At 54.0% G+C, this 57,671-nt stretch carries 54 protein-coding genes and 3 pseudogenes (1 of these 57 running past the window's edge); 41 read left to right on the forward strand and 16 right to left on the reverse strand.

All coding sequences use genetic code 11. From position 1 onward, the window contains the following. The 5 genes from NE547_RS08555 to prfB form a co-directional block, all read left to right on the forward strand. The coding region (locus NE547_RS08555; RefSeq protein ID WP_256175387.1) for a hypothetical protein at window positions 1-204 on the forward strand (204 nt) is incomplete at its 5' end. Window positions 205-281: 77 nt separating this feature from the next. Further along, window positions 282-995 (forward strand): DUF4358 domain-containing protein, encoded by a 714-nt coding sequence (locus NE547_RS08560; protein WP_256175389.1) that lies wholly within the window; start codon window positions 282-284, stop codon window positions 993-995. An 88-nt stretch (window positions 996-1,083) separates the two neighbouring features. Next, window positions 1,084-2,487 carry an MBOAT family protein gene (locus NE547_RS08565; protein ID WP_256175391.1) on the forward strand — a complete coding sequence of 468 codons (1,404 nt, stop codon included), beginning with the start codon at window positions 1,084-1,086 and terminating at the stop codon, window positions 2,485-2,487. A gap of 85 nt (window positions 2,488-2,572) precedes the next feature. Beyond that, window positions 2,573-3,703 (forward strand): DHHW family protein, encoded by a 1,131-nt coding sequence (locus NE547_RS08570; protein WP_256175393.1) that lies wholly within the window; start codon window positions 2,573-2,575, stop codon window positions 3,701-3,703. 366 nt (window positions 3,704-4,069) lie between these two features. Beyond that, complete coding sequence (gene prfB, locus NE547_RS08575) at window positions 4,070-5,191, forward strand: peptide chain release factor 2 (protein WP_186907005.1); 1,122 nt, start codon at window positions 4,070-4,072, stop codon at window positions 5,189-5,191. 133 nt (window positions 5,192-5,324) lie between these two features. On the opposite strand, the gene NE547_RS08580 is transcribed toward prfB, so the two are convergent. After that, window positions 5,325-6,452, reverse strand: a complete 1,128-nt coding sequence (locus tag NE547_RS08580) for an ROK family transcriptional regulator (protein WP_186906874.1) — start codon at window positions 6,450-6,452, stop codon at window positions 5,325-5,327. A 368-nt stretch (window positions 6,453-6,820) separates the two neighbouring features. Between NE547_RS08580 and NE547_RS08585 the strand changes: the two genes are divergently transcribed. From NE547_RS08585 to NE547_RS08615, 7 genes are all read left to right on the forward strand, one after another. Next, window positions 6,821-7,636 carry an N-acyl homoserine lactonase family protein gene (locus NE547_RS08585; RefSeq protein ID WP_186906875.1) on the forward strand — a complete coding sequence of 272 codons (816 nt, stop codon included), beginning with the start codon at window positions 6,821-6,823 and terminating at the stop codon, window positions 7,634-7,636. 56 nt (window positions 7,637-7,692) lie between these two features. Continuing rightward, complete coding sequence (locus NE547_RS08590; protein WP_186906876.1) at window positions 7,693-8,787, forward strand: sugar ABC transporter substrate-binding protein; 1,095 nt, start codon at window positions 7,693-7,695, stop codon at window positions 8,785-8,787. A 99-nt stretch (window positions 8,788-8,886) separates the two neighbouring features. Beyond that, complete coding sequence (locus NE547_RS08595; RefSeq protein WP_256175395.1) at window positions 8,887-10,386, forward strand: sugar ABC transporter ATP-binding protein; 1,500 nt, start codon at window positions 8,887-8,889, stop codon at window positions 10,384-10,386. Between the two features lie 19 nt (window positions 10,387-10,405). Then, window positions 10,406-11,371, forward strand: coding sequence for an ABC transporter permease (locus NE547_RS08600; RefSeq protein ID WP_186906878.1), 966 nt, complete (start codon window positions 10,406-10,408; stop codon window positions 11,369-11,371). Between the two features lie 13 nt (window positions 11,372-11,384). Next, window positions 11,385-12,161, forward strand: coding sequence for an SDR family oxidoreductase (locus NE547_RS08605; RefSeq protein ID WP_186906879.1), 777 nt, complete (start codon window positions 11,385-11,387; stop codon window positions 12,159-12,161). 35 nt (window positions 12,162-12,196) lie between these two features. After that, window positions 12,197-13,285, forward strand: a complete 1,089-nt coding sequence (locus tag NE547_RS08610) for an alcohol dehydrogenase catalytic domain-containing protein (RefSeq protein ID WP_256175398.1) — start codon at window positions 12,197-12,199, stop codon at window positions 13,283-13,285. Window positions 13,286-13,299: 14 nt separating this feature from the next. Then, complete coding sequence (locus NE547_RS08615) at window positions 13,300-14,823, forward strand: FGGY-family carbohydrate kinase (RefSeq protein WP_256175400.1); 1,524 nt, start codon at window positions 13,300-13,302, stop codon at window positions 14,821-14,823. A gap of 651 nt (window positions 14,824-15,474) precedes the next feature. Here NE547_RS08615 and NE547_RS08620 read toward each other — a convergent pair. From NE547_RS08620 to NE547_RS08635, 4 genes are read right to left on the reverse strand one after another with little or no spacing between them, the layout of a single operon-like run. Continuing rightward, complete coding sequence (locus tag NE547_RS08620) at window positions 15,475-17,073, reverse strand: BCCT family transporter (protein WP_256175402.1); 1,599 nt, start codon at window positions 17,071-17,073, stop codon at window positions 15,475-15,477. Window positions 17,074-17,101: 28 nt separating this feature from the next. Further along, entirely contained in the window at window positions 17,102-18,862 is a 1,761-nt protein-coding gene (locus tag NE547_RS08625; protein WP_186906883.1) for a choline/carnitine O-acyltransferase, read from the reverse strand. 12 nt (window positions 18,863-18,874) lie between these two features. Beyond that, window positions 18,875-20,065: a UxaA family hydrolase gene (locus tag NE547_RS08630; RefSeq protein WP_186906884.1), complete on the reverse strand. Its 1,191-nt coding sequence runs from the start codon at window positions 20,063-20,065 to the stop codon at window positions 18,875-18,877. 13 nt (window positions 20,066-20,078) lie between these two features. Further along, the gene (locus NE547_RS08635) at window positions 20,079-20,414 is read right to left on the reverse strand and encodes a UxaA family hydrolase (protein WP_186906885.1); all 336 of its coding nucleotides are present in this window, start codon (window positions 20,412-20,414) and stop codon (window positions 20,079-20,081) included. A gap of 294 nt (window positions 20,415-20,708) precedes the next feature. Between NE547_RS08635 and NE547_RS08640 the strand changes: the two genes are divergently transcribed. Continuing rightward, complete coding sequence (locus tag NE547_RS08640) at window positions 20,709-22,055, forward strand: sigma-54-dependent Fis family transcriptional regulator (RefSeq protein ID WP_256175405.1); 1,347 nt, start codon at window positions 20,709-20,711, stop codon at window positions 22,053-22,055. A gap of 286 nt (window positions 22,056-22,341) precedes the next feature. Here the strand turns inward: NE547_RS08640 and NE547_RS08645 are convergent. Continuing rightward, window positions 22,342-23,100, reverse strand: a pseudogene (locus NE547_RS08645) (IS5 family transposase). Window positions 23,101-23,160: 60 nt separating this feature from the next. Between NE547_RS08645 and NE547_RS08650 the strand changes: the two are divergent. Further along, window positions 23,161-23,307, forward strand: a pseudogene (locus tag NE547_RS08650) (IS5/IS1182 family transposase); the annotation flags it as partial. Between the two features lie 229 nt (window positions 23,308-23,536). Here NE547_RS08650 and NE547_RS08655 read toward each other — a convergent pair. The 5 genes and pseudogenes from NE547_RS08655 to NE547_RS08675 form a co-directional block, all read right to left on the reverse strand. Next, window positions 23,537-24,052 (reverse strand): annotated as a pseudogene (locus tag NE547_RS08655) (IS3 family transposase); the annotation flags it as partial. 18 nt (window positions 24,053-24,070) lie between these two features. Next, window positions 24,071-24,331: an IS3 family transposase gene (locus NE547_RS08660; protein WP_256175407.1), complete on the reverse strand. Its 261-nt coding sequence runs from the start codon at window positions 24,329-24,331 to the stop codon at window positions 24,071-24,073. A 60-nt stretch (window positions 24,332-24,391) separates the two neighbouring features. Continuing rightward, window positions 24,392-24,706 (reverse strand): imidazolonepropionase, encoded by a 315-nt coding sequence (locus NE547_RS08665; RefSeq protein WP_256175409.1) that lies wholly within the window; start codon window positions 24,704-24,706, stop codon window positions 24,392-24,394. A 97-nt stretch (window positions 24,707-24,803) separates the two neighbouring features. Further along, the gene (locus NE547_RS08670; protein WP_256175411.1) at window positions 24,804-25,556 is read right to left on the reverse strand and encodes an XdhC/CoxI family protein; all 753 of its coding nucleotides are present in this window, start codon (window positions 25,554-25,556) and stop codon (window positions 24,804-24,806) included. Beyond that, complete coding sequence (locus NE547_RS08675; protein ID WP_256175413.1) at window positions 25,480-25,914, reverse strand: hypothetical protein; 435 nt, start codon at window positions 25,912-25,914, stop codon at window positions 25,480-25,482. Before NE547_RS08675 ends, NE547_RS08670 begins: the two co-directional genes overlap by 77 nt. A gap of 192 nt (window positions 25,915-26,106) precedes the next feature. On the opposite strand from NE547_RS08675, the gene NE547_RS08680 reads away from it, so the two are divergent. Next, window positions 26,107-26,889, forward strand: a complete 783-nt coding sequence (locus tag NE547_RS08680; RefSeq protein WP_256175415.1) for an IclR family transcriptional regulator — start codon at window positions 26,107-26,109, stop codon at window positions 26,887-26,889. 163 nt (window positions 26,890-27,052) lie between these two features. On the opposite strand, the gene NE547_RS08685 is transcribed toward NE547_RS08680, so the two are convergent. After that, entirely contained in the window at window positions 27,053-28,351 is a 1,299-nt protein-coding gene (locus NE547_RS08685; protein WP_256175417.1) for a sodium/glutamate symporter, read from the reverse strand. Between the two features lie 814 nt (window positions 28,352-29,165). On the opposite strand from NE547_RS08685, the gene NE547_RS08690 reads away from it, so the two are divergent. From NE547_RS08690 to NE547_RS08795, 21 genes are all read left to right on the forward strand, one after another. Continuing rightward, a complete protein-coding gene (locus NE547_RS08690) occupies window positions 29,166-29,735 on the forward strand; it encodes a flavin reductase family protein (RefSeq protein ID WP_256175419.1) in 570 nt (189 codons plus the stop codon). A gap of 44 nt (window positions 29,736-29,779) precedes the next feature. Further along, the gene (locus tag NE547_RS08695; protein WP_256175421.1) at window positions 29,780-29,992 is read left to right on the forward strand and encodes a 4-oxalocrotonate tautomerase family protein; all 213 of its coding nucleotides are present in this window, start codon (window positions 29,780-29,782) and stop codon (window positions 29,990-29,992) included. Between the two features lie 216 nt (window positions 29,993-30,208). Then, window positions 30,209-31,360, forward strand: coding sequence for a 2-oxoacid:acceptor oxidoreductase subunit alpha (locus NE547_RS08700; RefSeq protein ID WP_256175423.1), 1,152 nt, complete (start codon window positions 30,209-30,211; stop codon window positions 31,358-31,360). 1 nt (window position 31,361) lies between these two features. Beyond that, window positions 31,362-32,777 (forward strand): 2-oxoacid:acceptor oxidoreductase family protein, encoded by a 1,416-nt coding sequence (locus tag NE547_RS18575; RefSeq protein WP_370866833.1) that lies wholly within the window; start codon window positions 31,362-31,364, stop codon window positions 32,775-32,777. Between the two features lie 14 nt (window positions 32,778-32,791). Further along, complete coding sequence (locus NE547_RS08715; protein WP_256175519.1) at window positions 32,792-32,995, forward strand: 4Fe-4S dicluster domain-containing protein; 204 nt, start codon at window positions 32,792-32,794, stop codon at window positions 32,993-32,995. Window positions 32,996-33,060: 65 nt separating this feature from the next. Continuing rightward, window positions 33,061-35,193 carry an acetate--CoA ligase family protein gene (locus NE547_RS18580; RefSeq protein WP_256175425.1) on the forward strand — a complete coding sequence of 711 codons (2,133 nt, stop codon included), beginning with the start codon at window positions 33,061-33,063 and terminating at the stop codon, window positions 35,191-35,193. An 80-nt stretch (window positions 35,194-35,273) separates the two neighbouring features. Then, window positions 35,274-35,699: a DUF3830 family protein gene (locus NE547_RS08725; protein WP_256175427.1), complete on the forward strand. Its 426-nt coding sequence runs from the start codon at window positions 35,274-35,276 to the stop codon at window positions 35,697-35,699. A gap of 291 nt (window positions 35,700-35,990) precedes the next feature. Continuing rightward, window positions 35,991-38,297, forward strand: a complete 2,307-nt coding sequence (locus NE547_RS08730) for a molybdopterin cofactor-binding domain-containing protein (protein WP_256175429.1) — start codon at window positions 35,991-35,993, stop codon at window positions 38,295-38,297. Beyond that, window positions 38,294-38,779, forward strand: a complete 486-nt coding sequence (locus NE547_RS08735) for a (2Fe-2S)-binding protein (protein ID WP_256175431.1) — start codon at window positions 38,294-38,296, stop codon at window positions 38,777-38,779. Before NE547_RS08730 ends, NE547_RS08735 begins: the two co-directional genes overlap by 4 nt. A gap of 13 nt (window positions 38,780-38,792) precedes the next feature. Further along, on the forward strand, window positions 38,793-39,779 hold the full coding sequence (locus NE547_RS08740; protein WP_256175433.1) for a xanthine dehydrogenase family protein subunit M: 987 nt from the start codon (window positions 38,793-38,795) through the stop codon (window positions 39,777-39,779). A 68-nt stretch (window positions 39,780-39,847) separates the two neighbouring features. After that, window positions 39,848-40,033: a ferredoxin family protein gene (locus tag NE547_RS08745; RefSeq protein WP_256175435.1), complete on the forward strand. Its 186-nt coding sequence runs from the start codon at window positions 39,848-39,850 to the stop codon at window positions 40,031-40,033. A gap of 2 nt (window positions 40,034-40,035) precedes the next feature. Continuing rightward, window positions 40,036-41,178: a 2-oxoacid:acceptor oxidoreductase subunit alpha gene (locus NE547_RS08750; protein WP_256175437.1), complete on the forward strand. Its 1,143-nt coding sequence runs from the start codon at window positions 40,036-40,038 to the stop codon at window positions 41,176-41,178. Next, window positions 41,179-42,003: a thiamine pyrophosphate-dependent enzyme gene (locus NE547_RS08755; RefSeq protein ID WP_256175439.1), complete on the forward strand. Its 825-nt coding sequence runs from the start codon at window positions 41,179-41,181 to the stop codon at window positions 42,001-42,003. Between the two features lie 13 nt (window positions 42,004-42,016). Beyond that, entirely contained in the window at window positions 42,017-42,553 is a 537-nt protein-coding gene (locus tag NE547_RS08760; RefSeq protein WP_256175441.1) for a 2-oxoacid:acceptor oxidoreductase family protein, read from the forward strand. 261 nt (window positions 42,554-42,814) lie between these two features. Next, the gene (locus NE547_RS08765) at window positions 42,815-43,039 is read left to right on the forward strand and encodes a hypothetical protein (RefSeq protein ID WP_256175443.1); all 225 of its coding nucleotides are present in this window, start codon (window positions 42,815-42,817) and stop codon (window positions 43,037-43,039) included. Further along, the gene (locus NE547_RS08770) at window positions 43,032-43,445 is read left to right on the forward strand and encodes an EamA family transporter (RefSeq protein WP_370866836.1); all 414 of its coding nucleotides are present in this window, start codon (window positions 43,032-43,034) and stop codon (window positions 43,443-43,445) included. The genes NE547_RS08765 and NE547_RS08770 overlap by 8 nt, the downstream gene beginning before the upstream one ends. A 61-nt stretch (window positions 43,446-43,506) precedes the next feature. Further along, window positions 43,507-44,472, forward strand: coding sequence for a CoA transferase subunit A (locus NE547_RS08775; RefSeq protein ID WP_256175445.1), 966 nt, complete (start codon window positions 43,507-43,509; stop codon window positions 44,470-44,472). A gap of 16 nt (window positions 44,473-44,488) precedes the next feature. Continuing rightward, complete coding sequence (locus tag NE547_RS08780) at window positions 44,489-45,247, forward strand: CoA-transferase subunit beta (RefSeq protein WP_370866834.1); 759 nt, start codon at window positions 44,489-44,491, stop codon at window positions 45,245-45,247. 13 nt (window positions 45,248-45,260) lie between these two features. Beyond that, window positions 45,261-46,784: a sodium:solute symporter family protein gene (locus NE547_RS08785; protein WP_256175447.1), complete on the forward strand. Its 1,524-nt coding sequence runs from the start codon at window positions 45,261-45,263 to the stop codon at window positions 46,782-46,784. A 97-nt stretch (window positions 46,785-46,881) separates the two neighbouring features. Next, entirely contained in the window at window positions 46,882-48,285 is a 1,404-nt protein-coding gene (locus NE547_RS08790; protein ID WP_256175449.1) for an MATE family efflux transporter, read from the forward strand. Window positions 48,286-48,313: 28 nt separating this feature from the next. Then, complete coding sequence (locus NE547_RS08795) at window positions 48,314-49,477, forward strand: iron-containing alcohol dehydrogenase (RefSeq protein WP_256175451.1); 1,164 nt, start codon at window positions 48,314-48,316, stop codon at window positions 49,475-49,477. Between the two features lie 598 nt (window positions 49,478-50,075). Here the strand turns inward: NE547_RS08795 and NE547_RS18585 are convergent. From NE547_RS18585 to NE547_RS08810, 4 genes are all read right to left on the reverse strand, one after another. Further along, a complete protein-coding gene (locus tag NE547_RS18585) occupies window positions 50,076-50,294 on the reverse strand; it encodes a sigma factor-like helix-turn-helix DNA-binding protein (RefSeq protein ID WP_370866835.1) in 219 nt (72 codons plus the stop codon). 189 nt (window positions 50,295-50,483) lie between these two features. After that, on the reverse strand, window positions 50,484-51,056 hold the full coding sequence (locus NE547_RS08800; RefSeq protein WP_256175453.1) for a hypothetical protein: 573 nt from the start codon (window positions 51,054-51,056) through the stop codon (window positions 50,484-50,486). Window positions 51,057-51,320: 264 nt separating this feature from the next. Next, the gene (locus tag NE547_RS08805; RefSeq protein WP_256175455.1) at window positions 51,321-53,678 is read right to left on the reverse strand and encodes a phage/plasmid primase, P4 family; all 2,358 of its coding nucleotides are present in this window, start codon (window positions 53,676-53,678) and stop codon (window positions 51,321-51,323) included. An 89-nt stretch (window positions 53,679-53,767) separates the two neighbouring features. Beyond that, a complete protein-coding gene (locus tag NE547_RS08810; protein WP_256175457.1) occupies window positions 53,768-54,109 on the reverse strand; it encodes a hypothetical protein in 342 nt (113 codons plus the stop codon). 427 nt (window positions 54,110-54,536) lie between these two features. Between NE547_RS08810 and NE547_RS08815 the strand changes: the two genes are divergently transcribed. From NE547_RS08815 to NE547_RS08835, 5 genes are all read left to right on the forward strand, one after another. Continuing rightward, entirely contained in the window at window positions 54,537-55,262 is a 726-nt protein-coding gene (locus tag NE547_RS08815) for a S24 family peptidase (protein WP_256175458.1), read from the forward strand. 17 nt (window positions 55,263-55,279) lie between these two features. Beyond that, on the forward strand, window positions 55,280-55,609 hold the full coding sequence (locus NE547_RS08820; RefSeq protein WP_256175460.1) for a hypothetical protein: 330 nt from the start codon (window positions 55,280-55,282) through the stop codon (window positions 55,607-55,609). A gap of 196 nt (window positions 55,610-55,805) precedes the next feature. Continuing rightward, window positions 55,806-56,003: a hypothetical protein gene (locus tag NE547_RS08825; protein ID WP_256175462.1), complete on the forward strand. Its 198-nt coding sequence runs from the start codon at window positions 55,806-55,808 to the stop codon at window positions 56,001-56,003. 72 nt (window positions 56,004-56,075) lie between these two features. Then, entirely contained in the window at window positions 56,076-56,792 is a 717-nt protein-coding gene (locus NE547_RS08830; protein WP_256175464.1) for a site-specific integrase, read from the forward strand. A 176-nt stretch (window positions 56,793-56,968) separates the two neighbouring features. Then, window positions 56,969-57,671 carry the 5' portion of a glycosyltransferase gene (locus NE547_RS08835; protein ID WP_186908014.1) on the forward strand. It continues 392 nt past the right edge of the window, so the window shows 703 of its 1,095 coding nt (coding positions 1-703); it begins with the start codon at window positions 56,969-56,971; the stop codon falls past the right edge of the window.

Here is a 57,671-nt window from a genome sequence, read left to right on the forward strand (position 1 = left end):
GGCCCGGAGCAGCTTGCTCCGGGCCGCCGGTTTATTTTAAGGCATCACCGCACAATTCCCCACGCACGTTTTGGCGGCCAATTTGCCCCACAAATGCGTTGCAAAGCCTTGCAATACAAAAAGTATTCCTGCGGTTTTGCGCCTTTTTGCGGCACAAATTTTCGCGCCAATCCGCACGCGTTGAATGATGCGGTAATGCCTTAAATTTGCAGAGGCGGGAACTTTTTGTCCTGTCCGCCCGTCAAAGACAGCACAACCCAATCAGAAAGGAACCGATCTCTATGAGCCTGAACCGACGCCTGCTCGTCCTGGCCCTGGCCGGGACCCTCAGTCTGGGCCTGCTGTCCGCCTGCGGCGGCGGGAATACGCCCGCACCCGAGACCACGCCTTCCGCAATACCGTCTCCCCAGGCCACCGCTGCTCCCACCGCTTCCCCCGACCTGCCGGAGGAGTCCCCGGAGGAACCCCCGATCCCGGAGGAGACCGGTGCTCCGGAGCTTCCTCCGCCTTCCGACGCGCCCGCCGCCACCGCAAAGCCGCAAGCCACCCCCGTTCCCACGCAAAAGCCGGGGGGCGCCGTCACGCCCGCTCCCACGCCGGAGAGCACGCCGTCCGCCTCCCCCGTCGCGTCCACCTGGAACGACATCGCCAAGCTGGATCTGCCCTCCCTGATGGATGTGGACGCCGACACCCTCTCCGCTCTCTACGGGATCGACGCGGCCGATTTGGAGGAATACATCTGCAAGATGCCCATGATGAGCGTTCAGGCCACTGAATTTTTTATTGCCAAGGTGAAGGACGGCAAGCTGGATGCGGTAAAATCCGCGCTGGAGCAGCGCCAGAAGGATCTGGAGGAGCAGTGGTCCCAGTATCTGCCCGCCCAGCTGGAGCTGGTGCAGAACTACAAGCTGGTATCCAACGGCAATTACATCCTGTTCGCCGTCAGCGAATCGGCGCCCGACGCGGTATCGGCCTTCAATACCTATACAAAATAGTCTTTTCCGGTTATAATGGAACGGAACCGCCCGGCAGGGCTCCCCTGCCGGGCGGTATTCGGAATGACGCAAAAAAGAAGGTGACCTTTTGGTCTTTTCCAGTCCGTATTTTCTCTTCCTGTACCTGCCCATCGTGCTGCTGGTCTACTACCTCACGCCGCTGAAGGCCCGCAACGCGGTGCTGCTGGTCTTCAACCTGATCTTTTACGCCTGGGGCGAGCCGGTGTATATCCTCATCATGTTTGCCTCCATTGCCATTGACTACACCCACGGCATGCTGGTGGAACGCTGCAAGCGGCGCGGCAATGACCGGGCGGCCCGCCGGGCGGTGGCCTCGTCCGTGATTTTCAACCTGGCGCTGCTGTTCTTTTTCAAATACTGGGACTTTGTGGCCGGGAGCCTGGCCGCCATCGGGCTGCCCTTCATGCCCCGGCTGGGTCTGAGCCTGCCCATCGGCATCTCCTTCTACACCTTCCAGACCATGAGCTATACCATCGACGTGTACCGCGGCGACGCCGGGGTACAGAAAAATCTCATCAACTTCGGTACGTTCGTCACCCTGTTTCCACAGCTCATCGCGGGCCCCATTATCAAATACAAGGACCTGGGGGATCAGATCGACCACCGTCCCCATTCTCCGGAACAGTTCGCCTCCGGCGTGCAGGTCTTTGTGGTGGGCCTGGCCAAAAAGGTCCTGCTGGCCAACAATCTGGGACTGCTGTGGGATGCCTATAAGGCCCTGCCTGCGGCAGAGCTCACCACCGCCGGGGCCTGGCTGGGCGTGGCGGCCTTTACGTTTCAGCTCTACTTTGACTTCTCCGGCTATTCCGATATGGCCGTGGGCCTGGGCCGGATGCTGGGCTTTGAGTTCATGCGCAACTTCAACTATCCCTATATCTCCCGTTCCATCACCGAGTTCTGGCGGCGGTGGCACATCTCCCTGGGCACCTGGTTCCGGGAATATCTGTATATCCCTCTGGGCGGCAACCGGGTCTCCACACCCCGGCTGTTTTTCAACCTGTTGGTGGTATGGGCCGCCACGGGCATCTGGCACGGGGCCAGTTGGAATTTCCTGCTCTGGGGGCTTTATTTTGCGGCTCTGCTGATTTTGGAGAAGGCCTTCCTGCTCAAGCTGCTGGACAAGCTGCCAGCCCTGCTGCGGCATCTGTATACCCTGTTTCTGGTGGCGGTGAGCTGGGCCATCTTTGCCGTGGAGGACTTCTCCCAGCTGGGCGCTTACCTGAAGGCCATGTTCGGTCTGGCCGGGGGCGGACTGACGGATGCGGCGGCATGGTATTACTTCCGCTCCTTCCTGCCTGTACTGCTGATTTCCGCCGTAGCCTCCACCCCCCTGGCCGCCCGGCTTTGGAGACGTCTGCCGGAGCGGTCCATGCGTCTTTTGCTGCCCGTGCTCCTGCTGGCGGGACTGGTCTTTTCCACCGCCTATCTGGTGGACGCCACGTATAACCCATTTTTATACTTTCGCTTCTGACGCCGCCCGGCCGCCGGCGCGGCCTGCATGATCCGCCGGCCTTCCGCCCGCGGCAAAAAATTGTTTTCCGTCTAAGGAGGTCCCCATGACGAAACGCTACTGCATTTTCATCACCGCGCTGTTCTGCGCGTTCCTGGGCCTGTTTCTGGCCGCCAATGCGCTTTCCCCCGACCGCGACTTTTCTCAGCTGGAGAACCGCGCCCTGCAGCAGCTGCCCGCGCCCTCGGTCAAGACGCTGGTCAGCGGAGCATTCATGTCCGACTTTGAGACCTATGTCAACGACCAGTTTGTCCTCCGGGACGGCTGGATCGCCCTGAAGTCCGCCACCGAACTGGCCCTGGGCAAACAGGAGAACAATGGCGTCTACTTCGGCAAGCAGGGTACCCTGATCACCCACTTTCAGGCGCCCGACGCCGGGAAGGTGACGAATAATCTGAGTTATGTTAATAAGTTTGTGGAAAATGTGGATATCCCGGTGTATTTCTCGCTGATCCCCACACAGGCCTGCATCTGGGCCGACCGCCTGCCCGAGGGCGCGCCCAACGCCAGCCAGACCGACCTGCTGACCCAGGCGCAGGCGGCCACCCAGGCAAACTGGTATGATACCTACCCTTCCCTCTGGGCCCACAGGGACGAGGATATCTTCTACCGTACCGATCACCATTGGACCAGCCTGGGCGCCTATTACGGCTATACCGCCCTGGCGGACGCCATGGGCCTGGAGCCGGTGCCCCTTTCGGAGTACGCCAAGACGACGGTGAGCACCGCCTTCTACGGCACGGTGTTTTCCTCCTCCGGCGTGCGCTGGGTGCGCCCGGACGTGATCGACACCTATGTGCCCGACGACGGGATCACCGTCACCTCCTACACCTACGATAAAAACGGCAATCCGGTGGAGGAGCCCCGGCAGCTGTACGACAAATCCTTCCTCGCCGTGAAGGACAAGTATGCCATGTTCCTGGGCGGGCAGCAGTCCCTGGGGGTCATCCGCACCGGCCGGGAGGGCCCCAAGCTGCTGCTGATCCGGGATTCCTACACCGACTCTCTGGCCCCCTTCCTCACCGCCCATTATTCCGAGATCCACCTCATCGACCTGCGCTACTACAAGCTCTCCGTCGCCGACTATATCAAGCAAAACGGAATCGACGCTGCGGTGGTGCTCTACAGCGTGCCCAACTTTGTCACCGATTCCAACCTGGTCTGGCTGGGCCGGTGACTGAAGCGTGAGCACACCCCTGCTGACCCGGCATGGCTTCGCCATGCCGGGTTTTCCCATACGCACGACAGGATTCCCGTGCATCTTTTCCGTGGGAAGGCATATACTGATATGTACATCACTCACGAAGGAGGTTAGGCAGATGCAGGAGCACGAGGAACATACGCCGTCCAGGCCTGACGCCGCTCCCAGGGAGGACGTGGACGATCTCATTTTCCGCGCCGACCCGGACTGGCTTGCCAGTGACCGTTGAAAACCGCCCGCCTTCGGGCGGTTTTTTGGCGTCCGGAAGCCGTTTGCCCTTTACATTACCGGCTTCTTTGGATATAATATGAGGGCTATTTTATGGAAATGAGAGTGTATGTGATGCTGCAGTTTGACGAATACAAAGTAAAGCTGAACAACCTGCGCCCCGAACTGGAGGATCTGGACCAGGCCCTGGGGCTGGAGGCCGCCCAGCGGGAGGCGGAGATGCTGGAATCGGAGAGCGCCTCCGACGGCTTTTGGGACAACCTGGAGAAGGCCCAGAAGGTACAGCAGCGGGTCAAGCAGCTGCGCAACAAAATCGAAGGCCAGCAGAAGCGCAAGACTCAGTGGGATGATCTGATGACCCTGTGCGAGCTTGGCAACGAGGCCGAGGATGAGAGTCTGGTGCCCGAGGTGGAGGAAGGCTTTGCCGCCCTCGTGGCCGCCGTGGAGGACGCCAAGCTGTCCACCCTGCTCACCGGCGAATATGATAATTCCAACGCCATTTTGACGTTCCACGCCGGCGCCGGAGGCACCGAGGCCCAGGATTGGGCCCAGATGCTTTACCGCATGTACACCCGCTGGGCCGAGCGCCACGGCTACAACTACCAGGTCATCGACTATCTGGACGGCGACGAGGCGGGCATCAAAAGCGCCACCATTCTGATCGAGGGGGAAAACGCCTACGGCCACCTGAAGAGCGAGCACGGCGTGCACCGCCTGGTGCGGGTCTCCCCCTTTGACGCCAACGCCCGCCGGCAGACCTCTTTCGCCGCGCTGGAGGTCATGCCCGAGATCCCCGACGACGTGGAGGTGGATATCCGTCCCGAGGACATCGAGATGCAGGTCTTCCGCTCCTCCGGCGCGGGCGGCCAGCACATCAACAAGACCTCCTCCGCCGTGCGGCTGATCCACAAGCCCACCGGCATCGTGGTCTCCTCCCAGCAGGAGCGGTCCCAGTTCCAAAACCGGGACACCTGTATGAAGATGCTGCGCTCCAAGCTGGTGGAGCTGCAGATGCAGGCCCATGCGGAAAAGATCTCCGACCTGAAGGGCGTGCAGATGAAGATCGAATGGGGCAGCCAGATCCGTTCCTATGTATTTATGCCCTACCAGCTGGTCAAAGATACCCGCACCGGATATGAGACCAGCAATGTGGGCGGCGTGATGGACGGCGATCTGGACGGCTTTATCAACGCCTACCTGAAGGCTGAGGCCACTGGGAACTGGCTGGAAAAGTAAGCGTCCCGCACCCGAACCAATGGGCGGCCGGACTTGTGAGCGCCCGTTGCCCGGTATATCGGATCCGGACGGCAGCGGCCTTCCAACTGCAACGGGGCCCGCAGCGTATGCTGCGGGCCCCGTTGTTCTTTTTCTAAATCGTACGCAGAAAGTCGGAAATAAAGTTAAGGGCGGCCCCGGCGGCGATGGCCTCCTGCTTGTAGCAGCACACCCGCAGGTAATCCGGACGGTCCCCGAAAATATTATACTGGTCAATCCGCCGCTTGAGCTCCTCCAGATAATCCCCAATGTACGCGCCCACATACCCCCCCAATATGATGGGACAATCGAAGAGCATATACAGATTGGCGATGGTGACCGCCAGGTGATCCAGATACGTGTCCCACCGCGCCCCGGCCTCCGGCGCGCCCCGGTTCAGCAGGGCAAAAAAGGCGGCCAGGTCCCCATCGGTCAGGGAGGACAGCACGGTGGCCGCGCAGTAGGTGTCCACACATCCCTTTTTACCGCAGTAGCAGGGCTTTCCATCGGGTACGATGGTCAGGTGTCCGATCTCCCCGCTGTGCAGGTGTTCTCCGGAGTAGATCTGATTGTTGATGACCACCGAGCCGCCGATGTTGTTGCTGAGCATCACGTAAAAAGCGTTGGAGAGGTTCCGGTTGATCCAAAGTTCGGCAAAGCCCGCGGCATTGGCATCGTTGAACAGAGCGGTGGGATAGGGAATATACCGGGCAAACTCCGCCCCGGTCACTCCGGTGATCTCCAGGATCTTTCCGTAAAAAACACTCTGGTTGTCCCCGGCGATAAGCGCAGGCAGACCGATCCCCACCCCCTGGATATGCTCTGCCCGCAGTCCGGCCTCCTGGATGATCTGCTCTACTACCGCCCCCAAACGGCGGTAGTAGGCGTCCGTGCGCTCGAATCGGCACCGCAGGCGGACGCTGGCAGTGATGGTCCCCCGCAGATCTACCGCCACGGCGGTGATGTGGTTGCGGGTGATATCCAGGCCGATGGCCGTGCGGGCGCCGGCGACCACGTCGAAGGTCTTTGCCCGCCGCCCGCCGGTATTACTCAAAAAGCCGACCTCTTCCACCAGTCCCTCCTCCTGCAGCTGGGCGATATTCTGGGTCACAGTGGGCAGGCACAGGTGCAGCCGTCCCACAATGGCCTGCTTGGACAGCGCGCCCTCGCCGTGGAGGAGGTTATAAATATTGGTGCGGTTGGCCTGCTTGATTCCCATATTGGCGGTAATCTTCTGCTCCATATTCCCTCAGCTCTCAAACGTTAATTTTTTCACATTCTATCCGTTAAAAAAAGGAAAGCCATATCATCCAAAGCCTTCCCGTCCATGGCCCTGCCCGCTTATTAAAAACCATTTTCTAAAACCATCTCATTATATCTATATCACACTTAAGCTGGTTGTGCAAGGAAAAAAATTCCGAATTGGATTGCTCAATGTATACAATTTTGAAAAATCAAATTTGACACTTTAGCCAAATCAGTTTCTTTTTTCATCTTGTCTCTTGACAAATTTACAGTCCACTCCTAATATGTAATCAGTTTATTAAATCAGATTACAAAAAGTGTTTTGATAATTAAGATAGCCGAAAGTGAAGCACAGGAGGGATCGCGTTGAAATTTTACATTCTGGACAACGGCTGGGAGACCCTGGACAAATCGTTTTTTATCGCCGGAGCCAACTCGGCCACCGCCTCCAACCGCAACCCTGAAACCGAGTGGATCAACATCCCCATCCAGGCCTATCTCATCGAGCACGAGGACGGCTGGATCCTCTTCGACACCGGCTGCGACCCGGATTGGGAGCGCAACTGGCCCGCCTTTATCCCCGAGCAGTCCCCCTATTATGTCACGGAGGAGCAATTGCTTCTCAATCGCCTGGCCCAGCTGGGCGTCGCCCCGGAGGATATCAGGTATGTGGTCATCTCCCACCTGCATGTGGATCACGCCGGCAACCTCCACCACTTTAAAAACGCCCAGGTGATCGTCAGTGAGGAGGAGTTTACCGCCACGCTGAAGGCCTTTGTCACCGGCCGGGGCCTGGACGTTCACGTCCCTTCCGACATCCGGCACTTCATCGACGCCCAGCTCAACTGGCGCCTGCTGCGCCCGGACGAGCGGGAAGTGGAACTGGTCCCCGGCGTCACCCTGCTGAATCTGGGCTCCGGCCACTCCTTCGGCATGGTGGCCATGAAGGTGGAGCTGGAGCACACCGGCCCTCTGCTAGTGGTGGCCGACGCCATCTATTTTGAGGAAAATGTGAAGCCGGAGATCCAGGTGCCCGGCATTCTGTACGACTCGCTCGGCTTCCGCCGCTCCGCCCAGTATCTGCTGGACTACGCCAAGCGCACCGGTGCCAAGATCCTGTACGGCCACGATATGGCCCAATTTGAAACGCTGATCAAATCCCACCAGGGGTACTACGACTAAGGATGGATATGACAGGATCTCCTGCCGTATATAAAAACAGAAAGAGGGTATTTGATGTGAAAAAACTGCTTTCTCTCGCGCTTGCCGCCGCGCTTGCCGTCACCTGCCTGTCCGGCTGTTCCGGCAGCGGCGGGACCGCCCCCAGCACGGGTGCGCCCCAGACCAGTACGCCTGAGAGCGGCGCCCCCGAGACCCCTGCCGCCAACAGCGATCTGGTGGTGGACCTCTCCGACATCTCCGTCGGCGCCTGCGTCATGTCTCTGCGCCACGAGTTTATGGCAAACCTGGTGGTGGGCTACAAGGAATTCATGGCACAGACCAACTGCAATGTGATCATCACCGACGGCGGCAACATGGAACCGGAAAAGCAGGTCACCAACGTGGAGAACTACATCGCCCAGAACGTGGACGGCATCCTGTGCCAATGCATCTCCGTGGAGACGATGAAGGACACCCTGAAGCACGCCATGGACGCCGGCATCCCGGTGGGTATCTATCCCTACGACACCAGCGTGGGCGCGACCACCTACTTTGGCTACAACGAGTATGACTGGGGCTACAGCCTGGGCGAGAACGCCGCCGACTGGATCAACAGCAAGCTGGACGGCTCCGCCAAAATCCTCAACGTGATCACCACGCTGGAGGAGGCCGCCGTACAGCGCAGCCAGGGCTGGCAGGACGCCATCAAGGCCCTGTGCGACGAGAGCAAGCTGGAGTGGGTCACCGTGGAAGCCACAAGCTCCGAGGACGCCATGGCCACTACCGAGTCCGCCCTTCAGGCCAATCCGGACGTGGACATGGTGCTGGTGTACAACGACGAAATGGGCATCGGGGCCTACCAGGCCATCGTCCAGTCCGGGCTGGACACCACCAACATGTACCTGGGCTCCTGCGACGGCACCGACACCGTGCTGGACTATGTGCAGGAGGATACCGTCTACCGCTGCACGGTGGGCAACGACCGCTTTGTGTCCGAGATCGGCTTCTACTGGGTGGAGAACATGGTGAAGATCGCTCTGGGCATGGACTATGACGATCCCTTCCCCATCACCACCATTGCCATCACCAAGGACAACGTGGACGACTATCGCTCCCGTGAGCCCGAGTACGTCATCTCCCAGGACCTCATCGATTTCGTCAACAACATGTAAGAAAAACCTGCGCTCCCTTCTTCCGGACGCCCGCTCGTCATCGGGCGGGCGTCCGGAAGCTGCCTTTCCGGCAGTCGGGAGCACCGGAAAGGTGACACTATGGAGAAAAAGATCATTCTCTCAGCGCAGGGCCTGACCAAGAGCTATGGCCCCATTACCGTGCTGGATCATGTCAGCGTCGATTTTCGGGAAGGGGAGATCCACGCCCTGATCGGAGAAAACGGCGCGGGCAAATCCACCTTGTGCAAAATTCTCTCCGGCGCTATCACACCGGAGAGCGGCAGCATCGTCACCGGCGGCCAGACCTACCCCAGCCTGACCCCCATTAAGGCCAAGGCAGCGGGAATCGGCATGGTGTATCAGGAGTTCAATCTGGTGCCGGAGCTGTCCATCTGGGAAAACCTGTTTGTCGGCAAGGAGATCCGCCGCGGTCCCCTGATCGACTCCAAGGCCATGCTTCAGCGCAGCCGTGCGGTCTTTGCGGACATGGGCGTCAACATCGACTGTCAGGCCAAGATCAAGGATATCTCGGTGGCCTACTGCCAGCTGGTGGAGATCGCCAAGGCCCTTCTGGAAGAGAGCAAACTGCTCATCCTGGACGAGCCCACCGCGCCGCTGACCAACGCAGAGATCGACATCCTGTTCCGGGTGCTCGCCAAACTGAAGGCGGACGGCATCTCCATGATCTACATCTCCCACCGGCTGGAAGAAGTCTTCCGCATGTGCGACAAGATCACGGTCCTGCGGGATGGGCAGTTCATTCGTACCATGGATGTGGCCGACACCAGCAAGGAAGAGCTCATCCACCTGATGATCGGCCGCGAGCTGTCGCAGGAGTTTCCTCCCCGTCCGGGCCGCTTCGACTATGCCGGGGCCAACACCGTTTTAAAGGTGGAACACCTGACCAACCGGAAGCTCAAGGACGTCTCTTTTGAATTAAAAGAGGGGGAGATCCTGGGTATTGCGGGCCTGGTGGGCGCAGGCCGCACCGAGACCGTGCGCGCCATTTTCGGCGCGGACAAGCTGGACAAGGGGACCATCTCCATCCGCGGCAGGCCGGTCGCCATCAAAAACCCCTCTCAGGCCATCAAAAACGGCATCGGACTCATTCCAGAGGACCGCAAACGGGAGGGCCTCATGCTCATCCTGCCCATCAGCATCAATATGTCCATTGTGGTCATCCAAAGGCTGTGCCGCGGCCTGATGATCTCCAGCCGCAAGGAGAAGGAGCTGCTTCAATCCAAGGTCAAGCTGCTGTCCGTCAAGCTGCCCTCCCTGGACAAGCCGGTCTCCAGCCTTTCCGGCGGCAATCAGCAGAAGATCGTCCTGGCCAAGTGGCTGTCCACCAACGCGGACATTCTCATCTTTGACGAGCCCACCCGCGGTATCGACGTGGGCGCCAAGCGCGAAATCTACGACTTTCTGTTTGCCCTGAAGTCCAAGGGGAAAAGCATGATCGTCATCTCGTCCGAGATGTCCGAGATCCTGAATCTGAGCGACCGCATCCTGGTGATGCATGAGGGCGCGCTGAAGGGCGAGCTTTTCTATCAGGACGCTACTCAGGACAAAATACTCAGCCTTGCCTCCGGCCTGGCGTGATGGAGATGAGGAGATAACCATGAATACAAAAGGAACCGCGGGAAAGCTGATTTCCTTCTACAATAAATTCGGCATTATTTTTATCCTGATCCTGGAGCTTATTATTTTCTCGGTGGCCAACTCCAACTTCTTTACCCCCAACAACCTCTTTCTGGTGGGCCGTCAGGTCTCCTTCTACGGCATTGCCGGCGTTGGGATGACCATGGTGCTGCTGGTGGGCGAGATCGACATCTCCGTGGGCTCCATCCTGGCCTTTACCGGCTGCCTTTCCGCCACGCTGATGACCCAGATGGGCCTGTCCATCCCGGTGGCCTTCCTGCTCACGCTGCTGCTGTGCTGTGTGTTCGGCCTGGTCTCCGGCACGCTGACCGCCGTGCTCAAGATCCCCTCCCTCATTGGCACGCTGGCCATGCAGACGATTATCAAGGGATTTACTTACCTGATGACCGGCGGCAGCTCGGTCACCGGATTGTCCGACCGCTTCAAGCACCTGGGCCAGGGGTTCCTCTTCGGCGTGATCCCCATTCCCCTCATCGTCATGGTGGTCATGTTCGCCCTGGGCTTTCTGCTTCTCAACCGCACCTTTCTGGGCCGGCGGATCTATGCCGTGGGCGGCAATCAGGAAGCCGCCCGTCTTTCCGGCATCAAGACCCGTGCCGTCGTGGTGGGTACCTTTGTGGTCTCTGCCGTCACCGCAGGCATCGCCGGCGTTCTGATGGCCGCCCGTCTGGGGACCGGCCAGCCCTCCACCGGCTCCGACTTCGCCATGGACGTGCTCACCGCCACCGTCCTGGGCGGCGTCACCCTCCAGGGCGGCAAGGGCTTCGTACTGAATGTGTTTATCGGCTCCTTTATCATCGGCATTCTCTCCAATGGCCTGACCATGTGCAACGTGCCCGAGTACTGGCAGTGGATCATTAAGGGCCTGGTCTTCCTCTTTGCCGTGGCCATGAGCAACCTGGAAGCCCTGATGAGCAAGAAGTAAGGAGGCTGCGTATATGGGTATCATCGAAAAGCTGCGGCTGGACGGGAAGACGGCGTTTGTCACCGGTGGCGCCCGCGGGATCGGCAAGAGCGTGGCCACGGCCTTCTGCGAGGCCGGAGCAGACGTGGCCATTGTAGACATCGACCTGGACGAGGCGGAGAAAACCGCTGCCGCCCTGGCCGCCGGCACCGGCGCACGCACCCTGGCCGTCCGGGCGGACGTGACCGATCCGGCGGATGTGGACGCCATGATGGCCTCCATCCTGGCCCGCTACGGCAAGCTGGACGTGGCCTTCTGCAACGCGGGCATCTGCCGGAACATCCCCGCCGAGGAGATGAGCTATGAGCAGTGGCGCAGCGTTGTGGACGTCAACCTGACGGGCGTTTTCCTCACCGCCCAGGCGGCGGGGCGGCAGATGCTCCGGCAGGGGGGCGGTTCCATCATCAACACCGCCTCCATGTCGGCCCATATCGTCAATGTCCCACAGCCTCAGTGCTCTTACAACGCCTCTAAGGCCGGGGTCATTCAGCTCACCAAGTCCCTGGCGGTGGAATGGGCCGCCCGCAATGTACGGGTCAACTGCATCAGTCCCGGTTATATCGGCACCGAGCTTACCCTAAACTCCCCCACGCTCGTCCCCCTCATTGAGCAGTGGAACGCCGTGGCGCCCCTGCACCGCATGGGAAAGCCCGAGGAGCTGCAGGCCATCTGCGTATATCTGGCGGGGGACTCCAGCGCCTTTACCACCGGCGCTGATTTCGTCATCGACGGCGCCTTTACTTGTATCTGAGTGAAAATTTTGCTGTGAAAGGTAGTAGACTAGTTATGGAAGCAAAGGGAACTCTGCCCAAAACCATGAAGGCTCTTGTGGCCTACAGCGCCACCGACTACCGTCTGGAGACGGACTATCCCGTCCCCGCCTGCGGCCCCGACGATCTGTTGATCCGGACCGAGGGCTGCGGCATCTGTGCCGGCGACCTGAAGTGTCAGCATGGAGCGGCCATGTTCTGGGGGGACGACACCCAGCCCGCATGGGTCAAGCCCCCCTTCATTCCCGGCCATGAGTTCATCGGCAAAGTGGTCTGGGCCGGGGAGAACGTCAGCGGCTACGCCCTGGGCGAGCGCATCGCGGTGGATCAAATCGCTCCCTGCGGTGCGTGCCGCTTCTGCAAAGACGGACATTACTGGATGTGCCAGCCGCACGAGATCTACGGCTTCTTCCACGATTTCTGCGGCGGCATGGCAGAGTATGTGCGCATTCCCACCGGTCGCTCCGTCATCCACCGGGTCCCCCAGGACATGCCTTTGGAAGACGCCCTGCTCATCGAGCCCTATGCCTGCTCCAAGCACTGTGTGGACCGGGCGGACATCGGCTGCGAGGATGTGGTGGTGCTCTCGGGTGCCGGCACCCTGGGACTCGGCATGGTGACCTACGCCAAACTGCGCAGCCCCAAAAAGCTCATCGTTCTGGATATGCTGGACGAGCGGCTGGAAAAGGCGCGGGAATTTGGCGCCGACCTGGTATGGAACCCGGGTAAAATGGACGTGGTCGCCGCCATTCAGGAGATCACCGACGGCTATGGGTGCGATATCTATATCGAGGCCACCGGGCATCCCTCCTCCGTGGTGCAGGGCATGCAGATGATCCGCAAGCTGGGCCGCTTTGTGGAGTTTTCCGTTTTCGGCGCGCCTACCCAGTTGGACTGGTCGATCATCGGAGACCGGAAGGAGCTGGACGTGCTGGGTTCCCACCTCTCCCCCTACTGCTTCCCCTACGTCATCGACCACATTGCCGACGGAACGCTGAAGACCCGCGGCGTGGTCAGCAGCGTCTTTTCCCTGGACGACTGGAAGACCGCTTTTGACCGCGCCTCCGGCCAATACGGCGACTTCAAGGTCGCCTTCCGCTTCTGAATCGGGAGGGCATGATGAAATACCTTATCGGTACCGACATCGGTACCTCGGGCACCAAATCCATTCTTATGGATACGCAGGGCCGGCTCATCGCCCAGGATCTCCAGGAATACGACGTGCTCACCCCCCAGCCGCTTTGGGCCGAGCAGTGGCCGGATGTGTGGCTGGACGCTGCAAAGCGCTCCATCCGCAATACGGTGCAGAAATCCGGAGTATCCCCTGCCGACGTGGCCGGTATCTGCATCAGCGGACTCTACGGCGGCTCCGGCATCCCGCTGGACGAGCAGATGGAACCCGTACGCCCCTGCCTGATCTGGATGGATCGCCGGGCCGCGGTTCAGCAGCGCTGGGTGGAAGAACACATCGATCCGGAAAAACTGCAGCGTATCACCCACAACGGCACCGACCCCTATTACGGTTATCTGAAGATCCTCTGGATAAGGGACAACGAACCGGACAACTGGCGCCGTACCCGTCTCTTTCTCCCTCCCAACAACTATGTCATCTATCGGCTTACCGGGCAGGTGGCGATCGACTACTCTGCCGCAGGCAATATCGGCGGTATCTTCGATATGAATGCACACGGCTGGTCGTACGAGCTGATGGATGACATGGGGATCCCCCGCACGATGATGCCCCCGCGCATCGTAGAGTCCCGGGACATCGTGGGCGGCCTCACCGCCCAGGCCGGGCTGGAGCTGGGCTTGAATGAGGGAACCCCTGTGTGCGCCGGCGGCGTGGACTGCGGCGTGGCCTCCTTTGGTCTGGGCGTCTTTGAGCCCGGCGAGTATGTGGCCGCCATCGGCACCTCGATGTGCGCCGCTCTGATCCATGACCGCCCCATCCGGGCTCAGGGGCTCATCGAGTGGCCCTATGTCATCAACTCCAAGGCGCTGTCCTACTCCTTCGGCGGCGGCGCCACCGCCGGCGCTGTGGTCAAGTGGTTCCGCGATACCTTTGCCCAGCGCGAGAAGGCGGAAGAAGACGCCGGCGGAGCGAACGCCTACGCCGTCCTGGACGAGCAGGCGGCCAGCATCCCTCCCGGCTCCGGCGGCCTTATCGTACTGCCCCATTTTATGGGAGAGCGCAGCCCCGTCTGGAATACGGATGCCAAGGGCGTTATCTTCGGCCTCTCTCTGGCCCACACCAAAGCCCATATTTACCGGGCTTTTCTGGAAGCGGTGGCCTACTCCCTGCGCCACACCATGGAGTCCACCGGCGAGGACCTGGGCGAATATATCCTGTTGGCGGGCGGCGTCAGCAAGTCTCCCCTGTGGCGTCAGATCTTCGCGGACGTGACCGGCCACGCGGTGGTCTGCCCGATCCACGATGTCGAGGCCAACCTGGGCGATGTGATGCTGGCAGGCTTGGGTACCGGCACGCTCACTCTGGAGGATATCAGGAGCTGGCAGGTGCTGGATGAGAAGGTACGGCCCGACCCGGAAGCCCACGCCAAATACAATGACTACTACAAGCTCTATCACGCGGTCTACCGCGACCTGGAACAGGACATGGCGGCCATATCCAAACTGTCCTGAGCAGCGCCTCCCGTCCAAGGCCGGGGCTCCGATGGGACCCCATCCCGGCTTTTCCCCAACGGCACCGCAAGCCGCGCTGAACCGTTTTCTCCGCATCCTGCACCCCGCCGCCATTGACGCAGCAGAATTCCTTTCATCGCTGCAGTTCTGCGGGGGAGACTCCGGCTGTTTCTCCTCTCGCTTCGCACCGGATTGCAAACCCGCTTGCTGCTGATCCGCAGAGCGGCGCCCCTGTTTTCCAAAGCCATCCAGCAAAGTCATAACTACCAGCTAAAGTGGTAGCTTGAGTAGGCCCTTATAGGGCCTGTTCACAAAAGCATGCGGACGAAACGCCCTGAAAAAAGCCTTTTCCCGCTGTCAAATTAGGAAAAATGTCCGCTGGGTGCCGATCCTCCCTGCCTCTTTATCCCTTTATCGGGGTGGCGGGTTCCAATCGTTTTTCTTTATACCGCCCGTTAAGGTTTCCCCCATAAAACAGCAAACCGGCGGCAGGCCACATGGTCGTTTTCCATGTGCCCTGCCGCCGGTTTTCCGCTCTATCCGCAATAGGCGGCTGTCCTCTGCCGCTTCGCTAACATGAGCAGAAAAGGGGCGCGTTGGAAACTTTATTCTACAGCGCGCCCCTTTTGATATCATGTCATCGTCAACGATTTACTTTTTGGCAGAGATCTCAGTCTTCGTGAGCTCGGAGAAGTTACGCACGACAAGAGGCTGATCCAAAACGCCGGAGAGGATATCTTCCTTAACCATCTTGAGATAGGAGATACCAATAATCACGATGATAAAAGCGATGGGGATGGACAGCACCAGGGTAGCAGTCTGCAGGGTAGCCAGAGGCGCATCCAAAATGATAAAGCCAATAGGGATCAGGGACAGGCCAAAAGCCCAGATTAGCCGCAGGATAGGCACGGATTCACCGTTCTCCACGCGAATCTGAGAGTTGGCAGCGATGATATAGGAGGCTGAGTCATAGGAATTGGCCGCAAAGACGAAACAGAGCAGGGCCACCAAAATGACAGCAATCTTCCCGAAGGGGAGGGTAAGCAGGATTTCCACAATGGTGTTGGCGGGACCGATCTCGCTGAGGGAGTTGACCACGTCGAAGGCGCCGCTCAACTGGAGGTCCAGGCCATAGTTGCCCAGCACACCAAAGAAAAGGATGCAGCCTGCGCTGCCAAACAGCAGGGAACCGGCTACCATACTCTTGACGGTGCGGCCCTTGGAAATGCGGGCGATAAACATGCCCAGGAAGGGGGCGTAGCCGGCCCACCATGCCCAGTAGAACACAGTCCAGCTTTGGGGAAAGCCGGATAACCCGATGGAGTCGAGCCAAGTGGACATCCGGATAAAATTCTGCGCCATAAGGCCGATAGCTGTGGTGGTGGTATCATAGATAAACTTGGTGTCGCCAACCACGAAGACAAATGCGATCAGCAGCAAAGCCAGCCATACGCCTGAGTCGCTGAGGAACTTGATCCCCTTGTTCAGGCCGGAGTAAGCGCTGAGACCAAACATGGCAACGATGATGAGCAGGATGATGATCTGGAGCATGGGGGTGGCTTCGATTCCAAACAGGGTGCAAATGCATGCTGTAACCAGAGGATTGGCAAGACCCAGGGAGGTGGCCACGGCGCCCACGATGCCGAAGATGAAGAACACGTCGATGACCTTGCCCAGGGGGCCATCCACCTTCTTACCCAGCAGGCCGCGGCAACCCTCACTGCATTTTAGAACATTGCTCTTTCTCACGAACATGATATAGCCAAAGGTACAGGCAGAGACGGCGTAGATGGCCCAGGCAGTGGGCCCCCAGTGGAAGAAGCCATAAGCGGGAGCCATCTCGCCGGCCTGCCAAGTGCCGTATTCAAGGCCTAAGGGAGGCGCCTGGAAATAATAGCCCCACTCGATGAAGCCCCAGTATAGCACGCCGGCACCGACACCGCAGCAAAACAGCATAGCAGCCCAAGAGAATGTCTTGAACTCGGGCTTTTCGCCCTTGTCCCCCAGATGGACCTTGCCATAGCGGCTGACGATGATGTAGATGCAAAAGATGAGGCAGAAGATACCAAACCACATATAAGGTGCGCCCAGATAATCCAAGACCCAGCCGTTCAGTGTGCCGACAACTGCACCACTGGCCTCCGGAAACAGGATGATGGGGAGGGACAGGGCCAGGAGTGCAATCCAAGAGATGATGAGGACTTTCTTGTCAATCAGCTTCAAAGACTCTCTAAAACCTTGCTTTTTCACGTGGAAATCTCTCCTCTCATTTCATTTCTTAGCTCTCTAAGATTTTTGCGATGGCGGTGTGGAGATTTTCGTCAAAGCGGTCCAGCATATCACCATCCTCCAGGAACATAGTGATGATAGCATAGGCCTCCTCGTCGATATGATAGAAGATACCCAAACCGTGAGGCATCACAGGCGGGAAATAGCACCCCTTCATGTCATCGTTGCCGAAGGAGGTGCAGGAAAGCCTGTCCTCGCAAATGCGGGCGAAGCCCTTGCTTCGGAAAAAGGCTGGCTGCTCGGCAAAGCCCAGTTCTTGAGCGTAGTCCTTACAAACCTCACGCACGGCAAACAGGTAACGGTTGACGCCCATTCCCGCCTGTGCCTGCCTGGTACGCTCGTGGTGGGCATCCAACGCCGCCAGCATCAGCCGACGACGTTCTTCCTTTGAGACGGAATCATCCAGCAGGGCTGCAACAAAGGCCTTGGAGGCGTGAGTCACCGGGCGATTGACCTCTGTTCGGCCGCGGAAGAACTTGCGGCAGTCCACTGAGATATAGGTGTTGCGAATGTCGTTCCAGGTCATCTGTTGGGCAGCCTGGAACGCAATGTGCATGAATCCGTCGCCGGAGAGAATCCCATGCTCTCTCAGAACGGTGCGGCTTAAACCGGGGAAGGAGACGACACGGGCATCAAAGGCGCTCATCTTACTTCGGAACCGTGCAAAGCACTGGCGCAGCCGATCTTCAAAGCTATCCAGATGGAATTGCAGTTCGCGATATGCAGCTTGATCGGTTCCAGCTGTGAGGTCCATCTCACCCAGGATCTCACCCACCCGCTTGACCAGATAGACCTCAATGCCGCCGTCGCAGTAGGTATGGTCAACGATCATAGACATAGCGCCATTGACCGCCACGTTGAACTGAGTTCCCTTGCCGTGGAAGCGGTTAAACCACAACGGGTCGCCGCAGGCGGTATAAAGCTTTTGCAGCACAGTCTCGGGGGCACAGGTGTCCAGGTTTACTACGGCTATCGCCTTTTTGATTACTTCATACTCCTCAGCGTTGCCGGGAATGGCCAGCAGCCCGGCCAGCAAGTCGCCGGCCATATCACGCTCCGGTTCGGAAGTGACCGTGTTAAAGTTGACTTCCAGCCCAGGGGTCGCATCGTTCAGGATGGCAGCAACGCTATAGCGCAGGTTGCCGTAAGGGATGGGTTTCCCCTCGGGGGTGATGACCTCGACGGTATAGATGTGGTTCTTGTACAGGACCAGACTATGCCGGGATATCTCATCGGAGATATACATGACATCCTGGCCATGAGCAATGTGGTTGATAGAGGCTAATGCGCCGAAAAGTTCGTCATTAGAATAAGTCTTTGGGCCAATGTTATAAGCGCCGTTGCCCTTCTGGCGGAATACCCGATAGGTCTCCGCCGTGGCAAAGAGGAGGGCGGCAGCTTTTTCGGCCTGGCTCAGGTTGCGGAGGGTCGGATTGTCATAGAGAATGGGTACACTGGTGTAGGGGCAGATGGGGTCGCGGAATCCCAGGTGACCCTTGACCCAGTAGTTATAGATGTAACTGTCATCAGAGCCTTCGGCCAACTCGTCCATCTTACGCTCCAGGCGGGGAAACTGTTCTAATGCTTGGAATGCGTCGACTTCATTTATAGCCTGTGCCAGTTCTTCCTTGGTGACCAGTGGCTCCAGCCAGTTCAAATAGCGCTCCAGGGTGTCGCGCAAGCCGGGGTTTGGGTAGTGAGGGAGTCCTGCATTATTTTTAATGGAAAGGTTGAATTTGATACAGTCCATATTTCCTTCACCTCAGCATCCCATGGGGCAGTGGGGGTATTTCAAGCGGAGCAGTTGTTCCACACGCACATCCTTCTGATAGAGGGTTAGGAAGCTGCTGCCGAAGCCCTCGGTGGCGGTTGGTTCTCCGTTGCAGACGGCCTCCACCTTGTCGACGATGCGCTGCCCCACCCGGGCGGCGGAATCGCTGCCGTCCATAATGCCGGTGGCATCCACATCTACGTCGTCGTTAATCAGATCTTTGTTACCGCTGACCTTGATAACAGGGACCAACTCGTTATCGAAGCCGGCAGCGCCGCTGGTCCACATGACGACCTGGACGCCCAGCGCTGCGAAGTTGGTGCCTGCACCACCGCAGAGGTGGCTGACGTCAGAGAGATAGAAGCCTGGCTTGTCGGGATGGTCGATGCCGCTGTTGCTGATTTGCAGGAAGCCCTGGATAGGAGCACTGCCGGTCTTATGAAGGGCACCGAAAGATTTTTCCTCAATGGTGGTCAAGCCTCCTATGCAGTTCCCGATGCTCATGGACTCCACAGGTGCGCCATCCACGTTCCAGCGCTTCAGTTCATTATCTGAGGCTGCGGCGATATCCGCAGCCACCTCAGGACTGATGGCCCGCCGCTGAATCTGTTCCTCACAGCCCATCAGCTCAATGAGCTCTCCGGCCACGGTAGTGGCGCCCAACTCGTAGAGTATATCTGCGGCCTTGCCCACGCTGGGGTTGGATGCGATACCCGAACTGGTATCGCTACCACCACACTTGATACCCACAAACAGGTCGGCGGCTGTGCCCTCACGCCTGGGAACCTGCTGTGCGTATTCGATCAGCTTTTCAAGTTTCTCTCGGCCCAGGGCGATGGACTTCTTGGTGCCGCCTACCTCGATGCAGTTGATCGATTCTATAGGTTTTCCGCATTTCTTTGCGTGATCGACGAAGTGACTGATGAGGATGCTGCCGCAACCCATGGCCAGCACCAGCACAGCCGCTACATTGGGGTTCGCACATATGCCCACCATTTGGTAGAAGGTCTCCTCATTGCCTCCCAGCATGCAAGTGTAATGGTTGGTCAGCACCACGACATCCCGGTGACCCTCGGCGATACGTTTTGCCAGGCCATCACAACATTCGTCCAGTGCGACAATCAGTATCTTATTTCGGATACCCAACTTGCCGTCGGGACGAATATAACCTTGAAATTTCATATTTCGTTCCACCTCATTCCGTAATGTTCATCACGCTGATGATATCCCTGATGATGGAGTCGGGAATGTCCAGGTGCATGCTGCGCACGTTATGAACATGGACCAGGTGGCCCTTAGCGATGGGTTTGATGACTACACCGACGTTCTCTCCGTACTTGATCATGGTGCTCTTTTCTGGCATGTCGCTCAACGCGAGCTTATTGCCGCTGAGAATGGGGCTTTGTGCAACAACCCTTTCCACCAAAACCTGGTTTTGGTCATACACCCAAACCATATCTCCGATCTGCACATCAAACAAGACTGTGGCTACATTGTCGTGGGGGTCCATTTGAATGGCGCGTTTTTCCATACGTTTTCCTCCTTTGCTTTGTGCTCTGCCTTATACCATTGCAAATATGGTGCCAAATCATGAAAAAAATAGCGCAAGACTTAGAGCCGGAGGGAAACGCGACAAGGCATACCGCCGTCATAAGGCGGCAAACGTCGTAAATTTGAGTTGATCGCAATTCAAATCCACATTTTGCTCGAGTCGAAAACAACTCGCAAGTTAAAAACGATTCAAATTCGCTTGCGGCCCCTGGAATTCTGTGCTACAGTAGGGCTATGGGACTGTGACTAAGCGTGATTGGAGGAGGAATGTTTCATGGACCGGACCTACCGATACCTAGACACCGATACCCTGGCCCGTCTCGTGGATGAACTGTATGACGAAGTATGCATCTACGATAACCATTACCGTATGGTTTATATTAACAAGGCCTGCCTTAGACATTACGGTTTCGAGCCAGACGACCTGATTGGCAAAGAACTTACTATTTTTGAACACGATAAATGGTGGGATACCTCTATTCTGCCTCATGTCTACCGAGATAAAAAAGCCTATGCCATACGTCAGAAGACGATTGTGGGCTCCAAACTGTTTACCGTCGCTGTCCCGATCTTTGATCGGAATAATGAAATCGAGTTCGTTGTTATGAGCGTGCGGGATACTGTCAGCGACAACCTGATCTTTACCGGAGAAAATACTGCGATCGTTGCCTCCGCGGACGAATTACGCCCGGAACTGCTCTATGAGAGCGATGAGATGAAGGCTATCATGGACAGCATCCAGCGGGTAGGCCGAACGGATGCCAACTGTCTGATTGTAGGCGAGTCGGGTACCGGCAAAACTGCCTTGGCTAAGTATATGCACAAGATCAGTGATCGCCAGGATAAGCCTTTTATCTCGGTAAACTGTGCAAGCCTGCCTAGAGAACTAGTGGAATCCGAGCTCTTTGGCTATGTCAAGGGCGCCTTTACCGGTGCCAAGAGCGGCGGCAAAACGGGGTTGTTCGAGGCTGCAAACCACGGCACCCTGCTGCTGGATGAGATTTCAGAGCTGCCGTTTTCTGCTCAAGCGAAGTTGCTCAGTGCCATTCAAGAGAAAGAAATTCTGCCCATCGGTGCCACCGCTCCGGTGAAGATCGATGTCAAAATTGTCGCCGCCACCAATAAGGACCTGACAAAGCTCATCGAAAGCAATGAATTCCGAGCGGATCTCTACTATCGTCTGAATATCTTTGAATTGACCATCCCGCCACTGCGTCAGCGCAAAAAGGATATTATACCTCTGGCCACCTATTTTCTTAACCAGTTTGACACACAGTACGGAAAGTCCCATACGTTCTCCAAAGATACCATTCCGTTGCTGCTCTCCTACGCATGGAAGGGTAATGTCCGGGAGCTACGACATGTGATTGAGCGCATCACCGTCATGGTAGATGACTTCTCTATTGAGCCGCACCACCTGCCCAAAAACATCTTCTCCGTGGTTAGCTATGATCAGACGCTGACTCAGTTCCCTACATCACTGGACGGTGCGCTGGAGGAGTTGGAGCGGCAGATGATTCTTAATTCCTACCAAAAGCACCCCTCCAGCCGCGGCGTAGCGACAGATTTGTCCATCAGTCAGACCCGTGCGGTTAAACTAATTCGAAAATATAGGCTTTGAACAGGAAAAAGCGGTTCGTTGCAAAAACATATCACAAAGAGCAAGCAGAGTTGCAGTCCCTCTAGGGGTTGCAACTCTGCTTGCTCACGTTAAGGTCTATTTATAAAGATACTGGCAAAACATGTGATGTACGCCGCATAATAACTCGACCCCATGCGGATACCAATGAGACTCAAAAATTGGTCATCAGCGGCCAGCGTTCCTCTTGGCCCTAATTCTAAACACGCCGGTACCTACAGTCATGCAACAAAATTTAGGGCTTGTTTGAAAAAAGGTGGAGATTGTGCTAAAGCAACAAAATAGCGATGGAGGCAAGATACACAAGGGCCAGGAAGGAAGCATCCGACTTGCCATATCTGGTGGCGATTCTGCGAAACCACTTGATTTTCTGGAAAAAACACTCCACCAGATGGCGCTCCTTATACAGGTGCCAGTCAACCGGCCAAGGATCAGAAACGTTGCTTTGCGGCGGGATCACATAACTGGCCCCGTGCGCTGAGATATATTCCCGAATTGCCCGAGCACCATATGCCCGGTCTGCCAGTACGGCACTCCCTCTGATCCTGACTTTTTCCAATAGTTCAACAGCGTGAACCGAATCGTGGTCATTTCCAGCGGAGAGAAGGAACTCCACCGGGTTTCCCAAACCGTCCACTACCGCGTGGAGTTTTGTGTTCCACCCACCTCTGGTACGGCCAACCGCCTTATCCGCTGTTTTTTTCCCCGCCATTTGCGCTTTCATGTACCTTTACACAGTGGAGTCTACGCTCAGATTCTCCATGTCCGCGTCCCCGGACAGCGCGTGAAATACCGCCTCCAGTGTGCCGTCATCCCGCCACTTGGAGAATCGCGCGTACACAGACTGCCAGGGGCCATAGGCCGCCGGCAGCTCACGCCACTGAGCACCGCTCCGGACAATCCAGAGCATCCCGTTGAGCATGGTCCGGTTATCCTTCCGGGGACGGCCCCGCTTCCCCGTTTCTTCCCGTGGCAGCAGCGGCTTGATTCGTTCCCATTGTTTTTTTGTTAATTCATATCGTTTCATGCCCTTAGCTTCGCATAACTTGGTTTGTTGTGCAACTTTTATTTTTCAAACAAGCCCTAAGTCGAGCATGTAGTTGTCGTCGTAAAACAACAATTCCGGTATTGAAAGACACGATACCGAGGTATGCCAAAACAGACAGCAAAACTGAATATGCTGTTCGCTTTAGCAGACCTGATTCTGGCTGACAGGCCCTGCCTGGTAGCTTAAATTAAGGCTTGTCCGAAAAAAGGCAGAGATTGTGTTAAACCAACAAGATAGCAATGGAGGCAAGATACACAAAGGCCAGGAAGGAAGCATCCGACTTGTCATTGAACCGAACCAGTAAAAACGGACAATAGACAAAACGCCCCCTAATGTAGGAAAATGAAAGTACTACTGAACTGCCCCAGGTTGTGCGGACCGTACAAAAAGGGGCCCTGGTAGGAACTATTGAGTTTTATGTGGAGAGGCGACGCGCAAGCGGCGCCTCTCCAGTCTTTAGCTGAATGTGCTCATGGTTGTAAAAGTGAATATAGCGGTCAATCCTCTCGTTGGCTTCAGAGAAAGCCGCCGGTTTGCGGCGGTAAATGCACTCTGTTTTAAGAATGGAGAAGAAATTTTCCGCCATGGCATTATCATATGGGTTGCCTTTCCTTGACATGGAAAGCGTAATGCCGTATGCTTGAGTCAGATTGAAGTATGCTTGTGGGGCGTACTGAAATCCCTGGCCGCTGTGGAGGCAGAGTCCCGCAGCGACCCTCTTTTTCTCTTTCTTCATCGCCGGACAAATGGTGTCCAGGACCAGATTTACAGTCTGCCGCCTCCCGGTCTTGCAGGCCACAATGCTGTTATCGCAGAGGTCCCGAATCATGGAACGATACAGCACCCCCTGTTTGGTGTGGATATAAGAGATGTCCGTTACCCATTTGCGGTTGGGACTGTCCGCATGAACATCTCTGCTGAGCAAATTCTCATATTTGTGAAGCCGCTGTCACATCTGCGTCCATTTCCTGCGGCGGCGGATCTCAGACAGCAGATCATACTTCTTCATGATCCTCAGTACAGTTTTGGGATTGCGGAAAATGTTCTGACTTTTCAGCCACAGCCACATTTGCCGATAGCCGTAAGTCCGGAAGCTGCGTTCCTGCTGCTGTGCAATGCGTTCTGCAAGAGCAGCCTCCTTCTCCGGCCTGCCCGGGCGATGGACAAAGGCGTAGCAGCCGCTTCTGGATACTGCAAAAAACGCCCACATGACGGGCACCGGATACACGCCGCTGTGACGATAATATGATGTGGTATTTTACCCTTGCCCTCACCTCCTTCCTGCGGACCGCAGAAAATCCCGCAGCAATTTGTCCTCCATGCGCAGTCGCTGGATCTCAAAGGTCTGCTCTGCTGCAATGTCTCTGTGAGCAGCATCTTTCCTTGGCCGTCCTTTTGGACGTGGAAGGATCCCGGCTTCCAGCTTGCGTTCTTTTCTCCGCTCCCGCTCAAGCAGCCTTTTCACCACCTGCTTATTCTGGAAGCCATAGTATCCCGCAACTTCCCGCTGCGTTTTTCCCTCTGCCGGCATAGCCTTGATTTCAGGCAGCAACGCTTGAACGTGTGTGTAATTCCGTTTCCCCATAACAAGACCCCCTGATGTAGTTTATTTTCCTACATCAGGGGGCCTTTTGTCACTGTCCGTTTTTACTGGCCCTGTTCAAAATTTGCAATCAATGCTACTATTTTTTGCAGACCATACTTACCTCAATTTTCCCGCCGCACACCATTCCCAGTTCTGCAGCGGCGTGAGTCAAATCATAGACCTGCCGTGCCTCGCTGCGCCCCTGCGCCCAGAACTCCAGAGCATCCAGCTTTGTCTGATATTCCACGGTGCCTCCGCCAATGGTGCCCACACAGGTGCCATCTGGTCGCACATGCATCCAGGTGCCTACACCCCGTGGAGCGGAGCCACTCTTTTTTACAATCGTGCATAAGATGCCGGGCTCATCTGGTGGAGGCATTGCGTTAGGACCGCGGTGGGCTCGCTGTTTTACTAGTTCGGCTGTAATAGATACCGCAATCTCAGCAGGTGTTTGTGCGCCAATAGAAAGGCCAATGGGGGAATGCACCCCCTCTAACGTTTTTGGGGGGATACCAGCCTCCTGTAAGGATTTCATTACAGCGGCAACCTTAATTTTACTGCCAATCATCCCTACATAAGCATATCTGCCGTTCAGAATCCTTTCCAGGCAGACGCGATCAAAAGCGTGGCCGCGAGTAAGAATGACATAGTAGTCACTTCCGCGGCTGCCCAGTTGATCTAATGCGTCCAGAAAAGAGGAGCATATTACCTGATTCGCGAGTGGAAAACGTCTGGGATTGGCAAATTCGATACGGTCATCAATGACAATTATTTCATATTCCAATCGTGCGGCCATATGAACAACCTCTAACGAGACATGACCGCCACCGCAAATGATCAGTCGATCCATATACCATCCCTCCTAAAAAATACAAATGTTTCTTTGTGCCGGTATTGCGTTTTGCTAGAATAGCATAAATTACAGCATCGAAAGCCTTATAACTTAAAATTTTTGCAGTTGGATCGATCAACATCGGAATCGCATCATGCGCTAAAATTATCCGGATATCCTGCACGCCTCCTGCGCGATAGGCTGTAATCCGTTTGACTTGCGTCATTTTATTGTAAATACACTGGAAGAATACAACGATGCGACGTATGGCAGTAAGATGGGCGATCTCGGTCATGACAACAGGGAAAACGGCCCGGTGCAGTCGTATTGCCACGTCAGTGACCAGGTTGCCTGCATCTTTGATTAAAAGTGACACTGGACACTTAGCTCCCCAAAAACAGAATGCACACACAGAAATATTTACAATAACGAATATTTTGTGATGTATAACATGGAAAACTTTTGACATTCACAGAAAATAGTTGTAAACTAATTAATAAAGAGAATGTGCGATATTTTCATTCCACGGCATAATACATTAAAAAACAGGAACGGTTAAGGTGCTTTTATGACTAAGACAAAAACGATGAGCACACAGCAAAGTCTAGATCGTGCGCTTGAGCTGATGGAGATGCTTGCTAAGAACGGCGGCGGCATGAATGTTTCGGATATCAGCAAAACACTTGGAATCACGCGTGTGACTGCGTCTTCGATGGTGCAGTCTTTGTTGCAACGCAATTATATCGAAAAGGACGCTATAACGGGAAAGTTTTATATAGGGTATAAATTCTTGGATCTGGCACAGGTTTACCGCTATCGTTATCCGTTTCTATATGCTGCGGAAGAATATGTCCGTAACATGGCGGAAAAGCTGGGAATTCGAATTAACATATGCGTACTCAAACCTCCGGGAGTTGCAGTGGTTTTACTGTCAAAAGATGTTTCACTGCTTCCTAAAATGATTATGGGTTACGTATTTCCTGCGTATGCGTCTGCATCCGGCAAAGTTCTACTGGCGTTTTCTTCCAACGAATTGGTGGAGACTTGGATAGACGAGATGGAATTTGTTCGTTATACTTCACATACGATTGACAGTAAGGAAAAATTGCGCAAGGAGTTGGAGCAGATTCGTGCACAGGATATTGCTTTTGAACATGAGGAACTGATGTTGCAGCGCTGCTGTATAGCGGCACCGATTCGGGATATTTCCGGACAAGTGATTGCATCGGTGAGCTTTTCCGGAATCGGGGAGCAGATCGAGAATGAACTGCCGATGCTTACGGATAGTATCCGCCTGTTGGCAAGGACAATCTCATCTACCCTGGGTTATAATGCCATTCAGCGCCCCTAGTAGCATAAATAAGAAACAGGACATCGGGGGATAACGTATAGATGAATGAAAGGGCCCCCCGGTTTGAGCTGAAAAGACTCAAACCGGGGGGCCCTTTTCACTCATTGGTGGAGGATAGCTGTCAAGTGACAGGAGGGCTATTCGGAAAAGGAAAGACCGCGAGTCAGTTGTGGCAGCCCTTTCTCAGGATGAGTTCACCAATCAGGAACAGGACAACCGTCGCAAGACTAAATACGCCTGCAACCGGCCAGAAAGATGCGGTTGCAATCAGCGGCAGAAAAGCGATCATTGTAGAAGAGAAGGGGGTATCGAGTGCGGAACAGAGCCCGACCTGCTGAGCGACGCTGGTCTTGCCGTCCGGATCTACGCAGCGGAACAGTGCCCAGCCGGTTGCGCTTACACCGGTGCAGGAGCCGAAGCGGTTCATTGCAAATTCAAACCAATCCCGGTTCATCCAACGGCGGCAAAGGACCATGGCGAATACGCTGACGAGAATGGTCATTACAACGCAAATGATTAGGATGGGAACCAAGTTGGCGGCAATGAACTTTAGATTCAGGGTGGCAGTGGCGGCACAGATGCAGATTTCAAGCGCAAAACTAGAGATAGAATTGATGGTTGTCTTGTCGGCATAGCGATCTGTTTTGGTGGCTACCATCAGATTCCAGACAATGAAGGCGCCAATGACGCCGTACAGCAGAGAGGGAAGTTTGCTCAGAGCGGGGATAAGTGTGGCCAAAAGAGTGATGATCTTTTCGCCAACCCAAATGCTGAACAAAATAAGAGCGAGCTGAAGGGCAAGCGCAGCAACACCGCTGGTGGGAACGGTAGTCTTGCCCACAGAAGCACGCTGATCCTCGGGAAGAGGACCTTTTTCCAGTTTGTTATGAGAGATATCCTTTACGTTTTGAGCATAGCCCTTACGAATGCCGTAATTGACCCAGAACATGCCCACGGTCAGAGCAACAATTAGACCAACCGTGGAAAACAGAATGCCTAGATCCGTCATATTGGCGATGCCTGCAGAAGCGAAAGCATCGCCGGCGGTGACAGCACCGCCATGGCCGCCATAGAAACAGAATACAGGCATGATGCCCCACTGAATCGGCAGGGATGGCCACAGCTTAGACAGGCCGGCGCCGCACAGTGCACCGACGGCAACCTGTGCACAATAAATAAAAAAGGTGCAGACAATCGTGTTACCAAGACCTTTAAAAGCGCCGCGTTTGATGGTGATACCGAAAATCATGCAGGCAATTACGATGTTGACCATAGGGGAAGCCAGTTTTCCCCACACTTCGGGAATTTCAATCAGCCCAAGCACTTGAGGACCCATAACCAACGCCAGGATACCACCAATCATGCTGGCGGGGATATACAGTTTTTTCAGCGGGGTAATTACTTCGCGGATCACAAAGCCAGCCAGGAGGAATACCATTAAAAGAATCAACGGGTTCAGCATTTTTTCTCTCTCCTCTTAAGTAAAAATGGTGCGCTGGTGATTAAGTGTGAACGTATGCCGCGTAATCAAGATAAGCGGGCAGAATAGGATTTGTCCGTAGAATCACCCCCCTAAAAGCAATGTATGCGCTGTCGACAAGAAGCAAATGGAATAGCGGCCAAAGGCATAAAACTAGGCATTGAACAGTGCAAATCAGAAAATCGACAATAAGAATATATAACATAGTGATTAAAATGTCAACAATATATGTATAAAATTATTTAAATAAAAATAAATAGAGCACACCTATATAATTTTAAAGCGAAGCAAGTGAAGGCAAATTAACAACTTTTTGGTTTCTGTTACTATAAAAGAGCTGTTAAAAATGGGCTAAAAAAGAAAAAATACCGATTTTAAGTCAATGCTGCACATTTAAAGATACAGATATTTGAAAAGAACGTGTGCATAAAAAGCGCAAAAAGCGTGGAAAAGGGATATTTTGGTTTTGAGAAGCACACTGGATAAGCACAGAACGATTCAAAACGATATATATACGAATATTATTTTATATATCAATGAAAGAAAAAATGATATTTTTATATTGACTTTCTTGTAATTGAGGAATATTATTAAGAAGTAGAATCGCCGAAGAATAACAATGAACGCAAAGGAATGTTTTGACGGCAAATGTAAAATGAATACAGGGGTGATGCCAGCGGCATGTGCACGAATTGCAGACGGTTTTCCACAAACGCTGTCAGTTCCGAAATAGCGAAGGACCTCTCGAAAAATGGAGAGGATTATGTTCAAAACAGAAAGGAAGCGCGCATCTATTATGAAAAAAGTCAGCTTGACACCTGCGCAAGGCAAATTACTCTGCTACCCCGTAACAGCATCTATGGTTACCTGTGCGGACGATGATAAGCAGAACATTATTGCGATTACCTTCATTGCCCCTGTCACCACAGATCCAAACTGCGTTATGATCAGCGTGTCTCCCAAGCGTTATTCCTATGACATGATTAAGAACAGCGGCGAGTTTGTTGTCAATATTCCGGGTCCCGAGTTGTTGTATGAGACTCAATTTACCGGGCGCAAATCCGGCCGGGATGTGGACAAGTTTAAGGAGACCGGCCTGACTGCCGTACCTGCGCAGGCCGTAAAGGCCCCGCTAATTGATGAGTGTTGGGGCCATGTCGAGTGTAAAGTCATCAAGACCGTTGACGTGGGTGTACATACCTTGTTTATTGGAGAAATCGTGGCCGCCTCTGTCACTGAGGGATATTTTGATAATGGGATTGTCTTAGGTGAGGATAAGGCACGCCTGATTCAGTTTTTGGGCGGCATGAAATATGGGATCCTCGATCATGGCACCAAGGCGCCTCTAACGAAAGATCAGGTCTGAATCTGCTGAAAACCATACCGCTATTTAAGAAAGGAAGAAAGAACATGCCCAGATGTGAAGTGAAGTGGCTGGCCGGCCGAACGCTGGAGCAGCAAAATGAAATTGCCAAGAAAATTACCAATGCCTTTGTGGATGTACTGAATTGTCCGCCTGACTGGGTGAATGTCGTGTTCCGTGAAACAAATCCCGCTTCTTATTATACGGGAGGTATTTCTGTGGCGGAGGAGCGTGCTGCTCGCGCAAAGGAAGAGAAGTAAAAAGTTGGCGCCTTTTGTCAAAATTTTATACCGGTACTCATAAAATTGTGGTTCGAGTATAAAGGCCTCCCCCAAAACGCCGGGAGCGGGGAAATATTTCCCCACTCCCGGCCCCTTCATTAGGGAGACGTTTATACCTGCTTTAAAACCGATTTTGTTGAAAGCCACATGGGAAGGCTGGAGACTGTCATTAACCATGAAAGGAGAGAGCGAATTTTGGAAGAAAAGAAACGCGTAATGCTGATGCAGGGAAATGAAGCCTGCGCTGAGGGCGCAATTGCCGCTGGCGCAAATTTCTTTGCAGGTTATCCCATTACTCCGGCGACGGAGATCGCCGAGGTCATGTCCTATCGGCTGCCGATGACAGGCGGCAGGTTTATTCAAATGGAGGATGAATTGGGCTGTATGGGCGCTGTTGTCGGCGCCTCTTTGACCGGTGCAAAAGCTATGACAGCGTCCAGCGGTCCGGGGTTTACCCTGTTGCAGGAAAATATGGGGTACGCCGCCATGTCTGAGGTGCCCTGTGTGATTGCCTGTGTACAACGCGGCGGACCCTCCACCGGCTTGGCTACACTACCCGGTCAGGCGGACATTATGCAGGCCCGCTGGGGTACTCACGGCGATCACCCTGTGATTGCACTGGCCCCCTCCACGGTGGAGGAGATGTTTTATCTGACGATCGACTGCTTTAATTTGGCGGAAAAGTATCGTATGCCGGTGACGCTGCTGACGGACGCTATCATCGGACACCTCCGCGAGAAGGTTGAGCTACCTGACTATAGCACAGTAACGCGAATTTCCCGCGCAAAGCCTACCTGTGCACCAGAACGATATCTGCCTTATGCGCCGGAAAAAAATGATGTACCGCTTATGGCAAATATGGGTGACGGATATCGCCATTATATCACTGGCTGCGTCCATGATGAAACTGGACTGCCTAAGCTGCAGCACCCGGATGTTGCGTCCTATCTGATTAACCGCCTGCACGAAAAGATTGAGATAAACCGTACGGATATTGAACGTTATGAGACAGCCTATACTGAAGATGCCGAGATCCTTGTAATGGCCTATGGCTGTTCTGCACGTTCTGCAAAGCAGGCCGTGTGGGAGGCCAGGGCTAACGGCATAAAGGCAGGCTTCTTCCGCCCCATCAGCGTTTGGCCATTTCCGGAAGCACCGTTCCTAAAGGCGGCCCAAACTGCACGTACCATCATCATTCCAGAAATGAACCGTGGCCAGTATGCCGACGAGACGATGCGCGTTTTATATCAAGGCGGGCTACAGGCAAAGGTCATAAAAATCAACGAGTTGGGCAGCATCATGATTCATCCGGACCGAATCGTGCAAGCCATCATGGAGGAAAAGTGATATGGTCAATGTAGATGTTGAATCCTATCTGAGAGAAAACGCATTTCCTACCATCTGGTGTCCTGGCTGCGGCCATGGTATCGTAATGAAAGCGGCTATCCGGGCAATCCAGAAAATGGGATGGAAGAAAGACGACGTAATCGCTGTGTCTGGTATTGGCTGCTCTTCCCGCGCCCCCTCCTACTGCGATTTTAACGGTATCCAGACTACCCACGGAAGAGCGGTTGCATTTGCCACCGGTATGAAGCTGAACCGCCCGGATATGCATGTGGTGTTGTTCCTGGGCGATGGTGACTGCAGCGCGATTGGCGGCAATCATCTGATTCACGCCGCAAAGCGAAATATCGACATGACTGTGATCGTTATGAACAATCATATTTATGGTATGACGGGCGGTCAGGTTTCTCCCACTACACCCTATATGGCACTTACTGCCACCTCTCCCTATGGGAATATCGAACCCGAGTTGGATGTCTGCGGTGTGGCTCAGGCAGCTGGCGCTACTTTTGTAGCACGTACAACCGCTTATCATGTCCCCCAGATGATGAACTTGATCGAGCAGGGGATGCGAAACAAGGGCTTCAGTTTAATTGAATGCATTGATCCCTGTCCCACCAGTTATGGTCGGCGCAACAAGTACAAGTCACCTGTGAAGATGTATGAGGGACTGCGGGATAGTGCCGTCCCGGTAGAGCAGGCAAAGAAAATGACGGCAGAGGAGCTGGAAGGTAAGATCGTGACGGGAGTGCTGAAAAATGAGCCGCGCCCGGACTTCTGTACTGAATATGAGGATCTGCTCGAGCGAGTTAAAGAAACCGTGAAGTCGTCGAACAATTCGCTTGAAATCAAGGCATCCGCTGGTGCCAAAAAGTTTGAACGCCGGGAATTGCGCTTGACCGGTTCAGGCGGTCAGGGCCTGATTACAGCAGGCATCATCTTGGTGGAAGCGGCCATCCGCTTTGGCATCAAGGCGACGCATTCGCAGTCTTACGGACCGGAAGCGCGCGGCGGTGCGTCCCGTTCTGAAGTCATTTTGAGTCAGGATGAAATTTACTTCCCTGAGGTTAAAAATCCTGATATCCTGCTTGCGATGACACAGCAGTCCTATGATAAATTTGCGGATTCTGTGAAGCCGGGTGGTGTCATTATCGCAGATACTACTTATGTAAAAAAACTTTCTTCTGTGAATGCCAGGATTTACGAATGCCCCATTACTGAACTGACGAAAAAGGAGTTCGGTACCACGGTTTGCGCCAATGTGGCCGCTCTTGGCATGCTGGCCTACCTGTTTGAGACCATTGATTTTGAACTCTTTGAAGAAGCTGTCAGCGCAAGAGTGCCGGCCGCCTTCCGGGAAATGAACATGAATGCTCTGCGTGCCGGCTATAAGTGGGCCCAAGAGCTCTATCAAAAGTAAGGGGTGGATGGATGATGGCGCAACAGAAATGCGTACCGGTAGTAAATGCGGCCAGATGCAAGGGTTGCGGTCTGTGCGTGGCGTTTTGCCCCAAGAAAGTTTTTGAAGCGGATTTTGAGGGGAAGTGTATTGTCAAGTTCCCAGAGGCCTGTGTCGGTTGCCTAAGCTGTGATTACAGATGTCCGGATTTTGCAATCAAGCTGGTGTTCGGCGATTAAGATCCGCTGGAGGGCAAAAGAATGAGTGAGGACCCGTTTGTTTTTACTTAAGGAGATAAATCGTTGTGAAGAAATCGTTTGACTCTATTTTCAAAGCCAAATCCATAGCGATATACGGCGTATCCAGCAATCCGATTAAAGTCGGTGGGAGACCGCTGCGCTACCTGCTGGAACAGGGGTACCCGGGAGAAATTTACCCGATTAATCCCAACTACGATATGGTGCAGGGGGTGAAGTGCTACCACAGCGTGGAGGATATCCCCATGGGCGTGGATCTTGTCATCATTGCCGTGCCCGCCGCCGTCACGTTAGAGGCGCTTCGGAAGTGCGTCAAGCAGGGGATCAAATCCGCCGTTGTCTTGACAGCAGGATTCAGCGAGGTCGGTGAAAAGGGCAAGGCAATGCAGCAAGAAATGGCCAAACTGGCAAAAGAGAGCGGTATGTGCATTCTTGGTCCCAACTGCTTGGGAATGATAAATATTACAGAAAAGATCCCGGCTACGTTTGCCTCCATCTTGGAGCAGAAAGATATTATTCCGGGGCCAATCTCACTGCTGTCGCAAAGCGGTGCCTTTGGAAATCATATACTCGGAATGGCTCAGGCCATGGGTATGGGGTTCAATTATTGGATTACTACTGGCAATGAGGTCGATATCCAAGTGAACGACTGCATCGAGTATGTCGCGAGGGATGATAACACATCCGTCATTGCCGGGTATATTGAGGACGTTCGGGATGGAGACAAATTTCTGCATGCGTTGGACGTTTGCCTAGAGAAAGAAAAGCCGGTTGTGCTCATGAAGGTTGGTAAGACACAGTCCGGTTCCAAGGCGGCTATGTCGCACACCGGTGCGTTGGCGGGGAATTATCAGGTCTATGAGGCTGTTTTCCGACAGAAGGGCGTCGTTCAGGCCACAGACTTGAATGAACTGCTGGATTATTCCGCAGTCCTGTCACAAAAGAAGAAGATTAATGGGAACCGCGTGGCCATCATCACGATTTCCGGAGGTGCCGGTGCGATGATGGCGGATAAGTGCGAGGAGTATGGTCTGACACTGACCGAATTTGCTCCGGAGACCGAGACTAGCCTGAAAAAGGTCCTTCCGGCCTTCGCTTCTGTCAAAAATCCGGTGGACGTTACCGCTCAGGCAGTGGGCGATCCGAGTTTGTTCGGTGATGCGATCGACATTTGCCTGAAAGATGCCAATGCGGATGTGCTGATTATTTATCTCGGATTACTAAAGGGAACTGGACTGAATATTGCCCGAAAAATCGCGGAAATTGCCAACGCGACTGATAAACCGCTGGTGGTTACGTGGGTTGCAGGTCCGGAGGACGCAATTCAGGAGCTCAAAAAGAACAATGTTATGACCTTTGGTGAACCGATCCGCGGGATCAAAGCCGTCGGCAAGATGGTTGGCTATCGTCTGTTCCTTCAGGGGAAGAAGGAACAAAATGAAAGATGTGTCGATGCAAAGGAGCCGCCTGCTTGTTACGATGAACTGAAGCAATGGCTTCGGGCGACAGCGGAAAAGCGAAAATTTCTCTCAGAACACGAAGCACGAAAGGTGCTTCAGGCATTTGATATCCCCGTGGTGGATGGAGACCTTGCCCGCAGTGCAGAAGAAGCCGCACAAATTGCCGATCAGATTGGGTATCCGGTGGTTATGAAAGTAAACTCGTCCGATGTTCCCCACAAAAGTGATGTAGGCGGGGTAATACTGAACATCAAAACCCGGAACGAGGTAATTTCGGCTTACGGAAAGATTGTGGAAAATGTCCGCGCCGCGCTGGGGGCAGGGGTAAACATTGACGGGCTTCTTGTGTTGAAGATGGAGCAATACACCGCAGAAACGCTGATCGGCCTGAAATATGATCCTATGTTCGGACCTGCAATCGCCTTCGGGCTGGGCGGTATTTTTGTGGAAGTATTCAAGGATGTGGCTCTCCGTGTGGCGCCCATCGACCGTGAGGAAGCCGTGAGTATGCTTTATGATATTCGGGGGAAGAAAATTTTGGATGGAGCCCGCGGCAAGGCAGCTTCGGACCAGGAGGCCATTGTCGATACCATTATAAAGATATCCAAGCTTTCTCTGGAGCTGAAGGATTACATTTCAGAACTCGATATCAATCCGCTGTTTGCATATCCAGAGGAGAAGGGCGCCAAGGCAGGCGACGCACTGATCGTACTGAAGTGATAGGTGCAGTTTGTGCTTCCAATGGAAAAACGGGGTTCCAACTGGTTTTCAAATATAAAAAATTTTAGGAGGAACGAATGATGGCAAAGAAGTTGAAACTGACCTTTGAGCGCGGCGGCGTTGTCTATGCTGTACTAAATGAGAAGGACGCGCCTAATATGGTCGCTCAGTTTTGCGCTACGCTGCCCCGTACCGATGATATGCTCCATGGACGATATGCCGGGCCTGCCATGTTTATCAATACCGGCCTTGAGAACGTGACGCCCGAAAACCTGGTCGGCCGCAAGTGGGTCGGCATGATTACGGTCACCCTGGGCAATCGCAATCATCCGCAGCATGCAATGCATATGTTCTACAGCTACCGCCGTGAAATTAAGAGCTCGAACGATGAGATTTATTTGGCCCAGGTTGAGGACAAGTATTTCCCGCTGTTTGAGGAGATCGGCGATCGGGTATGGGGCCACTGCCCTGAGAAGGTGACGATCGAACTGGTTGAAGAGGACTGAGTTCTGCAACAGAGGGTGCAGAAGATAAGTCGGTTCCCATCGACAACGCGGCTTCAGCGCAAGGGTGCCGCGAAACCAGAGAGGTTTCACGTCTGCTTGAAATTTGATATCCCCCTCTCCGCGGAACCAAAGATGTGCTGGTTCCGCGGAGAGGACGGAAATGCATGAGATAAATATGCGCTTTGGGCCTTGTTTGAAAGGTGTTAGCGTATCTGGATGAAAGAAGCTACCATACGGTCCATTTTTCAAAGAATGCCTAAGACAGCAAAATGAGATAAGGGAGGAAGGCATGTGGGCGAACTGACAAGCGTTGGAAAACCTATTATGCGGAGTGACGCACTGGATAAGGTAACAGGACGAGCAATATACTGCGCCGATATCAAGCTTCCAGGTATGCTTACTGGCGTGCTTTTGTACAGCCCCTATGCCCATGCCAGGATTCGCGAAATCGATATTTCCGAAGCGGAGGCGTTTCCAGGAGTCCATGCCGTGGTAACGGGGAAAGATTTTCCCTTCCGATATGGCTCCGTAGTCAAAGACCGGCCCATTCTCGCATTGGACAAGGTGCGCTTTACTGGGGAAGTGGTTGCGGCGGTCGCGGCGGAAGATGAGGAAACGGCGCTCGAAGCCTGCAAACGAATTAAAGTGGATTACGAGGAATTGGAGCCTATCCTTGATCCGGAGAAATCCATGCAGGACCGGGAGCATCTGCTTCATGAGGAGTTTGAGAGCTATGCCAAGGGTGCCAGCACTGCAATTCCTGGCACCAACATCTGTAGCACGTATAAGCTGCGCAAAGGTGATGTGGAAAAAGGTTTTGCCGAGTCAGATCTGGTAATTGAACATACCTATCGTACGCCCGCCGTTCAGCACGGCTATATCGAGCCGCACAGTTCAATTGCAGAGTATAACCGCCATTCTGATCGACTGACGGTATGGACCTCAACCGTGTCTCCCTATAATGCCCAGCGGGAGATTTCGGAAATCTGGTCCATGCCAATGAGCAAGATCCGCGTTGTCGTACCTACTGTGGGAGGCTCTTTTGGAGCCAAGATGTATATTAAAACGGAAATTTACGCAGTTGCCCTGGCGCTGAAAACCCAACATCCTGTTAAGGTTATCATTTCCCGCGGTGAAGAATTCAGTATGGCTGTCAGGGGGCCATCCATTACAACGATTAAGTCCGGTGTAAAAAAAGATGGAACGATTTTGGCACGCCAGGTAACCACGATTTGGGATACCGGAGCCTATGCGGATTGTGGACCAACGGTTTGTCGTCTTTCTGGACACGCCTCTCCTGGGCCGTACCGTATCCCAAACAGCAAAGTAGACGGTTACACCGTCTATACAAATAAAAACATCAGCTGCGCATTCAGAGGCTACGGTGTGCAGGAGACAGCGTTTGCATACGAATGCCACATGGATGATATTGCGAAAGTGCTAAATATGGATCCTGTGGAATTTAGGTTGAAAAATGCCTTGGTAAAGGGGGATCTTGGTTCTACCGGGCAAATTGTACATTCCGGCGGCGTGGTTGAATGTATTGAAAAGGTTGCGGAAAGTCTTGATTGGCAAAATCGGGAGCGCAGACCCTACCACGGCTTTGGAATCGCCGCGATCCATAAGGGAACCGGAAACGGTAGTTGGGATGCGGCGATCATCAAGATGCAGAGCGACTGTAGTAGCTATACCCTGTTAATGAGTGTAATTGAACAGGGGCAGGGTTCTAACACCGTAATGGCGCAGATGGCAGCCGAGGCGTTGGGAGTCGATGTTGAGCGGGTGGTTGTCGTTCCGCCTGATACTGATGTCACCCCATTTGACGGCGGGACCACCGGTAGTCGTGCCACCTATTGCATGGGAAACACCATCCGAAATGCCGCAGAAGACCTAAAGAAGAAGGTTCGTGCCATGGGTGCGAAGTTTTTTGAAGTCCCGGAACAGAAGATTGAGATGGATCTTCGGGTGCCGCACGGGAAATTATGGGTCAAGGGTAGCAAAGAGCAATGCGAATCTTTGCAAGCGATCATGAAGAAGGTCTGTGAAGGTCGCGGTGGTACGGTGGTTGGCGAAGGCTACTTTAAGGCCAAAGGCAAAAACAATGACCCTGAGACGGGACAAAATGATCAGGTGACACCGTTCTGGATGTATGCGGCTCAGGGAGTCGAGGTAGAAGTCGATCCCGGTACAGGAAATGTCAGGATTCTTCGTATGGTCGGAGCCAGCGATGTGGGGAAGGCAATCAACCCGGTTGGTGTGATTCAGCAGGTACAGGGCGGAATGATTCAGGGTCTGAGCGGCGGCATGGGTGAGGATGTTCTTGTGGACTATAAAGGCAGAGTGGTAAATCCCAATCTGGCAGACTATAAGATGTTTACCACAATGGATATGCCGGACGAAGTGGAGGCCTACTTCACAGAAACCGAAGATTCTGATGGACCTTTTGGTGCAAAAGGCGTGGGAGAAGGGCCGGTCGCGCCCGGTGCGCCTGCGGTGGCCAATGCGATTTTTGATGCGATTGGCGTAAGAATTGATGCAGCGCCGCTTACTCCAGACAAGATCCTTGCGGCTCTGGAAGCGAAGGAGAACGGTCAATGAAAAAGATCTGTGTTACAGTCAATGGGCGTCCGTACGAGCGGGAGACCGAAAATAGTACCACCCTGCTCAACTTTTTGCGGGATGCAATCGGACTAACCGGAACCAAGGAAGGCTGCGGTGAAGGTACCTGCGGTGCATGTTCGGTTTTAGTAGATGGGAAACTGGTGAATTCCTGCCTGTATTTGGCAATAGAGGCGGAAGGGAAACAGGTTTTGACCGTGGAAGGCCTGGAACGAAAGGGTGAACTCCATCCGCTTCAGAAGGCGTTTGCACAAGTGGGAGCAGTCCAGTGCGGTTTCTGTACACCAGGAATGCTGATGGCATCCTTGGCGTTGCTGATTGAAAATCCTCACCCGACGGCCGAAGAAATCAGACTGGGGATGTCTGGAAACCTGTGTCGCTGTACGGGATATGAAAAGATTATTGAAGCGGTGCAGATTGCCAGCCAGGATACAAGCTGGATCGAGCAGATGGACATTTGAGGAGGGGCGGACAATGAAAAATTTTATTCATTTTGACGCCTCCAGCTTGGAAGAAGCCTGCAAACTGCTTGCGGAGTATGATGGATGTGCAAAAGTAAACGCGGGGGGCAGCGATTTGCTGACCGTTCTGAAAGCAGATATTCTGCCCAAGTACCCTGAGGCTCTTGTGAATATCAAGACCATCCCGGGACTTGATTACATAGAAGACGATGGCGACTATCTGCGCTTGGGCGCGCTGACAAGTTTGGATGTCATTGAGAAGTCAGGACTGATCCGTGAAAAGTACCGCGCGTTGGCACAGGCAGCACGGGCGGTGGCATCTCCCCAAATACGCAACGTGGGAACTTTAGGGGGAAACCTCTGTCAGGATACACGTTGCTGGTATTACCGCTACCCAAGCCGTCTGGGCGGCGGGGCGTTGCCTTGTTCCCGCAAAGGAAATGGAGGTTGTCTGGCGGTAAGAGGAGATAATCGTTACCATGCGATTATGGGAGGCAAAGGATGCTTTGCCGTATGCCCATCTGATACGGCGATTGCGCTGGCTGCGCTGGACGCCCATTTGTTGATTGTTGGCGCCGAATCGGAGCGACGGGTGGCAGTAGCAGATTTCTATCGACCGCTGGGGAATATCTTGGAGGCCGATGAGATTGTGCGGGAGATTCAAATTCCATGCCGCAAGGTCTGTACCGGGCAGAGTTTCATTAAATATGCACAGCGTAAAGCAATCGATTTTGCCATCGCCAGCGTGGCTGCTGTTTATTCCCAGGTAGAAGGCGTTTGTACGGATGCTCACATTGTTTTGGGCGCTGTAGCTCCCACCCCGATTCGGGCCGTAGAGGCGGAGCGGATGATGATCGGACAGCCGATCACGGAAGAAATACTGGATGCGGTGTCCGAAGCTGCGTTGATTGGGGCAAGACCGCTCAGCAAGAACGCTTATAAAGTAAAGATGACCAAATCGTTGGTGAAGCGGGCAATCTTGTCTGCAATGGAAACATGATAGTATTCATGGTAATTTTGGAGCATATGCCGGATGAAGTGACAGAATGATTTCTGGGGGGATAGAACATGGCACAGATTACAATCAATGAAAAAAGATGCAAAAGATGCGGCTACTGTATTGCTTTCTGCCCGACGAAAGTCTACGGACAGGAGATTGACGGTTTGCCGCGAGTCGAGAAACTGGACAAATGTACGGCATGCCAGATGTGCGTAAAGCGCTGTCCGGACTTTGCGATTAGAGTGGAGGACTAAAGATGGGGCAAACAAAAAAGAGACAGTTTCTACAGGGAAATGAAGCGATCACAGAGGGGGCCATCTATGCCGGAGCACGATTCTATGCCGGATATCCGATCACCCCGTCTTCCGAGATTGCAGAGACCTGCTCCACCAGACTGATGGAGGTGGGGGGCGTCTACGTACAAATGGAGGACGAACTGGCTAGTATGGCGGCCATTACCGGAGCATCTCTGTCTGGGATGAAGTCCTTCACTGCCACCAGCGGACCGGGCTTTTCCCTAATGCAGGAAAATATGGGGGTGGCTCAGATGGCAGAGGTGCCCTGTGTGATTGTAAACGTGCAGCGTTCCGGTCCCAGCACGGGCTTAGCCACCAAGCCGGCTCAGGCCGATATTATGCAGATTCGCTGGGGACGTCATGGGGATCAGGCAATCATTGCTCTGGCTCCAGCCTCTGTGCAGGAGTGTTTTGACCTAACAGTAAAAGCTTTTAATTTGGCGGAGCGGTTTCGTACCCCAGTGGTGCTAATGCCTGATGAGATCGTGGGCCATATGAGGGAAAGTATCACTATTCCGGAGCCGGGAGAACTGGAAGTGTTCAACCGTAAGAAACCAACTTGTGCGCCCGAAGAGTACCTTCCCTTTCACAGTGAGGGCAAGGACGGTATCGCGCCCTTGGCAGAGTATGGTGGGAAGTACGTGTTTCACGTTACCAGCTCCATGCACGGGGAGGCTGGCTATACCCAAAACGATCCCGCGAATGCGGAGAAAAAGATCCGGCATTTATACGATAAGATCTACAACTATCTGGACGAGATTATTGAAACCCGGCAGGTAATGACAGATGATATGGAATTGCTGGTAATTACTTCCGGCGGTACCACAAGGGCGGCCCATGAGGCGGTTCTGGAGGCAAGGCGGCAGGGGCTTAAGGTCGGGTTGTTGCAGTTGGTTACTGTCTGGCCCTTCGCTGATCAGCAAATTGCGGCACTGGCGCAGAGCACAAAAAAGATTTTGGTACCGGAGATGAATCTGGGACAGATGATCTCTGAGGTTAAACGGGTCGTTGGGCCTCAAATACCGGTATTCGGTCTGAATAAGAGCAATGGCCTTGGGATTGAACCAAAGGAAATTATGGATCAAATCAAGGAGGTTTACTAAATGGCGGCCGTAAGTACGGAGCAGTTGCTCACAAAAGATTTACCTCATATTTGGTGTGCCGGCTGTGGTGGCGGCATCGTCCTAGGTTCTATTTTAAGGAGTATTCAAACACTCAACCTGTCGCGTGAGGACGTTGTAATTTCGACGGGGATTGGCTGCTGCGGAAAGGCCGATGATTATGTGACCACAAACGCCTTCCATGGAACCCATGGTCGTGCCCTCTCATTTGCCACTGGAATCAAGGTGGCGAAGCCGGAGCTTAAAGTAATTGTGATTATGGGGGACGGAGACGGTGCTACCATCGGGGGTAACCACCTGATTCACTCAGCCCGCCGCAATGTGGATTTGACGGCAATTGTGGTCAATAACTCGAACTATGGTATGACGGGCGGACAGTTTTCTGCTACGACACCGCATGGAAAGAAGACCTCTACCAGTGAGTTTGGTAACCCCGAACGGGCCTTTGACCTATGCGACCTGGTGTCAGCAGCCGGCGCAAACTATGTGGCGCGGGGCACAGTCTATCATGTCGTACAGCTGGACAAGTTAATTCAGGATGCCATTGAGAAAAAGGGATTTTCCTTTGTAGAGGTAGTCAGTCCCTGCCCCACCCATTTTGGACGCAGAAACAAAATGGGTGGCCCTGTCGCTATGATGGAGTGGCTGAAAAGCCACGGTATGAGTCGTCAAAGGTACGACGAGCTTACAGATGAACAGAGAACCGACTGTTTTCCCATTGGGAAATTCGTCGAGCGGGATGCCCCGGATTTTAACGCACAGTATGAAATGGTCCGACAGCTGGAAATGACGGGAACAACCAAGTAACTGAGGTGGGAATATGTCAAAAAGAAAGGAATTTGTTCTGGCTGGAAGTGGCGGCCAGGGCCTGGTAATGATGGGAATACTCCTGGGACAGGCGGCGAACCAGGACGGATATACAGTGGCGCAGAGTCAGTCTTACGGGATCGCAGCGAGAGGTGGTGTTTCCTTTTCCGAGGTAGTAATCAGCGATGACGTCATTGTCTATCCCAAGACAAGCAATCCAGACTTGATTTTGGCGTTGACCCAGGAAACCTATGAGATGTTCCACAAGAAATATCCGGATTGCCTGATTGTTGTGGATTCGGACGCAGTCAGTGTACCGGAGGACGAGAAAAATGCGCGCTCTCTGCCGCTGACCGGATATTGCCGGAAGGTCGGGAACATGCGTGTCCTGAATCTGTTGGGAATCGGTGTTGTACAGGGCTTTACCAACGCCATTTCCAATAAAGCAATGGAGGACACGATTCAAGAGCGGTTTCCCAAGGAGTGTGAGGCGAATCTGGCGGCATTTCATAAAGGAATTGAGTTCGCGGTCGCCACAAAAGAACAGTAAGGCCACTGAACCGGAGATGTACCGCAGGCAGATTCAGACGGTTGGCCAACTTCCTGTACGTTTATGGGCACGCTGATTCACCAAAGAATATCGATCGGCGTCAGAGCGATTGCTCTGCCGGGCTTGGAATGCATGGATGCCTGGCTCTGTGCAGGAATGGCCTATCGTTTCCGAAAAAACCGGACAGAGGTGGTAACAAAGTTTTCCCCCCTGTCCGGTTTTCCTTGCTAAGACGCTTGAGATTATGGAGAATGAGGTAGTATGAAGGGGATTATTCTGGTATTGACAGCCGCACTGCTGTACGGGGTGGCTCCATCCATTCAAAATATTGTTATGGATATGGGGGCAGGACCAGCTGCGATAACCGCATGCTGTTATTTGATCAGTATGACGCTTTCCCTGCTTACCGCTAAAGTTCAAAAACATGCCATACGCGTGACCTTGAAACAATTTTGTCGTCTGCAACGAAAAAAGCTGTATTGTTGACCTCCCAACCTGCGTCAAAACCTTTTGGATCGGTCTGCTGAATTCAATTGCATTTATGATCTTCAGCATGGTTAATCAGGTTCCCTTTCCTTCAACAGTTTCTATGTGGGGTGGAACAGTATTAGCCGCTGTTATGGTGTGGGCGGCCATGTATACGCTAGTGGCCGGAATTTCACGGATTGGAGCGACGAAGGCATCCTTTTTCTGCATTGCTGAGCCGGTCACCAGCGTGGTAGTCAGTTCGCTTATCTTTTCCTATACGCTGGGAATCCAGGAAATTTTGGGATCTGTATTGATGGTGTGCGCGATGATATTTAATGCCCTTGGAAAATCATCCGGGAGTACGATAGACGACCCGGCGGCAGGTGTTGCCAATACAGTGTCAAAGGACGAGCAGTCGTCCTAACCAAGTATTAATACGGGAAAACGAGTAACTGAATGAACTATTATCGAAAGGAGAAATTAACTTGGACGCTTTATCCAAGGTTATGACCGCAGAAGAGGCCGTTTCTTGTTTTGTAAGGGATGGAGACTGCCTGGCGCTGGGTGGCTTTGTGACAAATCGCCGGCCTTACGCACTGGTGCGGGAAATTATCCGCCAACGCAAAAGGCGTCTTTATCTGGAGGGAGGACCCTCCGGCGGGGATATGGATATGCTGATTGGCGCGGGTTGTGTGGAGATTATAATGGTGTCCTATATTGCCAATTCCGGATATACCATGGTCTGCCGTCGCTTTCGGGATGCTGTGGAGCATGGCCGAGTTCTGTTTGATGACTACTCTTTGGATGTACAGACCATCGCCTATCACGGCGCAGCATTAGGCTTAAGTTATGTACCGGTCAAGAATATGCTGGGTTCTGACCTGGCTGACAAGTGGGGAATTTCGGCGGAGAAACGCAAGAAGTACCCCAAACTTCCACCGCTGAAATTTGTAATTCAGGAAGATCCGTTTCATCCGGGTAGTCAGGTGTGCTGTGTTCCAACACCGCAGATTGATGTGGCCTGTATTCATGTCCAGGAAGCGAGTCCGGACGGCACCTGTTATATCGAGGGGCCGCAGTTTCAGGATTTGGATATTGCCATGGCGGCTCGGCATACCATCGTTTCCTGTGAACGGCTGGCTTCGGATGAGGAGATGCGTCGCCATCCAGAACGCAATACACTGACGGGACTGTGCGTGGATGCAGTGGTACCGGCGGTCTATGGTGCACACCCGTCGCAGTGCTTTGGTTGCTATGACTATGACAGTGAACTCTATTTGTACTATGATAAGGCCAGCCGTACCCAAGAAGATTTTGACGTCTTCATTCGTGACTATGTAGATTTGTGTCCCACCCATGGAGACTATTTGAACAAGATTGGGGCGGAGCATCTGACAGACTTGTGTGTCAGGCCAGGGTATGGCTATCGGCCCGGCCTGAAACGTCGCTGAGGGAGGCGTAAGAGCAGTGGAATATACGGCAAAGCAGATGATGGCCGTGGCGCTATCGCGGCAGATCGAAGATGGGAAGACTTATATCATCGGTACGGGATTGCCCTTAATTGGCGGCACTCTGGCTAAAAATACCCACGCCCCCAATGCCCATTTAATTTTTGAGACGGCCCTGTTTGAAGGAAACCCACAAGAGGTGCCAACCAGTGTTTCTGATTTGCGCATCAACTATCAGGCCTCTGTGCTGTGGCCGCAATACCGCTATTTTGGGTTTCAAGCGCTGGCTGCTCGCACTGGGGTGATCGATGCAGGATTTCTGGGCGGCGCCCAGATCGACCCCTATGGGAATCTGAACTCCACCAGCATCGGTGACTACTTCCGACCGACCACTCGGTTTTCCGGGTCCGGCGGAGCCAACGGCATCGCAACCTACTGCGATACTGTTATCATTATGAAACATGAGCCGCGCCGGTTTGTGGAGCATGTTGACTACATTACCAGTCCGGGCTGGATTGAAGGGCCGGATGGGCGGGCAAAGCGGGGCCTTAATGACAGGGGGCCACGGGCTGTCATCACAGAATTGGGCGTGATGCGTTTTGGCGAGGATAAGCGTATGTACCTTGCAGAATACTTTCCGGGCGTAAGTCTGGATACGATTCGGGAACGAACGGGTTTTGCGATGGATTTGTCCCGGGCGGTGGAGGCGCAGCCGCCGGAAGACGCGGTCTTGGAGATCCTGCTGAAAAAGGTGGACCCAATGCGCATCATGATTTAAAGGAGGAAACACAATGGCGGCACTGAATTATCTGGGGGTTGCCCTGGTCTTGATGCTGATCATTGGGGTCGGTATCTATTCAGGGCGCAAAGTGAAGTCGGCCGCCGACTTTGCAACCGGCGGCGGCAAGGTAGGACCTTGGATGATCAGTGGCACTATCATGGGCGCGCTGGTCTCAAGTCAGGCCAGCATCGGGACAGCTCAATTGGCGTTCAGCTATGGTGTTTCTGCCTGGTGGTTTACGCTGGGCTCTGGCCTAGGGTGTCTGATCTTGGCACTGGGCTATGTGCGTCCTTTGCGCCGCAGTGGCTGTACGACGTTGATGGCCGTTATTGACGGGGAGTATGGACATCGAGTGGAATATGCTGGCTCTGTGCTGAGTTCAATCGGCATTTTTATCTCGGTTCTGGCCCAGGTCGTGTCGTGTACAGGTCTTATCACTGTAATTTTTCCAGTATCTACAGTGGTAGCAGCGGCCTTGTCCGTGCTGCTGATGACTGTCTATGTAGTGTTTGGCGGTGCCTGGGGGGCTGGTATGGGTGGTATCGTAAAACTGGTGCTGCTCTATGCCGCCTGTATTGCCGCCTTGGCAGCGGTATTGGTGCTCAGCGGTGGTTTAAATGGTTTGAGGGATGACCTACAAAGCGCGTTGGTCGGAACGGCGCAAGGTGCGGCCGCAGGAATTAAAAGTCTGAAGGATATGTCTGCACGCTATGGAAGTCTGGTCGCACGGGGGGTGGCCAAAGACATCGGTTCCGGCCTTTCGCTGTTGCTGGGCGTTCTGTCTACGCAGACCTATGCACAGGCGATTTGGTCCGGGCACAGTGATCGTACCGCACGACGGGGGGCCCTCCAGGCGGCAGTGTTGATCCCGCCAATCGGAATTGCTGGAATCGCCGTCGGCCTTTTTATGCGCAGTCACTATATTACTCAGGCGGAAGCAGATGCGCTGCTGTCCTCTGGGCAAGCGCTGCCAGGAGGAATGGGGGTCCTGACCTCGACCATTCAGGTCTTTCCCACGTTTGTCGTCAACCATATGCCGGTGCTCTTTGCGGGCGTTGTGCTGGGAACCCTGCTGATTACAGTAGTAGGGGGTGGAGCGGGCCTGTCGTTGGGTGTGGCCACTATCATGGTAAACGATATCTATAAAAAGATTTCCGCTCGTTTTGAATCGACCGCCATGGCGCTATTCGCAACACGTGGTACGATACTGGCCGTATTGGCGGTCTCGGCAATCATTGCTTGTATTGTGCCGTCGGCCACAATTAATGACTTCGGGTTTCTTTCAATGGGACTTAGAGGGGCTGTAGTTTTTATTCCGCTTACATGCGCGCTTTTTTTGCCGGGCAGGATAGATTGGCAGTTTGCACTGCTTTCGACATTGGGAGGACCGTTGGGAGTCCTGTTGGGAAAACTGCTCAAGGTCGGGGTCGACCCACTATTTATCGGGATGGGAGTTTCACTTTTTATGGCTTGCCTGGGCTGCGTAATGGGGGACAGAAAACGGAGAGCGCTCGCAAACAGCAGGGAGAAATGAAGCTAAATTTAGAACACTGATCTGATACGATTCCTTGGTGAAAGGTATCTGTCGATTTACGTGATATGCTATGAGATTCAATTGTGGAGGGAAGGCAGTGTCCTCTCATTTTTCATCAGATGACAAATTGATACAGATGACGCAGACACCCGTGCGGCGCTTGGTGGTCACTATGGCCGTGCCGACGATTATCAGTATGTTGGTGACCTCAGTCTACAATATGGCAGACACCTATTTTGTTGGAAAGATCGGGACAAGCGCCACTGCAGCTGTAGGTGTGACGCTTCCGCTCATGTCCATCTTTCAGGCGATTGCTTATACGCTTGGACAGGGTTCCGGAAACACGGTGGCAAGGCTGTTGGGGCAGAAGAAGAGGGAAGATGCAGAGGTGTTTGTGTCTATCGCCTTTTTCAGTGCGTTTTTCTGTGGCGTTATAATCTCTGCGTTGGGTACAATTTTGCTGGAGCCGCTCGTGGGGCTTTTAGGGGCCACGGCGACCAGCGCCCCTTATGCCAGTGCTTATATTCGCATTATTCTGTTGGGAGCGCCCTTCATTATTGCATCATTGACGCTCAACAATCAATTCCGTTTTCAGGGGAATGCTGTTTTTGGTACGATAGGGATTTTTGCCGGAGCAATCATCAACATTGTACTTGACCCTGTTTTTATATTTAAAATGAGTATGGGAACGGGCGGTGCGGCGTTGGCGACAGTGCTCAGCCAATTTCTTGGATTTTGCATACTGGTATGTGGAACCTTTCGGGGAACCAATATTCGATTGTCCTTTCGGCGGTTTTGCCCCACTTGGAAACGGTACTATATCATCCTGCTCAATGGGTTGCCCGCGTTTTGGCGGCAGGCGCTTTCCAGTCTTGCGGTTGTGCTTTTGAATATTGCGGGACGGTCCTTGGGCGGGGATACAGTGGTAGCTGCCATGAGTATCGTTTCACGGGTCACACTGTTTGCAAGTTATGTAATTTTGGGGCTGGGACAAGGATACCAACCGGTTTGCGGATTTAATTATGGTGCTGGCCTCTATGAGCGGGTGAGGACAGCATTCGTATTTCTGGTACGGGCAGCGTTAGAAATATCACTGGGACTGGCTGTGCTCGGATTTGTCTTTGCTCCGCAGGTGGTGGCCCTCTTCCGACGAGATGATCTGGAGGTCATTCAGGTTAGTGCATTGGCACTGCGGTTTCAGTGCCTAACATTTCCGCTGACTGCTTGGATTACGCCAACTAATATGACGTTACAAACGACTGGTCACTCCATTCAGTCTATGGTGCTCTCCATGTTCCAAAAGGGACTCACTTTTGTACCACTCATTTTAATTTTGCCGCCGTTATTGGGCGTATTTGGAATCCAGATTAGTCAATCCTTGGCTGATATTTTTACCTTTCTGATCGCACTGCCGTTAGGTCTTGGAGTTTGGCGGGAGTTGCGTTTTGACCAAGGGGACGAGAAAGATGGAGAAGTGGAAAAGATCAGAGATAATGAATGACCTAAACAGTGATGATTAAGGGGACAATATGAATCAATTCCAATCCTATATACCGACGTGTGTTTTGTTCGGAGAAGGGCAGCTGATGCATCTGCATGAGAAACGCCTTCCGGGAAAGAAAGCGCTTATTGTAATATCCGAGGGGCAGACTGTAAGGCGGTATGGATACCTGGAACGGTTAGAGAAGGAACTGGATTTAGCAGACGTAGCATATGCGGTATTTGACAAAGTTAGATCGAATCCAACGAGGGCAAATGTTATGGATGGTGTAAGGGCCGTTAAAGCCAGCGGTTGTGACTTTGTGATTGCATTGGGCGGCGGATCCGTTATAGACTGCAGTAAATGCATCGCCCTTATGGCAATGAATGAGGGCGATATTTGGGATTATAGCTTGAGTGCAGCAGGAGGGAAAAGGGTACCCCAATTTGAAGCACTTCCCACGGTAGCCATTACAACTTCGGCGGGAACTGGCAGTGAAGTTAACATGGCGGCAGTGATTTCGGATGATGCGCGAAACGAGAAGACTGCATTTCGATTTACTTCCATGTTCCCTGCGATTGCAGTTGTAGATTCAAGCCTGATGGTAAGTGTACCTCCAAAACTTACGGCATATCAGGGAATGGATGCTTTTTTTCATGCTTCTGAGAGTATGATCAACAATAAGAGACACCCCTTATCAGAACTGTTTGCCTTAAAGGCAATAGAGCTGATTGCGCATGCGCTTCCAATTGCCTATCGGGATGGCGGGAATGAGGTGGCCCGCGCAGAAATGGCGCTTGGCAGTACGCTGGCTGGCTATTACATGTTCTGTACCTCTGGACATCGAATAGAGCATGTGATGGGAAGTTACCACCCAAACCTGATCCATGGCGCAGGACTAATTATGACAGCGCATGCTTACTATGCGTTTTTTGCGGGGAAAAAAGCAACCGAAGAGGCCATGATCAAGATGGCAAAGGCAATGGGCATAGCGAACGCTGCTTCCGGCGCGGATTTTGTGACGGCATTGGATCATTTGATTGCTGCAATTGATTGCGCAGATTTGAAAATGAGTGACGCAGGAATTGGGAAAGAGGAATTGCAGTGCTATCCTCGGAAAATCCACGAGGTTTTAGGCGGTGATATTACTGCAGATCCTCTGCTTCTCAGGGATAGGGACTATTTGGAAATCTATGAACGGGCGTATCGATAGCCGTGAGCAAGCAAATGAAATATGTGATATGGAAATGACCGCAAAGTGTCGGATCAATGAGCTGTACCTGTTTTGGGCTACATCTGCGGCTGTATGTATATCCATACGCCCCCTCTCCAAGCTGGAGTGATTACCTATTAGATGTCGGGGTGGGGAGAGTCTTCCGATAGAGTAATCCAAAAACAAAAAGGTGGAATCAAACCATGCACAAGGCCTTGCGTTGCCGATCTTTTACATCTCAAGTCATTTGCAAGAATGCCGCCTAACAAGGGCGTTATAACGCCAAAATTTTCATTTCTGGCATTTGTTGTATTCTGATGGGCAGGCGTAGTGTGGGGGCACTCCGGATTCGGAGATATGAGGGGGAGGGGGGGCAGTGAGGCTTATGTATCAATCAAGGGGATGAACACGGCCGCTGAAAAAGACATGTCGGCACTTTTATGGGGGACCACCCCCCTAGCGCGTATGAGCGCCGCTCAGAAGGCATGAACCCACCCGAGTTCAGCCGACAAATCTTAAACTCTTTTTTTGACCGGGGGTGTGGAGCAAGGATGGAGCATGAGAATTGAACAACGAGCGAACAATGAGAAAGCCCCTTTTAGGGCCTCCAAAATCTTTGATCATTATACTCCCGCAGTTTCCGGCTGATCTGTGGACAGCGCAGGGCGCGGAGGGTCTGTGCCTCCCGCTGCCGCACACGTTCCGGGGGAATGCCGGTCTCTGTGCTGAACTCCCGGGGCGTCTTTCTGTGGTAGAACCGCTTACTCAGGATATCCGTCTGAGCCGCTGAGAGCCGCTCCAAGGCTCGTTTCAGCACATCATGGTTGTTGTGGCACTCGCATCTCGTCTCCGGCCGGGAGATCAAGACTGTGGGCCTGGTGGACGGGGTAGCGCCGCTGCTTCTTGCGTCAATACCCCGCAGCCTTTGCAAAACGGGTTTACAGGTGCAAGATGCAGGGACAAATCGATCTGTTCCACAATGGGGACCGCTGCGGCGGTCCCTGCTCTATTTTAACCTGAGGAACGCTTTTGCCCTGGTAATAAAACGATGGCGGTACTGATCGGTGAGCCTCCACAGCCTGCATTTGAGCCGGAAGAAGGTCGCCTCTCGCATCCTGTGAGGGCGCTCCGGTTCGAAGTGGGGCAGGTCCATGGGACAAGGCACATCCTCCAGCCCGAAGCGCTGCCGCAGCAGCTTCACTGCCTGCCGGTAAGGCTGAAATTCATCGTGGGCGGTCTGCTGGCTGCGATAGTTCAGCCTTGCACAGTGGCGGCACCGAAACCGCCCCCATCGCAGATAGAGAAACCTCACCCGGCGCCCGCAGCCCGGACAAAGGAAGAAGGGGCGGGCGCCGCCATAGTGGTTGGGCAGTTTGGATAATGCCACCTGTTCGGATACCGCCCCCCTTCCTGCCTGATAGGCCAGCCATACCGCGTCTTCTCCCACAGTCAGCACGATTGCGTTCCCGCTGCTCCAGGCGGCGGTGTATCTGCCGGACTGGGCCGCATCCCTGAAGCTGTCCAGCCGGTCACAGTACTCTACCGTCCCGTGGGTCCGATTCTGACCGCCCCTGCTCATATCCTCCGCCTCCGTTCGCCTAAATCGTAAGCCGATCTCTCCGGACGCCCACACGATAGCGAGCGTTTTTTCGTCCGGGATTTTTCGGGCCTGCAGATCCGTCCTCTCGTTGTCCCACATCCGCTGTATCCGTTGTTCCAGCAATGCCGAGTGGATCGGTGCCCATATCACAAACCCATTGTACGCCAATGGATGCCGAAAATGTGGTCCGGTGTGGTCCGGTAATTTATAGTCCTCTCGCGATTCCTAAGAAAATTTTTACCGCTATAAAATGGTGGACCGCACCGGACCACACTTCCATTTCAGGCCCAAAATCAAGGATCGTTTTGAGGTCTCCCGCCCTGCTCCGGCAGGGCGTTTTTTCCGGATTTCCGCAAAACCCTCCATAGACTGGCGGAATGTGGGCAGGGCTTCCGCAAATTGGCCGTTGCGGACACACCAATCCTGGTAAGCCCGGTATGCATCCTCGGTCCGGATCTCGCCGGATAGATCCGGCGTCAGCATGTCCTCCACGAACCGGCTGATCTTATCGCTGTCCTTCCGGTACTGCTCTGTGGCTTTCCGTACGGCAGCGGGCGGATCAAATCCGGTCTCCCGCAGCATCCACAGCCCATCCAGGCACCAGTTGAGGACGCCGCTGAGATTCTCGGGCCGGGCCAGCATCCGTTTAAGCCCTTTGTCCTGCTCCGTCTCAGTAAAATGACGTTCAAAAGGGATTACCTTGACGCGGCCGGAGCTGAATACGGTCACATCGGTCACCTTTGGCAGGTGGTTGGTATTGATGAAGAGCTTGAATTGAGGCCGGTACTCGAAGGAGTTCTCATTGAGAAAGCGGGACGTAATGGTATCATTTCCCGTCAGGGTTTTTACCAATGACGCAGACAGCGCCATCTGCTTTCCTGGTTCGGAGATATTGACAGCCCGTGCGCCGGCCAGGCGGGCAATGTCCTCGCTGGGGCCGCTGCTGTTCGTGTTCTGCTTCTGTGCGATGGTATCTGGTGTGGCTGCCCTGCCGTAGCCGCCCTGAAGACGCATATAGGTCTCTGAGATCGTGCCCTTTCCGTTGCGGGTGGTAGCCCCATAGAGGAGAAACAGACATTCCTCCGATGTATCCCTGGTCAGGCCATACCCCATCGCCTTTTGGAGAAATGCGGCTTTGTCCAGGTCGCCTTGCATGACCTCGTCAACGACCTGCTCCCACCGTTCACACCGGACGTTTGGGTCATACAGGACTCCGGATACCGTAGCAAGCATATCCTCCGCCCGATGAGGATGAAATACACGGGGGCGGAGATCCAGCGTACCATTCAGGCAATTGAACAAAAATGGGTCGGCGTCAAAACGTGAAAGCTCCACCGGGTATACGCTGGCGGCGTCTTTCAAAATGGTCTCGCGGTGATTGCGGCGCTGCCAGCGTGTCACAAAGTCCAGATATCCGCTGCGCTGCTGCTCATCCTTGATCGACAGGGCATAAACCGTCAGCGCATCGGCCAGCGCTTTGCACAGTTCCATCACCCGGAGATTCCCGGTATCCGGTACCCACACCCTGCCGTCATAGACAAACCACTTCCTGCGCTCCGGTACGTACCGGGCGCGGTCCCTGTACCAGTCGGCAAACAGATTGCCGCTGCCGATGTCGTTCCAGCCGTAATGCTCGTTCTTCTCCGGGTGAAGCCCTGCCAGTGTTGCCGGACCGGCGGCAGTCCCTGTGGTAAGCTTGTCCGACTTGCGCCGAAAATGCGCCCGGGGATCATAGCCACCAACACAGCCGGCGATGGCGTTCTGAAGGGTGATGGCGCCATAAGTGCTGCCTGCCTGAGGCCGATCCCACTTCTCACGCATCAGGCCGGAGCAGCGGAAGAGACGCTCTGCCTGCTCGGCGTTGCCGTTGCTCCACCAGACCAGTGCGTTGCAGAGGGCCAGATCCGCCTCTGAGTGCGACTGATACCCAGTAGTATTGCCCTCCCACAGAAGGGAAAAAGCTGCTCCGTTCCTGCCCTGTTTGGCCTTTTCGATGAGGGACGTGTCGTCCAGATCAGTATCTCTGCCAGAGGGACCATGAGAAGCCGCAGACCGCGAAGGCCGGCTCATGTACTTTTCCAATACGGCCTGCAGCTGTTCCCCACGCTCCTCCAGGTCCAGTCCTGGGGTAAGTGTGCTGCCGGTGACCGTCACATATTTGTTGGTGCACCCGGCTATGTAGACCTCCAGGCCCGCGTTCTGATTGTTGATGTAGTACCGGGCCTTATCATACCGAAAGCCGCTTGCCTTGAAGAGGATCCGCAGGCCGGTCCCGCTGGGGGAATATTCGGTATAGGCGGACATAGCGGACATGACGTCCAATGCCAGGGCTGATATCTCCCCGCCTTCATTGATACAGTGGTCGATGTCGATTGCACCCAGGCTGTCAAACACGCCCACGCCTACCCCGTCATACCGGTCTGAGGCCGGCAGGGCAACCGCCAGGGGGGCAAAGGCGGCCCGGTTGGTACTCTGAGCCCTGCCGCCGGTCTTCGGGTTATAAGGGACCTTGGTGGCCCTGGTTCCCCGGGTCTCATACCGCCAGCAGCAGAACAGGCCGTGTTCCCGCAGTTCAGCGGGGAGGTTTTCCGGTTGTAACATTCAGCTGCTCCTATTGCAATACATTTGGACAGGGAAGCCGGGGGTGGGAAGGCTTATGGCTGGACCAGTCTTTATGCAGGTAATCCTGCTCATGCCTGCATCACCGCCTCTACGATCTTACCCAGCGTGCTCACCTTGGCATCCAGCACCTCTTTCGCGCTGTCCGCCATAAACTCCCGCAGTTCGCCCAGGCGTATCATTGGGCATCCGTCCCGCTTGTACCGGATCAGCCCGCCGGGACTGATGTTGTACGCCCAGCTTCCCTTTGCCTCGTTTTCGACCGCAAATCCAAACGGGGCACGGCCCTGCTGCAAGGCAGCGTACAGAGTCGTTGTGGACCACCCCACAAATGGGGCCGCCACCTCGACAGGCACGTTCGCATAAGACATCACCGTCTCTTCACTCGGCGGCGGAGCTGCCGTCCTCTTCATAATGCTTCCTCCCGTATAATGTAATGTGATGGTCAGGGACCGGCGGTGGATTTAGATTATGCCGTTTCTTGACCATTGGGAATGCCAGTGGCCAATCCCTGCTCTAAAAGGGTCCGCACGATCTCAGCGTATGAGCATCGAATAAAACGGTCATTCTTCCTGAGTTCAAGGATTTTTTATCCATTTCGTCCGGGAGTGCAATCGTAATCCGCCGCATATCAGTCATATCGTTCACCACCTCTATTCTCAGTCCAGGATCTTGTTCTGATTTTTATTATAGTTCAGAACCTAAGGGCCATCAAGCGAAAGTTCAGAACCTGAACGTACAAAAGTTCGCAACTATTTTTGTGCACTTTTATATGAACTTATGCTTGAAATGGTGATGAACCGATGATACTATTTAAAAAGAAAGAACGAGGTGAGGTATATGCCAACGGAAAAACCCAGGGTTACGTTCACCGTCAGCCCGGAGACCTTAGAAAAGATTGAGGAATACCGCTTTTCTAATAAATCAAAAAATCAGACGCAGGCCATCCTGTCTCTGATTGAAAAGGGCCTTTCCGCATATGGACCAACAACAAAAAAAGCCCCCTCCGATCTCTCGGAGGAGGCGATAAAGGTCGCAAAAGATTACGGCGCTCTTGACCGGCCGGGGAAAAATGTGGTCAGGGCGGTCATTGCCGAGGAGGGCAAGCGGGTAAAGGCGGAGAAGGCGCGGCACAAGGTGGCCGCTCTCCAGCCGCAGGAGCGCCGGTATATCCCACGCTACTTTACTCCGGCGGCTGCCGGCATGACCTCCCCGGCAGAAGGGCAGGACTTCGACCTCATCGAGACCGGGAATGATGTACCGTGGAACGCGGACTTCGCGGTCAAGATCAGCGGCGAATCCATGGAACCTTATATCATGGACGGTTCCACGGTCTACGTGAACCGGGAGCCGTTGGAGAACGGGGATGTCGGAATCTTCTACATCGACGGGGATATGATCTGCAAGCAGTATTACAAGGATGAAAACGGCAATACCCACCTGCTCAGTCTGAACCGGGCGTGGAGAAGCGCCGACCGGTACATCAGTGCCCTTGATACGGATACGATTACGATGTACTACGGCCGCGTCATCCTCCCGCGCAAGCCGATGATAAGCATGGCTTGAAGGAAAGGAAGATTGTAATGAACAATGAAGAAAAGATTCTGGCAATGCTGGAGAAGCACGGGGAGATGCTGGAGCGGATGCAGACATCTATCTCCGCTCTGAAGGAAGATGTCTCCTGCCTGACGACCGGACAAACCAAGCTGGAGGCAGATGTGTCCGGCATAAAGACCCGACTGGACGTAGATATCACAAAGAAGCTTAATTTGCTGGCTGAGGGCCAGCAGACGCTTCTTGAGACGCTCGCGCCCAAGAGCCGTGTGGAGGTGCTGGAGGACGAGATGGTCTTCCTGAAGTCCGTCATTAAGGCGCTGTCGCAGGAAATTGCCGAGCTGAAAAAGGCGCAGTAAAGTAAAAACCGCCCCCGGTGCTGTAACACCGGGGGCGGAAGCTGCACGGGCCCCTAACCATCACGAAAGACGCCGCTATGCCCTTTTATTGTAAGCGAAAGGGTGTGAAATTGCAATAGGAGGAATCAGAAAAATGAGGAGGGCAAATGGAACCGGCAGCGTTGTGAAGCTGTCTGGGAAACGTAGGAAGCCATATGTGACAAAACTATCTGCAAAGGACAAATACGGCATCTACCGGCAGATCGTACTCGGTTACTACGAAAAGGCAAGAGACGCTCAGGCTGCGCTTGATGGCTATAACAGGAAGCTTATGGGGACTCCGTCTCTTACCGCGGACAACCTGTCCACCACGTTTGGCGATATCTATGACCTGTGGTCGGTCCGTAAATACTAGAAGGCCGGGAAGGCATCCGTCGCAAGCTACCGGGCGTCGTGGGCCCGCCTGTCGGCCCTCTCCGGCGTGAAAATGCGCGAGGTATCCATAGACCATCTGCAAGGCATAATCGACCAGGATGAGGGCGCAGGGCTGTCGAAATCGTCCATCAACAACGACAAAATACTGATGAAGGCGCTGTTCCGGTATGCGCTGGAGCGCGATATCGTATCCAGGGACTACTCTGATTTCGTCCAGCTGCCGGGTGTCGGGCCGAAGCATGAGAAAGGCGCGTTCAACGATTTGCAGGTGAAAAAGCTGGAACAGCTGGCCGCCGACGGCTTCCCATGGGCCGACACTGTTTTGATGCTCTGCTATACCGGATTCCGCATCACGGAGTTCCTGACGCTGACACGCTTCTCGTATGACGTGACGGGCAACTATCTGCGCGGCGGCATCAAGACCGACGCCGGACGCAACCGTATTGTGCCGGTACACCCGAAGATCAAGCCGTACCTGCTCCGCTGGCTGGATAAGGACGGGGACACGATCATTTGCCGGGATAATGGTTCGTCGATCAGCTCCAGCTATTACAGGGACGCTATTTTCGGGTCAATCGCAGATGCGCTGGGCGTCCCACAGGCCACACCTCATTGGTGCAGGCACACGTTTGCCACCATGATGCACGATGCGGGCGCTCCCGAATTGGAAACCAAACGCATTATGGGCCACGCAAATAAGGACGTTACAGAGGACTATACCCACACGGATATACAGCGTCTGACAAGTGCAATTTTGCTGTTGGCATAACTCACAATAACTCGCCGTTTGTAACGCGCTGGTAACGTACTTGTAACAAATCTTCCGCAAACCATTGCGGCGCAACGGGTTTGCTTCACAAAATCTTAATGTCATTTTAAGATTTGCCCTACTGTTTTCTAAAGAAACCTCCTTTATACTATACCTTGTAAAAGGAGGGAAACGCTTTGAAAATCCTCATACTGACCGGAAAGTTCGGCATGGGCCATTATTCGGCCTCCCTGTCCCTCCGGCAGCAGCTGCTGCGGGCCTTCCCGCAGGCGGAGGTGGACGTGGAGGACCTGGTGGCCTATGCCATGCCCAACGTGTCCAAGACCGTCTATCAGTGTTTCAACCTGCTGGTCACCCGAGGCAGCGGGCTGTTTAATATGTACTATAAACTCACCGAAAACGCGCATATGGAATTCCGGCCCGCGTTCGAGCCCGTCTTTCTGGATGCGCTGGAGGAACTGCTGACGCAGCGGAGACCGGATGCGGTGGTGGCCACCCATCCCATGTGCGCCCAGCTGGTATCCCGCTACAAAAAGGAAAACGGCAGTACCCTGCCCCTGGTGACCTGCGTCACCGACCTGTCTTCCCACTCCGAGTGGATCACCAGCGGCACGGACTGCTATCTGGTGGGGTCCAACGACATCCGGGAGCGGCTGGCGGCCAAGGGTGTGGAGCGCTCCATCATCTGCGTCACCGGTATCCCGGTGCGCTCGGAATTCAAACGCCCGGTCCAGCGCAGGGCCGGGCGGGAGCGGCATCTGCTCATTATGGGCGGCGGCCTGGGGCTGCTGCCCCGGCGGGACAAGTTCTACGAACAGCTCAACGCCCTGCCCGGCGTGAAGACCACCCTCATCACCGGAAACAACCGCAAGCTTTACG

Origin of the sequence: Flavonifractor sp. DFI.6.63, from assembly GCF_024462255.1 — a bacterium.
Taxonomy (GTDB): domain Bacteria; phylum Bacillota; class Clostridia; order Oscillospirales; family Oscillospiraceae; genus Lawsonibacter_A; species Lawsonibacter_A hominis.

Excerpts from the sequence above, each read along its gene's own strand:
- NE547_RS08815 (WP_256175458.1), top strand. The coding sequence starts at position 54,537 with ATGCCAACGGAAAAACCCAGGGTTACGTTCACCGTCAGCCCGGAGACC.
- NE547_RS08750 (WP_256175437.1), top strand. The coding sequence starts at position 40,036 with ATGGGGCAAACAAAAAAGAGACAGTTTCTACAGGGAAATGAAGCGATC.
- NE547_RS08685 (WP_256175417.1), bottom strand. The coding sequence starts at position 28,351 with ATGCTGAACCCGTTGATTCTTTTAATGGTATTCCTCCTGGCTGGCTTT.
- NE547_RS08600 (WP_186906878.1), top strand. The coding sequence starts at position 10,406 with ATGAATACAAAAGGAACCGCGGGAAAGCTGATTTCCTTCTACAATAAA.
- NE547_RS08560 (WP_256175389.1), top strand. The coding sequence starts at position 282 with ATGAGCCTGAACCGACGCCTGCTCGTCCTGGCCCTGGCCGGGACCCTC.
- NE547_RS08795 (WP_256175451.1), top strand. The coding sequence starts at position 48,314 with ATGAATCAATTCCAATCCTATATACCGACGTGTGTTTTGTTCGGAGAA.
- NE547_RS08610 (WP_256175398.1), top strand. The coding sequence starts at position 12,197 with ATGGAAGCAAAGGGAACTCTGCCCAAAACCATGAAGGCTCTTGTGGCC.
- NE547_RS08640 (WP_256175405.1), top strand. The coding sequence starts at position 20,709 with ATGGACCGGACCTACCGATACCTAGACACCGATACCCTGGCCCGTCTC.
- NE547_RS08595 (WP_256175395.1), top strand. The coding sequence starts at position 8,887 with ATGGAGAAAAAGATCATTCTCTCAGCGCAGGGCCTGACCAAGAGCTAT.
- NE547_RS08800 (WP_256175453.1), bottom strand. The coding sequence starts at position 51,056 with ATGAGCAGGGGCGGTCAGAATCGGACCCACGGGACGGTAGAGTACTGT.
- NE547_RS08765 (WP_256175443.1), top strand. The coding sequence starts at position 42,815 with ATGAAGGGGATTATTCTGGTATTGACAGCCGCACTGCTGTACGGGGTG.
- NE547_RS08740 (WP_256175433.1), top strand. The coding sequence starts at position 38,793 with ATGAAAAATTTTATTCATTTTGACGCCTCCAGCTTGGAAGAAGCCTGC.
- NE547_RS08615 (WP_256175400.1), top strand. The coding sequence starts at position 13,300 with ATGAAATACCTTATCGGTACCGACATCGGTACCTCGGGCACCAAATCC.
- NE547_RS08745 (WP_256175435.1), top strand. The coding sequence starts at position 39,848 with ATGGCACAGATTACAATCAATGAAAAAAGATGCAAAAGATGCGGCTAC.
- NE547_RS08695 (WP_256175421.1), top strand. The coding sequence starts at position 29,780 with ATGCCCAGATGTGAAGTGAAGTGGCTGGCCGGCCGAACGCTGGAGCAG.
- NE547_RS08785 (WP_256175447.1), top strand. The coding sequence starts at position 45,261 with ATGGCGGCACTGAATTATCTGGGGGTTGCCCTGGTCTTGATGCTGATC.
- NE547_RS08630 (WP_186906884.1), bottom strand. The coding sequence starts at position 20,065 with ATGAAATTTCAAGGTTATATTCGTCCCGACGGCAAGTTGGGTATCCGA.
- NE547_RS08635 (WP_186906885.1), bottom strand. The coding sequence starts at position 20,414 with ATGGAAAAACGCGCCATTCAAATGGACCCCCACGACAATGTAGCCACA.
- NE547_RS08605 (WP_186906879.1), top strand. The coding sequence starts at position 11,385 with ATGGGTATCATCGAAAAGCTGCGGCTGGACGGGAAGACGGCGTTTGTC.
- NE547_RS08665 (WP_256175409.1), bottom strand. The coding sequence starts at position 24,706 with ATGGGGAAACGGAATTACACACACGTTCAAGCGTTGCTGCCTGAAATC.
- NE547_RS08725 (WP_256175427.1), top strand. The coding sequence starts at position 35,274 with ATGGCAAAGAAGTTGAAACTGACCTTTGAGCGCGGCGGCGTTGTCTAT.
- NE547_RS08820 (WP_256175460.1), top strand. The coding sequence starts at position 55,280 with ATGAACAATGAAGAAAAGATTCTGGCAATGCTGGAGAAGCACGGGGAG.
- NE547_RS08690 (WP_256175419.1), top strand. The coding sequence starts at position 29,166 with ATGAAAAAAGTCAGCTTGACACCTGCGCAAGGCAAATTACTCTGCTAC.
- NE547_RS08735 (WP_256175431.1), top strand. The coding sequence starts at position 38,294 with ATGAAAAAGATCTGTGTTACAGTCAATGGGCGTCCGTACGAGCGGGAG.
- NE547_RS08805 (WP_256175455.1), bottom strand. The coding sequence starts at position 53,678 with ATGTTACAACCGGAAAACCTCCCCGCTGAACTGCGGGAACACGGCCTG.
- NE547_RS08810 (WP_256175457.1), bottom strand. The coding sequence starts at position 54,109 with ATGAAGAGGACGGCAGCTCCGCCGCCGAGTGAAGAGACGGTGATGTCT.
- prfB (WP_186907005.1), top strand. The coding sequence starts at position 4,070 with ATGCTGCAGTTTGACGAATACAAAGTAAAGCTGAACAACCTGCGCCCC.
- NE547_RS08680 (WP_256175415.1), top strand. The coding sequence starts at position 26,107 with ATGACTAAGACAAAAACGATGAGCACACAGCAAAGTCTAGATCGTGCG.
- NE547_RS08580 (WP_186906874.1), bottom strand. The coding sequence starts at position 6,452 with ATGGAGCAGAAGATTACCGCCAATATGGGAATCAAGCAGGCCAACCGC.
- NE547_RS08760 (WP_256175441.1), top strand. The coding sequence starts at position 42,017 with ATGTCAAAAAGAAAGGAATTTGTTCTGGCTGGAAGTGGCGGCCAGGGC.
- NE547_RS08660 (WP_256175407.1), bottom strand. The coding sequence starts at position 24,331 with ATGTGGGCGTTTTTTGCAGTATCCAGAAGCGGCTGCTACGCCTTTGTC.
- NE547_RS08755 (WP_256175439.1), top strand. The coding sequence starts at position 41,179 with ATGGCGGCCGTAAGTACGGAGCAGTTGCTCACAAAAGATTTACCTCAT.
- NE547_RS08715 (WP_256175519.1), top strand. The coding sequence starts at position 32,792 with ATGGCGCAACAGAAATGCGTACCGGTAGTAAATGCGGCCAGATGCAAG.
- NE547_RS08570 (WP_256175393.1), top strand. The coding sequence starts at position 2,573 with ATGACGAAACGCTACTGCATTTTCATCACCGCGCTGTTCTGCGCGTTC.
- NE547_RS08830 (WP_256175464.1), top strand. The coding sequence starts at position 56,076 with ATGCGCGAGGTATCCATAGACCATCTGCAAGGCATAATCGACCAGGAT.
- NE547_RS18575 (WP_370866833.1), top strand. The coding sequence starts at position 31,362 with ATGGTCAATGTAGATGTTGAATCCTATCTGAGAGAAAACGCATTTCCT.
- NE547_RS08670 (WP_256175411.1), bottom strand. The coding sequence starts at position 25,556 with ATGGATCGACTGATCATTTGCGGTGGCGGTCATGTCTCGTTAGAGGTT.
- NE547_RS08625 (WP_186906883.1), bottom strand. The coding sequence starts at position 18,862 with ATGGACTGTATCAAATTCAACCTTTCCATTAAAAATAATGCAGGACTC.